Below are 57,671 nucleotides of genomic sequence, written 5' to 3' on the forward strand. Positions count from 1 at the left end.
TCGAAGAAGCACCGCCCGACGATGCTGACGACCGACCTGTCGCTGCGCTTCGACCCGGCCTACGAAAAGATCTCGCGCCGCTTCTACCAGAACCCGGACCAGCTTGCCGACGCGTTCGCGCGTGCGTGGTTCAAGCTCACGCACCGCGACATGGGCCCGCGTGCCCGCTATCTCGGCCCGGAAGTGCCGGCCGAGGAACTGCTGTGGCAGGACCCGATCCCGGCCGTCGATCACAAGCTGATCGACGACGCGGATGTCGCCGCGCTGAAGGCAAAGGTGCTCGCGTCGGGCCTCACGGTGTCGCAACTGGTGTCGACCGCATGGGCGTCGGCGGCGACGTTCCGCGGCTCGGACAAGCGCGGCGGTGCCAACGGTGCGCGCATCCGCCTCGCGCCGCAGAAGGACTGGGAAGTGAACCAGCCCGCGCAGCTCGCGAAGGTGCTCGACACGCTCGAAGGCATCCGCAAGGCGTTCAACGACGCGCAGACGGGCGGCAAGCGGGTGTCGCTGGCCGACCTGATCGTGCTGGCCGGTGCGGCTGGCGTCGAGCAGGCCGCGAAGCATGCGGGCGTGGCGGTGACGGTGCCGTTTGCACCAGGCCGGATGGATGCATCGCAGGAACAGACCGACGTCGACGCGATGGCCGTGCTCGAGCCGCTGGCGGACGGTTTCCGCAACTACCTGAAGAGCGCATACAAGACGCCGGCCGAAGCGCTGCTGGTCGACAAGGCCCAACTGCTGACGCTGAGCGCGCCGGAGATGACGGTGCTCGTGGGCGGCCTGCGTGTGCTCGGCACGAACGTCGGCGGTGCGAAGCACGGCGTGTTCACCGACCGTCCGGAAACGCTGACGAACGACTTCTTCGTGAACCTGCTCGACATGGGTACGGAATGGCAGCCGGTGTCGGCCGCGAACGACGTGTTCGAAGGGCGCGATCGTGCGACGGGCCAGGTCAAGTGGACGGGCACGCGCGTCGACCTGATCTTCGGCTCGCATGCGCAACTGCGTGCGCTGGCCGAGGTGTACGGCAGCGCGGATGCGAAGGAGAAGTTCGCGCGCGATTTCGTCGCGGCCTGGAACAAGGTGATGAACCTCGATCGCTTCGATCTCGCGTAAGCGTCGCCGCGCAGTCGTGCGGTGATGCAGTAACGGGAAACGGCCGGTCGCTTGACCGGCCGTTTCTTCCAGACCCTGGGTTTCGTTGAAGGAGTGACGATCATGTCGCAAATGAAGCTGAACATGCGCGCCGTACTGGCGTCGCCGGCCGAGATCGCGCGGTACGTAGTCGGATCCGCGATCGTCATCGGCGGTGCGGCCGAACTGGTGTCGCAGGCGCTGCACGCGATCGCGGCCGCCTGAGCGCGGCGTTTCACGCGCCACGCGCAGGGGTGAGCCGTGCGCGCGGGTGGTGCGGTGTCGACAGGCAGGTAGCCCGATTCGCTTTCATTGCTCTGGTTCATTGAATGAGGAGTCCGGAACATGGTCAGGAAGACTCACGCTGCCCGGATCAACATCGGCATCAGCGACAAGGACCGCAAGAAGATCGCGGAAGGGCTGTCGCGCCTGCTCGCCGATACGTTCACGCTGTACCTGAAGACCCACAATTTCCACTGGAACGTCACGGGCCCGATGTTCAACACGCTGCACCTGATGTTCGAGGCGCAGTACAACGCGCTGTGGCTCGCGGTCGATTCGGTGGCCGAACGCATTCGTACGCTCGGCGTCGCCGCGCCGGGCACTTTCGGCGATTTCGCGAAACTGTCGTCGGTGCCGGAAGCGAACGGTGTGCCGGCGGCCGAAGAGATGATCCGCCAGCTCGTCGAAGGGCACGAGGCCGTCGTGCGCACCGCGCGCACGATCTTTCCGCTTGCCGACGCGGCCAGCGACGAGCCGACCGCCGACCTGCTGACGCAGCGCCTGCAGATTCATGAGAAAACCGCGTGGATGCTGCGGTCGCTGCTCGCATAGGCGTACGACGCGCGGCAAGCCGGCTGAAGCCTGCGCATACCGGCTCCGGCCCTGATTGATCCATCCGCATCGGGCCGAGCCCGGGCCCGTGCTACGAACGGATCCGCACGTGCGCTGGCTCTGTCCCTTGATTGATGCACGGTGTGCTCGGCCAGGCGCGGCGGCCGCCAGCGGAGCGCCGGCATCCGGCCGCTGCCGCCCGCGGGCCGCGCCGACATGACGCGAAGCACCGCTCGGCTCTAAAATGCCGGGGTTATCTTCCCGGTGCTTCGCCATGCTTGCCCGCTTTCCCCTGTATCTGCGGCTCGTCCGGATGGACAAGCCGATCGGCAGCCTGCTGCTGCTGTGGCCGACGCTCAACGCACTGTGGATCGCGTCCGACGGCCATCCGCGCTGGCCGCTGCTCGTGATCTTCTCGCTCGGCACGCTGCTGATGCGCTCGGCCGGCTGCGCGATGAACGACTATGCCGACCGCGATTTCGACCGTCATGTGAAGCGCACGGCCGACCGGCCGCTGACGTCGGGCAAGATCCGCGCGTGGGAAGCGATCGCGATCGCCGTCGGGCTGGCGTTCATCTCGTTCCTGCTGATCCTGCCGCTCAACACGCTGACGAAGCAGCTGTCCGTCGTCGCGCTGTTCGTTGCGGGCTCGTATCCGTTCATGAAGCGCTTCTTCGCGATTCCGCAGGCGTATCTCGGCATCGCGTTCGGCTTCGGCATCCCGATGGCGTTCGCGGCCGTGCAGGACACGGTGCCGGCGATCGCGTGGGTGATGCTGGTCGCGAACATTTTCTGGTCGGTCGCGTACGACACCGAATATGCGATGGTCGATCGCGACGACGACATCAAGATCGGGATCCGCACGTCCGCGCTGACGTTCGGCCGCTTCGACGTCGCGGCCGTCATGCTGTGCTACGCGGTGACGCTCGGCATCTACGTGTGGATCGGCGTGACGCTCGGCTTCGGCCTCGCGTACTGGGCCGGCTGGGCGGCGGCGGTCGGCTGCGCGCTGTATCACTACACGCTGATCAAGGGCCGCGAGCGGATGCCGTGCTTCGCGGCGTTCCGCCACAACAACTGGCTCGGCGGCGTGCTGTTCGCCGGGATCGCCGTGCATTACCTGCTGGCGGGCAACTGAACGAAGGCGTGTGTCGGCGTGCCTAGCCAACAAAAAAGCGGCCAGTTGGCCGCTTTTTTTCGTCCGGTACCCGAGCAGCAGGCACCGCCGGCGCGCTTACGCGCGACCGAGCTCGTCGCCCATTTCCTTCGCACGCGCTTCGGCCGCAAGCGCGCCGCGCACGATCGCATCCTTCACGCCTTGCGCGTCGAACGACGCGAGCGCGGCGGCCGTCGTGCCGCCCTTCGACGTCACGCGCTCGCGCAGGACGCTTGCCGGCTCGCCCGATTGCGCGGCGAGTTGCGCGGCGCCCGTGAACGTCGCGACCGCGAGTGCGCGGCCCTGTTCGTCGTTCATGCCGAGCTGGCGCGCGGCTTCCTGCAGCGCTTCGATGAAATAGAACACGTACGCGGGACCGCTGCCCGAAATGGCCGTGACGGCGTCGAGCTTCGACTCGTCGTCGAACCACACGATCTCGCCGACCGCGCCGAGCACGTTCGATGCGAGTTCGCGGCCTGCCGCGTCGACGCCCGGCAGCGCGGCGAGGCCCGTCACGCCCATGCCGACGAGCGCGGGCGTGTTCGGCATCGTGCGCACGACGCGTGCGTAGTCGCCGAGCCAGCGCGCGAGATCGCTGCCGCGGATGCCGGCCGCGATGCTGATCACGAGCTGCGACGTCAGATGCGGCGCGAGCGCCTGCGCGACGTCCTTCAGCACCTGCGGCTTCACCGCGAGCACGACCGCGTCGTAGTCGGCGAGCGTCGCGTCGACGGCCGCGCCGGTGCGCACGCCGAACTGCCGGGCGGCGCGCGCGCGCACCTCTTCGTTGACGTCGATGGCATACAGGCCGTCAGCGGCAACGCCGCGCTTGATCAGGCCGCCGATCAGGGCCGCGGCCATGTTGCCGCCGCCGATGAATGCGATTTTCATGATGTCCGATTGAACGAGTGAGTGAACGGTAGGGCGGAAAGGGCGCGGCATTCAGTGCGCGTAATCGCGCGCGCCGAAGATCGCGGTACCGACGCGCACGATCGTCGCGCCTTCGAGCACGGCCGCGTCGAGATCGGCGGACATGCCCATCGACAACGTGTCGAGCGGCAAGCCGTCGGCACGCAACATGTCGAACAGCGCACGCAGCGCACGATGCGGCACGCGTTGTGCGTCAGTGTCGCCGGCCGGCTCGGGAATCGCCATCAGGCCGCGCAGCCGCAGCGATGGCATTGCGGCGACCGCGCGCGCGACTTCGGCCACGTCGGCCGGCGCGACGCCGCTCTTCGACGCCTCGCCGCTGATGTTCACCTGCACGCACACGTTGAGCGGCGGCAGGTGCGCGGGGCGCTGTTCCGACAGGCGCTGCGCGATCTTCAGCCGGTCGACCGAATGGACCCAGTCGAAGCGCTCGGCAACCGGGCGCGTCTTGTTCGATTGCAGCGGCCCGATGAAATGCCATTCGAGGTTCGCGCGTAGATCGGCGAGCGCGTCGATCTTGTCGATCGATTCCTGCACGTAGTTCTCGCCGAATGCGCGCTGTCCGGCCGCGTACGCGGCGCGCACGTCATCGGCGGGAAACGTCTTGGACACGGCGAGCAGCGACACGGTGGCGGGATCGCGGCCGGCCGCGCGGGCGGCGTCGGCGATGCGGCGATGGACGGATTCGAGACGGGCGGCGAGATCGGACATGACGGGCACGGAAGCAGGCACGGAAGCAGGCATGTAGCGGATGCGCCGCGGCGCGCGACGCATCGATCCGCCCATTATACGGACGCCGCGCGCGAGGCCCAGCGCCCTCCCGCCATTCGCACGAGCAGTCCCTATCCGTACAGCAGATGCTCGACGAGCTGGATCCAGTGGGCGACCGGAATCTGCGTGCCGCTCTGCAGGTGCGCGATGCAGCCGATGTTGCCGGAGACGATCATCTGCGGTTCGAGCGCCTGAAGCTTCAGCAGCTTCTGCTTGCGCAACCGGTACGACAGCGACGGCTGCGTCAGCGAATAGGTGCCGGCCGACCCGCAGCACAGATGGCTGTCGGCCGGCAGCCGCACGTCGATGCCGAGCGTCTCGAGCAGGCGTTCGACCTTGCCGCGCGACTGCTGGCCGTGCTGCAGCGTGCACGGCGGGTGGTACGCGACCGTATGGATCGCGCGGCGCCGCGCGAGCGTCGCGAGTTCGGCCTCGAACGCGAGCAGCACGTCGGAGATGTCGCGCGTGAGCGACACGATGCGCTGCGCCTTCTCCGCGTAGGCCGGGTCGTCGCGCAGCAGGTGCGCATATTCGAGCACCGTCGCGCCGCAGCCCGACGCGTTCATCACGATGGCCTCGACGCCCTGTTCGACATGGGGCCACCACGCGTCGATGTTGCGGCGCGCGTCGTCGAGCGCTTCGTCGTGATAGTTCAGGTGCAGGCGGATCGCGCCGCAGCAGCCGGCATCGGGCGCGACGACCGTCTCGATGCCGAGCGCGTCGAGCACGCGCGCGGTCGCGATGTTGATGTTCGGCAGCATCGACGGCTGCACGCAGCCGCCGAGCATCAGCATCTTGCGCGGATGCGTGCGGTGCGGCCATTCGAGCAGCCGCGTGCGCGGCGGCACCTTGTCGCGCAGCCGTTTCGGCAGCAGCGGACGCACGTGCTGGCCGAGCCGCATCACCGGCGAGAACAGCGCGGCGTTCGGGACGACGCTCGCGAGCATGCGACGCACGAGACGCTGCTGCACCGGGCGTTTCACCTGCGCCTCGACGTGCTTGCGGCCGATCTCGACGAGCCGGCCGTACTGGACGCCTGACGGGCAGGTCGTCTCGCAGCTGCGGCACGTGAGGCAGCGGTCGAGGTGCTGCTGCGTGCTGCGCGTGACGGGCGCGCCTTCGACCATCTGCTTGATCAGGTAGATACGGCCGCGCGGGCCGTCGAGTTCGTCGCCGAGCAACTGATAGGTCGGGCAGGTCGCGGTACAGAACCCGCAATGCACGCACTTGCGCAGGATCGCGTCGGCCTCGTCGCCGTCGGGCGTATTGCGGATGAAATCGGCGAGGTTCGTTTGCATCGTCAGAGGTCGGGGTAGAGCCGGCCGCGGTTGAAGATGCGCGCGGGATCGAACGCGGCCTTCAGCCCGCGGTGGATTTTCATCATCGGGGCGGGGAGCGGCGTGAACACGCCCGCGCTGCGATCGTACGCGTCGCCCGCGCGGAACAGCGTCGCGTGGCCGCCGGCCTGCTTCGCGCTCATCCGCACGGTCTGCGCGTCGGCGTCGGTGATCCACCAGCGCTGCGCGCCGCCCCATTCCATCAGCTGGGTGCCGGGCAGGTGCATCGGTTCGGTGATCGACGGCAGCGCGAGGCGCCACAGCGCATAGCCGGGCGGGATGCCGTTGAAGAACGGGTCGGTATGCTCGCGCAGGCCGGCCCAGAAGCGCTCGGCCTCCACCGCGTCGACGACTTCGCCGCCGAGCAGCGTCTTCGCGGATTTCACGGCTGCCTCGGCGCCCGACAGGCGCAGCACGAGCGTGCCGTTGCGCCACCCGCTCGCGCTGACGGGCAGCGGATGGCCGCCCCATTCGTTGAGCTTGCGCACCGCGTCGGTCGCGGTCATCTCGAACTTCAGCGTGACTTCGGCGACAGGCATCGGCAGCACCTTGATCGACAGGTCGAGCATCAGCCCGAGCGTGCCGAGCGCGCCGGCCATCAGTCGCGACACGTCGTAGCCGGCGACATTCTTCACGACCTGCCCGCCGAAGCGCAGCATTTCGCCGCGGCCGTTCATCAGCGTGACGCCGAGCACGAAATCGCGCGGCGCACCGCAGGTGGCGCGGCGCGGGCCGGCCAGGCCCGCCGCGATGCAGCCGCCGACGGTGGCCGCACGGCCGAAGTGCGGCGGCTCGAACGGCAGCATCTGGCCGCACTCGGCGAGGACGGTTTCAAGCTGCGCGAGCGGCGTGCCCGCGCGGACCGTGACGACGAGTTCGGCCGGGTCGTACGACACGACGCCCTGAAACGCGCGCGTGTCGAGTATTTCGCCCTCGAGCGCCTGGCCGTACCAGTCCTTGGTGCCGCCGCCGCGAATCCGCAGCGGCCGGCCGTCGGCACTGGCGGCGCGGATGCGCTCGGCCCATCCGGCGACGATGTCGTCCTCTTCCATGTTCTGTCGCTGCCTCGACTTGTTGTTCGGTCGATTGTACCGGGGTGGCGCGATTCCACATCGCGACTATCCCTAAGCCCCGTATTGCCGGCCGCATGCTTGAGCGGTCGCGCGAACGACCGACGCGGGCGCCGGCACGGGCCGCGTAGCGCGCGCGATGCTCAGAAGCGCGGCAGGTCCGGGTGCGGCAGCAGGCCGCCGCGCACGTGCTGGCGACCGTACTCGGCACAGCGCGCGCGGGTCGGGATGCCCTTGTCCGGGTTCAGCAGCCCCGCCGGATCGAAGGCGCGCTTGACCGCGAAGAACGCGTCGCGCTCCTGCGGCGAGAACTGGACGCACATCGAATTGAGCTTTTCGATGCCGACGCCGTGCTCGCCCGTCACGCTGCCGCCGAATTCCACGCAGCATTCGAGGATTTCCGCGCCGAACTGCTCCGCGCGGTGCAGTTCGTCCGGATCGTTCGCGTTGTACAGGATCAGCGGATGCATGTTGCCGTCGCCCGCATGGAACACGTTGATGCAGCGCAGCCCGTAGCGCGTTTCGAGCTGCTCGATGCGCGCCAGCAACGGGCCGATCGCGCGGCGCGGCACGGTGCCGTCCATGCAGTAATAGTCGGGAGAAATGCGTCCGGCGGCCGGGAACGCGTTCTTGCGGCCCGACCAGTAGCGCAGCCGCTCCTGTTCGTTGCGCGATACCTGGATGCGCGTCGCGCCGTGTTCGCGCAGCACGGCCGTCATCCGCACGATCTCTTCCGCGACTTCCTCCGGCGTGCCGTCCGATTCGCACAGCAGGATCGCCTTCGCGTCCAGGTCGTAGCCCGCGTGCGTGAACGCCTCGACGGCCTGCGTGGCCGGCTTGTCCATCATCTCGAGCCCGGCCGGGATGATGCCGGACGCGATGATCGCCGCGACGGCCTCGCCGCCCTTGACGACGTCGTCGAAGCTCGCCATCACGAGCTGGGCCGTTTGCGGCTTCGGAATCAGCTTCACCGTGACCTCGGTGACGATCGCGAACATCCCTTCGCTGCCGATCATCACGGCGAGCAGGTCGAGGCCCGGCATGTCGAGCGCGAGCGAGCCGAACTCGACGATCTCGCCGTCGATCGTCACCGCGCGCACGCGCATCACGTTGTGCACGGTCAGCCCGTATTTCAGGCAGTGGACGCCCCCGGAATTTTCCGCGACGTTGCCGCCGATCGTGCACGCGATCTGCGACGACGGATCGGGCGCGTAATACAGGCCGTACGGCGCGGCGGCTTCCGAGATCGCGAGGTTGCGCACGCCGGGCTGCACGGTCGCCGTGCGGGCGTAAGGATCGACTTCGACGATGCGCGTGAAGCGCGCAAGCGACAGCACGACGCCGAGCGCGATCGGCAACGCGCCGCCCGACAGGCTCGTGCCCGCGCCGCGCGGCACGATCGGCACTTCCATGCGGCGGCAGATCTGCACGATCCGCTGCACCTGCGATTCCGTTTCGGGCAACGCGACCGCGAGCGGCAGGCGGCGGTACGCGGACAGGCCGTCGCATTCGTACGGCGCCGTGTCTTCGTCGCGATACAGCAGGCAGTGCGTCGGCAGCACGGCCATCAGCGCCTGCACGACTTCACGCTGGCGCTGCGCGCGTGCCGCGCTCGACAGTTCGACGGGAGCGTTCATGGGGTCTCCTGCGGCAGGCGGCATGGTGTCGCGCCGCCGTGTCAACACGTGAAAATCTTGCCCGGATTCATCAGGTTGCGCGGATCGAGCGCGAGCTTGATCGCACGCATCGTGTCGATCGCGTTGTCGCCGTGCTCCTTGGGCAGGAAGCGCATCTTGTGCAGCCCGACGCCGTGCTCGCCCGTGCAGGTGCCGCCCAGGCGCAGCGCGCGCTCGACGATCCGGTCGTTGATGCGCTCGGCTTCGGCGAGTTCCTCGGGCTTGTCGGGGTCGATCAGGATCGCGACGTGGAAGTTGCCATCCCCGACGTGGCCGACGATCGGGCAGGGCAGCGACGACGCGCGCAGGTCGACTTCGGTTTCCTCGACGCACGCGGCGAGCTGCGAGATCGGCACGCACACGTCGGTCGTCACCGCACGGCAGCCGGGTTTCAACTGCAGCATCGCGAAATACGCGTTGTGGCGGGCGGCCCAGAGCCGGCTGCGGTCTTCGGGGCGGGTTGCCCATTCGAAGCCCTGGCCGTCGTTCTGGCCGGCGAGCGCCTGCACGAGCTCGGCCTGTTCCTTGACGCCGGCCTCGGTGCCGTGGAATTCGAAGAACAGCGTCGGCGCTTCGGTGAGCGTCAGGTTCGAATGGCGGTTGATCGAGCGCACGGCGAGCGCATCGACGAATTCGACGCGCGCGATCGGCACACCGATCTGGATCGTCTCGATCACGGCGCGCACCGCGTCGCCCATCGACGGGAACGTGCAGACCGCGGCGGATACGGCCTCGGGCAGCGGATGCAGGCGCAGCGTGATCTCGGTGATCACGCCGAGCGTGCCTTCGGAGCCGACGAACAGGCGCGTGAGGTCGTAGCCGGCCGACGACTTGCGGGCGCGCGAGCCGGTTTTCACCACACGGCCGTCGGCGAGCACGGCGGTCAGGCCGAGCACGTTCTCGCGCATCGTGCCGTAGCGCACGGCGTTGGTGCCCGATGCGCGCGTGGCGGTCATTCCACCGATGCTGGCGTCGGCGCCCGGGTCGATCGGGAAGAACAGGCCGGTGTCGCGCAGCGCTTCGTTGAGCGCCTTGCGCGTGATGCCCGGCTCGACCGTCACGGTCAGGTCTTCGGCGTTGATCGACAGCACGCGGTTCATTTCCGACAGGTCGAGCGATATGCCGCCGCGTACCGCGAGCAGATGGCCTTCGAGCGACGAGCCGGCGCCGTACGGGATCAGCGGGACGCTGTACAGCGAGCACAGCGCCACGACTTCGCGCACGTCGTCCGCGCTGCGTGCGAACACGACGGCGTCGGGCAGTTGCGGGTCGAACGGCGATTCGTCGCGGCCGTGGTGCGCGCGGACGGCCTCGGCAGTCGACACGCGCTCGCCGAAGGCGGCGCGCAGCGCATCGAGCATGGCGGGGGGAAGCGGCCGGCGCGTGGCGGCCGGCTGGGCAGGGTGATTCACGTACGTCTCCTTGTCGATCCGGGTGAGCGTGTTGGCGCCGGCCCGGCTCCCGTGCTGCAGGGTTTCGGCCCATTCTACGCTGTAACGCCCGCTGCGCCCGCCGCTGCGGGCTGCGATAATCGCGTTCGAACGCAACCGGGCCGCGTCGCGGCCGCGCACGAGAGGACATTCGCATGGGCAACCGCTTGAGCAAGATCGCCACGCGCACGGGCGACGATGGCACCACCGGGCTCGGCGACGGCCGGCGCATCGGCAAGGACGACACGCGGATCGCCGCGATCGGCGACGTCGACGAACTGAACTCGAACCTCGGCGTGCTGCTCGCCGAGGCGCTGCCGGACGATATCCGCACGGCGCTCGTGACGATCCAGCACGACCTGTTCGATCTCGGCGGCGAATTGTGCATTCCCGGCCATGCCGTGCTCGACGACACGCATCTCGCGCGTCTCGACCGCTGGCTCGCCGACTACAACGCGACGCTGCCGCCGCTGAAGGAGTTCATCCTGCCGGCCGGTTCGCGCGCGGCATCGCTCGCGCACGTGTGCCGGACCGTGTGCCGCCGCGCGGAGCGCTCGATCGTCGCGCTCGGGCGCACCGAGACGCTCAATGATGCGCCGCGGCGCTACGTGAACCGGCTGTCGGACCTGCTGTTCGTGCTGGCGCGCGTGCTGAACCGCACCGGCGGCGGATCGGACGTGCTGTGGGAGCGCGGCCGCGTCCGCTGACGTTTTGCCCCTTTGCCGCACTGCGACAATTTGTCCGGGGAGCATCGATTTTTTAAAATGTATTGTGTGTGCATGTTTAACGGAGAACGAACATGACCCACATCACCGCCGACCAGATGGCTCGCGTGAAGGCCACTGCCCCCGTCCTCGCCGTGCACGGCGCGACGATCACGAAGCACTTCTACCAGCGCATGTTCGCGCGCCATCCGGAACTGAAGAACCTGTTCAACCAGACGCACCAGAAGACGGGCAGCCAGCCGGAAACGCTCGCGAAGGCGGTTTATGCGTATGCGGCGAACATCGACAATCTCGGCGCGCTCGGCGGTGCGGTGTCGCACATCGCGCACAAGCACGCGAGCCTGAACATCCGCCCCGAGCACTACCCGATCGTCGGAGAGAACCTGCTGGCGTCGATCGTGGAAGTGCTGGGCGACGCGGTCGATGCCGACACGCTCGACGCGTGGCGCGTCGCGTACGGCCAGCTCGCGCGGATCCTGATCGGTGCCGAGGCCGACCTGTACGCGGGCGCCGCGTGGAGCGGCTTCCGTCCGTTCAAGGTCGAGCGCAAGGTGCGCGAAAGCGACGAGATCACGTCGTTCTACCTGGCGCCGGCCGACGGCGGCGCGGCGCCGACGTTCGAGCCTGGGCAGTACGTCACGGTGAAGCGCTTCGTCGGCGACCTCGGCGTCGACCAGCCGCGCCAGTACAGCCTGTCCGACGCGCCGCACGGCAAGTGGCTGCGCATCTCGGTGAAGCGTGAAGCCGGCCAGCCGGAAGCGATCCCGGCCGGCAAGGTGTCGACGCTGATGCATGACGGCGTGGAGGAGGGCGCGATCGTCGAGGCGACCGCACCGATGGGCGAATTCTCGCTGAAGCGCGGCGTCGAGACGCCGGTGGTGCTGATCTCCGGCGGCGTCGGCCTGACGCCGATGGTGTCGATGGCGTCGACGCTGGTCGAGGAAGGCAGCAAGCGCGAAGTGCGCTTCGTCCACGCTTGCCGCTCGGGCGCGGTGCACGCGTTCCGCGACTGGCTGAACGATACGGCGCGCGACCATGCGAACGTCAAGCGCACGGTGGTGTACGAGCGGGTCGGTCCGAACGATCGCGCGGGCATCGACCACGACCTGGAAGGGCGCCTCACGCCGGAACGCGTGAAGGAGTTCGCGCGGGTGCCGGATGCCGACTATTACATTTGCGGCCCGGTCGCGTTCATGAAGGCGCAACGCGACGCGCTCGTCGCGCTCGGCGTCGCGCCGGAACGCGTGAATACCGAAATCTTCGGCTCGGGCGCACTCGAGTGATGCGTTGACGCCGATTCCCCAGGAACGGAACAGCCCGGCATGAGCCGGGCTGTTCCGTTTGTGCCTGCGCCGACAGGCGCCGCGGGGTCAGTTGCCGCTGCCGCGCGCCACGCGCCGCGCCTTGACCGATTCCGCGAGCCCTTCGATCACTTTCACGCTGTCGTCCCACGCAATGCACGCATCGGTGATGCTCTGGCCGTAGGTCAGCTCGCAGCCTTCCTTCAGGTCCTGGCGCCCCTCGACGAGATGCGATTCGATCATCACGCCGACGATCCGCTCGTCGCCCCCCGCGATCTGGCGGCCGATATCCGCGCACACCGGGATCTGGTTCTCGTGCTTCTTCGAGCTGTTCGCGTGGCTCGCGTCGATCATCAGGCGCGCGGCGAGGCCGGCCTTGCCGATGTCTGCGCACGCGGCGTTCACGCTGTCGGCGTCGTAGTTCGGCGCCTTGCCGCCGCGCAGGATCACGTGGCAGTCCTCGTTGCCGGCCGTCGACACGATCGCCGAATGGCCGCCTTTCGTTACCGACAGGAAATGGTGCGGCTGCGATGCGGCCTTGATCGCGTCGACCGCGATCTTCACGTTGCCGTCGGTGCCGTTCTTGAAACCGACCGGGCACGACAGCCCCGACGCGAGTTCGCGGTGAACCTGCGATTCCGTTGTGCGTGCGCCGATCGCACCCCACGAGATCAGGTCGGCGATGTACTGCGGGCTGATCATGTCGAGGTATTCGGTCGCGGCCGGCAGCCCCATCTCGTTGATCTGGAGCAGCAGCTCGCGCGCGGTGCGCAGCCCTTCGTTGATCTTGAAGCTGTTGTCGAGGTGCGGATCGTTGATGAGACCCTTCCAGCCGACCGTCGTGCGCGGCTTCTCGAAGTACACGCGCATCACGATTTCCAGTTCGCCCTTGAAGCGTTCGCGCTCCTTCACCAGCCGGCCCGCGTACTCGATCGCCGCCTTCGTGTCATGGATCGAGCACGGCCCGATCACGACGATCAGCCGGTCGTCCATCCCATGCAGGATGCGGTGCATCGACTGGCGCGAGTTGTAGATCAGCTCGGACGCGGCTTCGGAGCACGCGAATTCGCGGATCAGGTGGGCGGGCGGCGTCAGTTCCTTGAGTTCGCGAATGCGGACGTCGTCGGTGTTGTGCGGGGGCATGCTGTTTCTCCTTGGTTCCGGGCGCCGTTCGGTCAGTGCGAGCGGGCGTGCGGCAGATTCATCAATTCAAGCGATTCAGTGGTGTCGGTCGGGGCTGCGGGACCGCGGCGGCGGCGACCGGGTGGCGAAGGGCGAAAAAAAACCGCCGGGTTCGCCGGCGGTTTTTTCGGGAATTTCGGTTGCGCTCTACGCGCCATCAACCCTCTCGATCCGCCAGCGGTCTGAGATACCAAAAAAAGTAAAAGTAAAACTTGGCGGACATGACGGAGATTCGGTTCGTCAAAAAAAGTTGATTCGGAATTTATACCCCGTCGCCGGGCGGCTGGCAACCGGGAAACGTCGAAAATGCGGACATTCCGCGCATTTTCTTCAAAATGCGCGGAATGTATGCGTCGCGATGCGGTTATGCCGTACCACCGACCGTCATCCGGTCGATCCGCAGGGTCGGCTGGCCGACGCCGACCGGCACGCTCTGGCCTTCCTTGCCGCACACGCCGACACCCGAGTCGAGCGACATGTCGTTGCCGATCATGCTCACGTCCTTCAGCGATTCGGGGCCGCTGCCGATCAGCGTCGCGCCCTTCACCGGGTAGGTGATCTTGCCGTTCTCGATCATGTACGCCTCCGACGCCGAGAACACGAACTTGCCGTTCGTGATGTCGACCTGGCCGCCGCCGAAGTTCACCGCGTACAGGCCGTTCTTCACCGACGCGATGATTTCCTGCGGATCCTTGTCGCCGTTCAGCATGTACGTGTTCGTCATGCGCGGCATCGGCAGCGCCGCGTACGACTCGCGGCGCGCGTTGCCCGTGACCGGCATCTTCATCAGGCGTGCGTTCAGCGTGTCCTGGATGTAGCCCTTCAGGATGCCGTCCTCGATCAGCGTCGTGCACTGCGTCGGGTTGCCTTCGTCGTCGATGTTCAGCGAGCCGCGGCGGTTCGGCAGCGTGCCGTCGTCGACGACGGTCACGCCCTTCGCGGCGACCCGCTCGCCGATCCGGCCGGCAAATGCCGACGAGCCCTTGCGGTTGAAGTCGCCCTCGAGACCGTGGCCGATCGCCTCGTGCAGCAGCACGCCCGGCCAGCCCGGCCCGAGCACGACCGTCATCGCGCCGGCCGGCGCGGGGCGGGCGTCGAGGTTCACGAGCGCCGCATGCACGGCGTCGTCGACGTAGCGCGACAGCACTTCGTCGGTGAAGTAGCCGTAGTCGAAGCGGCCACCGCCGCCGCCGGAGCCGATCTCGCGGCGGCCGTTCTGCTCGGCGATCACCGTGACCGATACGCGTACGAGCGGGCGGATGTCGGCCGCGAGTGCGCCGTCGCTGCGCGCGACCAGCACGACGTCGTATTCGCCGGCGAGGCCTGCCATCACCTGCGTGATGCGCGGGTCGCGGCCGCGCGCCATCTGCTCGATGCGCTCGAGCAGCTTGACCTTGGCCGTCGCGTCGAGCGACGCGAGCGGATCGGACGGCAGGTACAGGTCGCGGCCCGAGATGCCCTTCAGCGACGTTGCCGCCTTGATCTTCTGGCGGCCGCCGCCGGCCGCCGCGATCGCCTTGGTCGCTGCGGCGGCTTGCGCGATGGCTTCCGGCGACAGGTCGTCGGAATACGCGAACGCGGTGCGGTCGCCCGCGACCGCGCGCACACCGACGCCCTGGTCGATGCTGAAGCTGCCCGATTTGACGATGCCTTCCTCGAGGCTCCACGCTTCGCTGCGGGTCGCCTGGAAGTACAGGTCCGCGTAGTCGACGCGATGCGTGAAGATGTCGGCGATCGTGCGCGTGAGCAGGCTTTCGTCGAGGCCGTACGGCGTGAGCAGGATGTCCTTCGCCAGCGCGAGGTTGCGGATGCCGGGTTCGATGATGTTCATGCGGATATCGGGGTTTCTCAAAAAGTTGTCGGGTGCTTCTGGGCAGATGGGTTGGCCGCGCGGCGTTTCAAGCGGCGGATTCAGGTCAGCACGCGGTGCCGCCACGCGGGCAGGCTCTGGCGCACGTCGGCGATACGTTGCGGATCGATCGCGCCGAGCACGACGCTGGCGCCCACGTCGCGGACCGCGACGATCTCGCCCCACGGGTCGATCAGCATGCTGTGGCCCCAGGTGCGCCGGCCGTTCTCGTGCTTGCCGCCTTGCGCGGCCGCGAGCACGTAGCACTGGTTCTCGACGGCCCGCGCGCGCAGCAGCGTTTCCCAGTGCGCGCGGCCCGTCGTATACGTAAACGCCGACGGTACGACGATCAATGCGCAGTCGCCCATCCTGCGATACAGCTCCGGAAAGCGGAGATCGTAACAGACCGACAGGCCGACCCGCCCGAACGGCGCGTCGAACGAGACGACCGTATCGCCCGCGCGGATCGTGCGCGCCTCGTCGAACGACTCGTCGCCTTTCTCGAAGTTGAACAGGTGGATCTTGTCGTAGCGCGCGGCTTCGTTGCCGGACGGATCGAACACGAGCGTCGTGTTGAGCACGCGATCGGGCTCGGGCGCCTTCAGCGGCAGCGTGCCGCCGATCACCCAGATGCCGTGGCGACGCGCGGCGTCCGCGAGGAAGCGCTGGATCGGGCCGTCCTGGTAGGGCTCGGCGAGCGCGAGCTTGTCGGTGTCGCGGTGGCCCATGAAGCAGAAATACTCGGGCAGCAGCACGAGCTGCGCGCCTTCGCCGGCGGCCTCCGCGATCAGGCGGCGGGCTTCGGCGAGATTGCGCGCGACGTCCGGCGTGCTCACCATCTGCAGCGCGGCGACCTGGAAGGGCGTGGCGGAACGGGTGTGGTCGGTCATCGCAGGATCGGTTGCGTCATAAATGGGGTGCGGCCCGGCACCGTGCGCGGCTCGGCGTGCGGCTCAATGGCTTGCCGCATCGGCCGGACCGTGATTCATCTTACCCTGATCGCCCCGCACCCGCTCGATGTGCGGGTGCGCCCACGAGCCGGTGATTGCGTAGTCGAGCGCGAACGCGCGCGACAGCGTCTCCGACAGCGCGTAGTTCGCGGCCAGCACGCCGACGCCGAGCAGCGGGTTGATGATGGCCGCCCCGATGGCCGCCGCGCCCGCGCTGATTTTCGGCGCGACGTGCGCATGCAGATCCTGCGTCTCGGTACCGAGATCGACCGCGCCGCGCACGGTGACGTTCGCGGGCCCCGTCATCATCGAGAAGTCGTCGGTGCGGGCGATCCCGTTCGAGATCTGGCCGGTGCCGGTGATCTTGTCGAACGGCAGCCCCTTGCCGATCACGTCGCGGAAATTCAGCGTCAGGAAACGGGCGAGGCTCTGCAGGCTCAGCACGCCGAGCAGCTTCGCCGCGCCCGGATCGACCTTCAGGATCTGGCCGTGTTCGAGATCGAGCGCGATCTGGCCGCCGAGCGACGGGAAGTCGAGCGCGGTCGGGCCGCCGCGCCAGCCGACCTTGCCGGTCACCGAGCCATGGCCGTCCGCAAGCGTGCGCGGCAGGCCGACGCGGTCGAGCAGCGCGCCCGCGTTGCCGATGTCGAGCTTGAAGTCGAACACGGTGCGGCGCGGCGCGTCGTTCTCGTCGGCGCCGCGGGCGAGCGCGCGGTGCGACGTGCGCCAGTTGCCGGTTGCCGTCAGCTTCGCGTCCGGGTTGGACAGCTCCAGCTTGTCGAGCTGCCAGACCGGTGTGCCGGCTTCGTCGATATTGCGCGCGTTGACGACCAGGCGGCCGATGTCGTGGTCGCGCGCGACGACCTGGTCGACGATCAGGTCGATCGACGGCATCGGGCGGTCGGTCGGCGTCGGCAGGTTCATCGCGCGGCCGACGAGATCGTGCTGCGCGCTGTCGGGCACCACGAGCTTCGCGAGCCGCGCGTTCAGCACGCCCGCGCCGTTGTGGCCGCCGCCCGGCGCCCACGACAGGTAGCCCGACACCTGGTTCGACGCAATGTTCGCCTGCCACAGCTCGTCGACGTGCGACGCGCCGACGATCACGTTTTCCCAGTTGCGCTTGAGCAGCTTCAGCGTGCCGAAATGGAGCGCGAAGCGCTTCGGCGCGAAGCTCGCGAAATCGACGCGCGGCGCGGCCTGCGGCGCCTGCGCGCGGGGCGTGTCGGACTTCAGCGTACGGGCCAGCGCGAGCCACGCATCGGCGTCCAGTTCGTTGACGTCGACGGCCGCGCTCACGCCGTCCTGAGGCATGTCGGGCATCCGGTGGATGCCCATCGCGCCGCGCACCGCGCGCAGCGGCTGGCCGCGCGTCGCGTCGAGCAGATAGGTCGCGGACACGGGGCCGAGCGTCAGGTCGGCATGTTCGAGGCGCTTGCCGTCCGCCTGCGGCGCCGGCTGCAGCGTGAAGCTGAACGGCATCGGCGTGCCGGCCGCCTTGGCGAACGGCGCGGGGAAATTCAGCGCGACGCCGGTCAGGTCGGAATGCGCGCTGATGTCGGGCAGGCGGCCCGGCGCGCCGCGCACGGCGACCTTGTACGGTGCGTCGCCCACCACGTGCTCGAGCAGCGCGGCGGCCGGGCCGTGCAGGTTCAGGCCGCGCGCCGCGTCGAGCGCGAGCCGGCCGTCGACGTCCACCGTGTAGGGTCCGTGCGACTGGAAGTTGCCGTTCGCGCGCACCGGGCCGCCGAGGAAGCGTCCCGACAGGTCGTGCAGCGACGCGCCGGCCTCGGTGAACCGGACACTGCCGCGCAGCGCGGACAGCGGCGGCACGCCGCTGGTCGTCAGCGTGTTGCCGCCGAACGCGAGCGCGCCTTCGACGTGCGTGTGCGGATGCGCGACGTGCTGCGGAATCGTGATCTTGAGCGCGAGCGACGCGGGCCCCTGCGCCTCGATCCGCTGGCCGATATGCCCGCTCATCGTGCCGAGCGAGCTGTTGTCCGCGTAGTCGATCAGGTCGGCCAGCGGGCCCTGCGCATGGCCGTCGATGACGAGCGGCGAGTGGGTCGGGTTGCCCAGGTCGTCGATGCGGCCGGCGACCTTCGTCAGCGCGACGCGCTTGTAGTGTGCGCGGGCGATGTCGAAGCGCAGCTTGTTCTGCGCGAGCTCGAACACGCCGTCGATCCCGTCGAGTGCCGGCCAGACGCTCGGCGTGCCGTTCGCGAGCTTGCGCGGCGGGTACGGCGTCGGTTCGAAGCGGCCGCCGGTGAACGGCGCGACGATGTGGAACACGCCGGCGTCGGGCTCGTGTTCGAACGGGAATTTCTCGAGCGGGCCGCGGGCGACGATCGATGCGCCCTTGGTCACCTGGCCGTCCTGCAGCGCGTGGCCGAGATAGTCGCGCAGGTGTTCGGACATCCCGGTCGGCAGGTAGCGCGGAATGCGCGCCACCGACGCGCGGGCAAAATCGGCGCGCAGGTCGAGCGAGCCGCGGCCGTGGCCGGGGTTCGTGTACGAGCCGGACACCGCGATTTCGGCATCGGGGTTCGAGACGAGCAGGTCGGGCAGCGTCACGTCGACGCGCGCGTGCTTGTCGCCGGCCGCGGGCGTGATCACCCACTTGGCGTTGCCGCGCAACCGGTCGAACGTCAGGCGCGGCTCGTCGAATTCACCTGGAACCGTGACGGCCGCGTTGACCGTGTCGAAGTGCGCGCTGCCGCCCGTCTCGTTCGCGTCGACGCGGCCCCACAGGTTTTCGACGCCCGGCCAGCCGGCGCGGGGGTGGCCGCGTGGCGACAGGCCCGGCGGCGGCTCCTGCGCGGCGAAGCTGATGCCCTGGAGATCGCCGAGGAAACGGTAGCGGACGATCGGCGCGGCGCCCATGCGCCGCTCCTCGTCGGCAAGGTCGGCTCGCGCCGGCTTCGCGCGTTCGACCTCGATCTGATAGTTCGACACCATCCCGCGCGGGTCGATCTTGATCAGTTCGTTGCGCAGGCGTGCCGGCAGCGGCAGCCCGCGAATGAACTCGCTGAGGATGCCGAGATCGACGCGGTCGCCTGCGACGCTCAACAGCTGCCCCTGGCTCGCGGTCGGCACGCGGTAGCGGGCCGTCAGCGTCGACAGCGCCAGCGAGCGGGCGAGCGGCGTGCCGTCCGGCAGCGGCGGCTGGCTGAGCTCCGCGTTGAAGCGCGTCAGGTGCAGCGTGTAGTCGTGGCCGGCGTCGAGCTGCATGTCCCAGCCGAAGCCGACCGTCGGCACGTCAAGCTGTGGCTGCGTCGGGCGCACGCGCAGCGCGACGTCCGCGCCCTGCAGATCGCCGCCCGCCGAATGCAGATGGCCGTCGCCGAAGGTGGCCCAGATCGCGTTGTCGATCCGGCCCGCGTGGATCGTGAGCGGCATGTCGAGGTAGCGCGCCAGCGTCTGCAGGTCGACCGGGCCGGTTGACAGGTACGCGTCGCCCGTCCAGTTCGACGGCTTGCCGACCGGGGCGAGCGGCTTGTGCTTGAAGCGCGCACGGAAATCGAGCGGGCCGAGCAGCAGCGTGCCGTTCGCGGGCGCCTGCAGCGCGGCCTTGTGCACGCGGCCGTCGTTGAGCACCGCGAGCCGGATGCCCGACAGCACGAGCTCCGGCGCGTCATGCTGCGCGTCGCGCCAGCGCAGCGTGCCGCCGCGCAGCACGATCGCCTCCTGCTTCAGCAGCCACGTGCCGAACGTGTCGCTGCCGCCATGGGTGGTCGCCACGCCGACGCCCGCGATGCTGAGCGAGCCGTCGGCCGCACGCGCGACAACCAGGTCGGGCTGGTCGACGATCAGGCTCGACAGCGCGGGCGACAGCCGCAGCAGCGACATCCACGATAGCGCGGCCGTCGCATGCGGCACCGACAGCGCGACCTTGCCGTCATGGCCGCGGATCGTCAGGTTCGTGAGTTCGACGCCCGGCTGCATGCCGGACCAGTTCGGGGAAAGCTTGCCGATCGAAAGCTGCGCGTGGAGCTTGTCGGACACCGCGCGCTCGATGCGCGGGCGGAATTCGTCGATGCGCGGCAGCAGGACGTAGCGCAGCCCGAGGAACGCGCCGGATGCGACGAAGTAGGTGCCGATCCCGACTGCCAGCGTCACCCTGAACACGCGACGCAGGACCGGATGATCGTGCTTCGGAGGTCCCGCTTCGGGCGCAGCTACGGCGGATTCCTGACGGTCGGACATGCGGCGGACGGGCGGCGATATGGTAGTTTTGCAGACTGACGTTGAAATGTATCACACGGGTTCGTGCCGGCGGCCGTTGCGGCAGCGCGGCACGGGCTTTCCGGCGCGCGGTTTCGCGACGGGCGCACACGCCCCGCGATGCCGCGCCGAGTCCATGGGGCCGGTCGGCAGCGGGGCGCGCATGCGTGTCCCGTGCCGGCCGGCCTTTCCGCCAGGCCCGCTTCTCGATGACCGACGCTTTCGCCCTGATCTGCACGTCCTATTCCCGTTACCTGGCCCGCGCGGCCGCCGCGCGGCCCGAGCTCGCCGACCAGGTCGCCGCGTGGGCTGCCGCGCCGCTCGGCCGCGCGCAGCTCGACGCGCGCCTCACCGAACTGCTGGCGACTCAGGCCGGCACGGCCGCGCCGACCGAGGAGCAACTGAAGCGCGCGCTGCGGCAACTGCGGGCCGAGGCGTTCGGCGCGGTCGCGGAACGCGACCTGCGCGGGCTGGCGGACGTCGCCGAAGTGACGGGTGCGATGACCGATCTCGCGGAAGTGGCCGTGCAGCGCTCGCTCGCGCTGCTGTCGGCCGAACTCGAGGCGCTGTACGGCGAGCCGCGCGGCGCCGACGGCCAGCGCGTCGTGCTCGGCGTGGTCGGGATGGGCAAGCTCGGCGGCCGGGAACTGAACGTGTCGTCGGACATCGACCTGATCTTCGTCTACGAGGACGACGGCGAGACGACCGGCGGCGCGCGTTCGCCGCTGCCCACGCAGGAATATTTCACGCGGCTCGGCCGGAGGCTGATCGGCGTGTTGTCGGAAGTCACCGCCGACGGCTACGTATTTCGCGTCGACATGCGGCTGCGTCCGAACGGCGATTCGGGGCCGCTCGTCTGCAGCCTCGGCATGCTCGAGGAGTATTTCTACGTGCAGGGCCGCGAGTGGGAGCGCTATGCGTGGATCAAGGGGCGGCTCGTGTCGGAAGGCGACAGCGACGCGGCGCGGCGGCTGGAGTCGCAGCTCGAGTCGATCGTCAAGCCGTTCGTGTACCGCCGCTACCTCGACTTCGGCGTGATCGGCGCGATCCGCTCGCTGCACCAGCAGATCCGGCAGGAAGCCGCGCGTCGCGCGTCGATGCGGCCCGACAAGGCCGACGACATCAAGCTTGGGCGCGGCGGGATCCGCGAGATCGAGTTCAGTGCGCAGGTGTTCCAGTTGATCCGTGGCGGTCAGGATGCGGAATTCCGCGTGCGGCCGACGCTCGCGGTGCTGCGCCATGCGCAGGCGCGCGGGCTGATCGGCGAGGACGTGCGCGCGCGCCTGACCGATGCCTACAATTTCCTGCGCACGCTCGAGCACCGGCTGCAGTACCGCAACGACGCGCAGACGCATGCGATGCCGGTCGAGCCGGACGAACGCGCGGCGCTGGCCGCGTCGCTGGGCTTTGCCGACTATGCGGCGCTGATGACGGTGCTGGACGAGCACCGCAACTTCGTCGAGGCGCAGTTCGACCAGATCTTCGCCGACAAGGTGAACGGCGCGCCCTGCGGCGCGGGCGAAGAGACGGCCGCCGCGTGGATCTGGAGCAGTGCGCTCGCCGACGACGGCGAGGACGATGCGCTCGCGGCCCGTCTCGACGGCCTCGGCTTCGCCGATCCGGCGACGGTGCTCGCCCGGCTGCGCGCTGTCTGGCAGTCGTCGCGCTATACGGGCCTGCCGGAAAAGAGCCGGCATCGCTTCGACCGCGTCGCGCAGCGCGCGCTGGAGGCCGCGCCGCGGATCGATGCCGCGCGCCGCGACGAAACCATCATCCGCCTGTTCGACCTGCTCGAGACGGTCAGCCGGCGCGGTGTCTATCTCGCGTTGCTGACCGAATATCCGGCCGCGCTCGACCGCGTGCTGTCGGTGCTCGGTGCGACGCGCTGGGGCGGCGGCTACCTGATCCGCCATCCGCAGCTGCTCGACGAACTGCTCGACGACGAGGCGATCGCGAGCCCGTTCGACTGGCCCGCGTTCAAGGAGGCGCTGCGCGCGCGCCTCGCCGCGGCCGACGGCCCCGAGCAGCAGATGGACCTGCTGCGGCACGCACAGCACGCGGAGGTGTTCCGGATCCTGCTGATCGATCTCGCCGGGCAACTGTCGGTCGAGCATGTGAGCGACCGGCTGTCCGAACTGGCCGACGCGGTGCTCGACGTGACGATCGAAGTCGTCTGGTCGCAGCTCGCGAAGCGCCATCGCGACGTGCCGCAGTTTGCGGTGATCGCGTACGGCAAGCTGGGCGGCAAGGAGCTCGGCTACGCATCGGATCTCGACCTGATCTTCCTGTACGACGACCCCGACGAGCGCTCGGCGGACGTCTACACGACCTTCACGCGGCGCTTGATCACATGGCTCACCACGGCGACCGGGGCGGGCGCGCTGTTCGACATCGACTTGCGGCTGCGGCCGAACGGCGAGGCCGGGCTGCTGGTCACCGATCTCGACGCGTTCCGCCGCTACCAGCTGCGCGAGGGCGACGCCGCGAATACCGCGTGGGTCTGGGAGCACCAGGCGCTGACGCGTGCCCGCTATAGTGCGGGCGACGCGCAGATCGGCGCGGACTTCGAGGCGATCCGCCAGCAGGTGCTGACGACGCCGCGCGACGGCGGCGTGCTCGCGAAGGAAATCGTCGACATGCGCGGCAAGGTGTTCGCCGGCCACCCGAACCAGACCGAGCTGTTCGACCTGAAGCACGATCGCGGCGGAATGGTCGACATCGAGTTCATCGTCCAGTACTGGGTGCTGCTGCACGCGTCGAGCGACGCCGAGCTGATCCGCAACACGGGCAATATCGCGCTGCTGCGAGAGGTCGCGCGCTTCGGGCTGATGGGCGAGGACGAGGCCGAGCGGGTTGGGGCGGCGTACCGGAAGTACCGGAAGCTGCAGCACAAGCTGCGGCTCGACGGGATGGAGAAGGCGCGGGTCGATCCGGCCGTGGTGGCCGACGAGCGGGCGGCCGTGACGGCGCTGTGGACGCGCGTGTTCGGGGCGGTTGAAGCGGATAGTTGAAACGACCGTTCGATGCGGAGCGGCAGGGGGAGCGATCGCGCCGCCGTGCCCCAAAAAAAGACCGGCGCGTGCGCCGGTCTTTTTGCATTCGATGAACGGCTAACGGGCGGCCGGCGTCAGGCGGCCAGTATTTCCTTCGCGTGCTTGCGCGTCGTGGCCGTGATCTCGAGCCCGCCGAGCATCCGCGCGACTTCCTCGATCCGGTTGGCGCGGTCGAGCGCGACCACGGTCGACACCGTGCCGCCGCGGTCGTCGGCGCCTTTTGTGACCTGGAAGTGATGGTCGCCGCGCGCGGCGACCTGCGGCAGGTGCGTCACGCACAGTACCTGGCGATCGCGCCCGAGCTGGTGCAGCAGGCGGCCGACCACTTCGGCGACGCCGCCGCCGATCCCCGTATCGACTTCGTCGAAGATCAGCGTCGGGGTCGGGCTTGCCGCGCTGGCGATCACGGCGAGCGCGAGGCTGATGCGTGCGAGCTCGCCGCCCGACGCAACCTTCGCGAGCGGCCGCAGCGGCACGCCAGGGTGCCCGGCGACCCGGAATTCGACCTGCTCGAGCCCGTGCGGGCCGCCGTCGGCGAGCGGCACGAGCGCGACTTCGAAGCTCCCGCCCGCCATCGACAATTCCTGCATGCCGGCCGTGACGGCCGCGCCGAGCGCCTTGGCGGCCTGTGTGCGCGCCTTGGACAGCTGTTTCGCGTCGGCGAGATAGGCTTCCCGCGCCTTGGCCTGCACCGCCTCGAGCGCGCCGAGATCGGCGGCCGCGTCGAGCGCGGCGAGCTGCGCGCGGCGTGCCGCGTGTTCTTCGTGCAGCGTGTCGGGCGGCAAGCGGAACTTGCGGGCGGTCGAGTGCAGCGCGTCGAGGCGCGTTTCGACCTGCGCGAGCCGTTCGGGATCGAGATCGATGCGCTGCGCATAGTGCGACAGCGAGTAGACCGCTTCCTGCAGCTGGATCTCGGCCGGTTCAAGCGACGCGAGCGCGTCGCCGAGCGTGGTGTCGTAGTCGGCGAGGCTGCGCAGCTTCGACACGATCGCGCCGAGCTGCGCGAGCATCGCGTCGTCGGACTCGGACAGCGCGTTGAGCGCACCGCGCACGCCTTCGATCAGGTTCGCCGAATGCGACAGGCGCTTGTGCTCGTTGCTGACTTCGTCCCATTCGCCGGGCTGAGGGGCGAGCTTGTCGAGCTCGGCGAGCTGCCAGGCGAGCTTTTCGCGTTCGAGCTGCAACTCGCGCTCGTGCGCTTTTGCCGCCTCGATCGCCTGCGTCGCGTCACGCCACACGCGCCATGCGCGTGCGACGTTCGCGGCGTCGGCGACGAGCCCCGCGTGCGTATCGAACAGCTCGCGCTGCGCGTCGGGCCGCATGAGCAACTGGTGCGCATGCTGGCCGTGGATGTCGACGAGCATTTCGCCGAGCTCGCGCAGCTGCGCGAGCGTCGCGCTGGTGCCGTTGATGAATGCGCGCGACCGGCCGTTTGCATCGATCACGCGGCGCAGCATCACGGTGTCCTCGGTGTCGAACGCGTGCTCGTCGAGCCAGCGCGCGACGCGGTCGTGCGGCGTGAATTCGGCGGTGATGTCGGCGCGGCCGCAACCGGTGCGCACGACGCTCGCGTCGGCGCGTTCGCCGAGCGCAAGGGCAAGGGCGTCGATCAGGATCGATTTCCCGGCGCCGGTTTCGCCGGAAAAGACGGAAAAGCCGCTGTCGAATTCGAGATCGAGCGCGGCGACGATGACGAAGTCGCGGATCGAGAGGTGGCGGAGCATGGTGTCGGGCGGAGCGGCGTCAGGACGCGTTGTCGTCTTCGTTCGAGGCGTGTTCGTTCCAGTGCAGCTTCTTGCGCAGTGTCGCGTAGTAGCTGTAGCCGATCGGGTGCAGGAACGGCACCGTGTGCTTCGAGCGGCGCACCTCGATCGTGTCGTTCAGTTCGAGCGCGGTGAACGACTGCATGTCGAAGTTCACGTTGACGTCGCGCCCACCGACGATCTGGATCGCGATTTTCGAATCGTCGGGCAGCACGATCGGCCGGTTCGACAGCGCGTGCGGCGCGATCGGCACGAGCACGATACCCGCCAGCTGCGGATGGAGGATCGGGCCGGCCGACGACAGCGCGTAAGCGGTCGAGCCGGTCGGCGTGGCGACGATCAGGCCGTCCGAACGCTGGTTGTACATGTACCGGCCGTCGACCGAGGCGCGCAGCTCGACCATCCCGGAGAAGCCGCTGCGGTTCACGACGACGTCGTTGAAGGCGATCGCATGGTAGATCGGTTCGCCGTCGCGCATGATCCGGGCCTCGAGCAGCGCGCGCTCCTCGCGTTCGAACTTGCCCGACAGGATCACCGGGACGAGCGCCTGCATGTCGGCTGCCGCGATATCGGTGATGAAGCCGAGCCGCCCGTGGTTGATCCCGATCAGCGGTGTCTTGTACGGCGCGAGCTGACGGCCGATGCCGAGCATCGTCCCGTCGCCGCCCAGCACGACCGCCACGTCGGCGCGCGCCCCGATTTCGGCCGGGGTCAGCGCCGGGTAGCCGGTGATGCCGATCTCGCGCGCGGTCTCGGCTTCGAAGACGACCTCGAAGCCCTGCTTGGCGACGCAGGCGGCCAGCGTGGCGAGCGGCTCGGCGATGTTGGGCGTGTTGCTCCGGCCGACGAGCGCGACAGTGTTGAACTGATTACCGGTTTTCATGCCGGCATTACACCATAGCTCGTTGACGAAAAGAACCGGCTGTGCGCGGGCGGGGCCGGATCGGGCCGACCCGCGCAACGGTAGCCGACGCCACTCGCCGCGGTCGCGCGGTTGCGCTAAAATTTTCCACCATGCTAGATCCTCGCGCACGAACCCTCCTGAAAACCCTGATCGAACGGTATATCGCCGACGGTCAGCCAGTCGGATCGCGCACGTTGTCCCGTTACTCCGGGCTCGAGCTGAGCCCGGCGACGATCCGCAACGTGATGTCCGACCTGGAGGAGCTCGGCCTCGTGTCGAGCCCGCACACGTCGGCCGGCCGCGTGCCGACGCCGCGCGGCTACCGGCTGTTCGTCGACACCATGCTGACGGTCGAGGTGCCGATCGACGCCGAAGCCGTCGCGCGGCAGGTGCAGAACACGTTGCAGGCCGGCGAGCCGCAGCAGCGGGTCGTGGCGGCCGCCGCGAGCGTGCTGTCGAACCTGTCGCAGTTCGCGGGCGTCGTGCTGACGCCGCGCCGCAGCCACGTGTTCAAGCAGATCGAGTTCATGCGCCTGTCGGACAAGCGCATCCTGCTGATCATCGTCACGCCCGAGGGCGACGTGCAGAACCGGATGCTCGCGACGCCGCGCGATTACTCGCCGTCGCAACTGACCGAGGCGTCCAACTACATCAACGCGCATTTCGCCGGACTGTCGTTCGACGAGGTGCGCCGCCGCCTGCGCGACGAGATCGACCAGCTGCGCGGCGACATGACCGCGCTGATGCATGCGGCCGTGACGGCCAGCACCGAGGTGCCCGACACCGAGGACACCGTGCTGATTTCCGGCGAGCGCAACCTGCTCGAAGTGGCGGATCTCTCGTCGGACATGGCGCGGCTGCGCAAGCTGTTTGACGTATTCGACCAAAAGACGGGCCTCCTGCAACTGCTCGACGTGTCGAGCCACGCCCAGGGCGTGCAGATCTTCATTGGCGGCGAATCGACGCTCGTGCCGATCGAGGAAATGAGCGTCGTCACCGCGCCTTACGAGGTGAACGGGCAGATCGTCGGCACGCTCGGCGTGATCGGCCCGACCCGCATGGCGTACAACCGCGTGATACCGATCGTCGACATCACCGCGCGCCTGCTGTCGCTCACGCTGAGCCAGCAGTAGCCTGCCGTCGCCGGCCCGATCCCGCCCCGTCATCTTGCCGCGGCACCGCGCGTGCCGGCAGTCGGCCGAAAGACAGGGCCTGTTTCCGCTCATGACGCGCTTGCGAACGAGCGTTGCCGGTCGCAGTGCAAGAAGCAAGGGCACCGTTTGGCCGAGCCAAACAAGCGACGCGCGACGCCGCAATGCGGCTGACAAGGCTCGCTCCCCTGATTGAAATCAATCTTTTGCGGGGCTGGCCGCCAGAAGCGCCGATCGCGGCGTCATGCGCGTTGCGCTCGCCCCTTCCGGCGGCCGGCGCAAGCCCGTCATGAGCGGGAACAGGCCCTGGCCGACCGGCGCGGGGCGGCCCGCTATAATTGAGAGCCGTCCGGTTCCGTGCCCCGAGCACGTTATTGCCCATGCGTTTCGATCTTGAGCCGTCTTCGAGCACCGCGGCTGCCCATCGCATCGGTGTGCTGCTGATCAATCTCGGCACACCCGACGCCCCGACGCCGCGCGCGGTGCGGCGCTACCTGGCCGAATTCCTGTCGGATCCACGGGTCGTCGAGATTCCGCAGGCCGTCTGGCAGGTGCTGCTGCGCACGCTGATCCTGCCGCTGCGCGGCCGCGCGTCCGCGAAGAAATACGCGGCCGTCTGGATGCCCGAGGGCTCGCCGCTGCGCGTGCACACCGAGCGCCAGACCGATGCCGTGCGGCACCTGCTCGCGTCGAACGGCTATCAAGTGCAGGTCGACTACGCGATGCGCTACGGCAGCCCAAACATTTCGCACGCGCTCGCGCAGTTCAAGCGTGCGGGCGTCGAGCGCGTGCTGCTGATGCCGATGTATCCGCAATACTCGGCGTCGACCACGGCCACGGCCTTCGACGCCGCATTCAACGCGCTCGCGTGCATGCGCAACCAGCCGGAGGTGCGCACGGTGCGGCACTACGCTGACCATCCGGCCTATATCCATGCGTTGGCCGAGCAGGTGCGCCAGTATTGGGCGCAGCACGGCCGGCCCGACTTCGCGGCCGGCGACAAACTCGTGCTGAGCTTTCACGGCGTGCCGAAGCGCACGCTCGACCTCGGCGATCCCTACCACGACCAGTGCCAGCAGACAGGGGCGCTGCTGATGGCCGCGCTCGGGCTGTCGACGACCGAATGCCGCATCACCTTCCAGTCGCGGTTCGGCAAGGCCGAATGGCTGCAGCCCTACACCGCGCCGACGCTGCGCGAGTTCGGCGAGGCCGGCGTGCGGCGGGCCGACGTGTTCTGTCCCGGTTTCACGGCCGATTGCCTGGAGACGATCGAGGAGATCGGCATGGAGGTGCGCGACGAATTCCTCGCCGGCGGCGGCAAGGCGTTCCACCGGATTCCGTGCCTGAACGGCGCGCCCGCGTGGATCGGTGCGCTCGGCGAGATCGTCGCCGAGAATCTGCAGGGCTGGCCGGTCAAGGCCGCGCAGCCCGAAACGGTGAGTTAAGCGCGATGAATTACAAGATCTCGACCGAACCGGGCGCGAAGCTGCGCATCGACAAATGGCTGTGGGCGGCGCGGTTCTTCAAGACGCGCTCGCTCGCGACCGATGCGGTCGACAAGGGGCACGTGAAGATCGGCGGCGCGGCAGTCAAGCCGGCGAAGGAAGTACGTGTGGGCGACGAAGTCGAGATTGCGATCGACGGCATCGTCTGGCACATTGCCGTGCTTGGCGTGTGCGACGTGCGCGGGCCGGCGAGCGTCGCGCAGACGCTTTACGAGGAAACGGAAGCGGGGCGCGCCGCGCGGCTCGCCGAACTGGAGCGGCGTCGCACGTATCGCGAGCCGGCAGCCGAATTGCACGGCCGGCCGACGAAGCGCGACCGGCGCATCATCGACAGATTTTCTGGTGGGAGCTGAACATCTGGTCGAACGTCGCCCGCGCGCTCCCGTATTCGGTCGTGCGGTCGGTAACGGCTCCCGACAGGCAGATGGTGGTGGTGCCGGCAATGAGTACCAGCGCGACCACCGATATCGCAAAGGTCAGTTTCACGGTACTCCCCTCGAGAAGACGGGTGAAAGCGGCGCCAGGTGGATGTCAGGCGGCGGCCAGCTAGGGGTAAACACGCTTTTCCTACGCTTGAGTGCAGTGTAGTGCAGCGGGCCTGTGCCAAGCTAGTACTTGCCAGGTAAGCGTTGTTACAGGCCGTTTCGCCTGATCTGGCGGACTATGCGGGCGATGCCCCGGCGTGACGCGCGGTTGTTTCGCTGCATTGGAGAATGCCGGCGAATCACCCCCTTGAAATCGTCGTATTCACCCTTATTTGCACCAGCAATGTGCGGTGCCGCCGGTATACGGACCGGCGGTTGCCGATTTGGCTTTAACCTCTAATCGACTTTCAGCGACATGGAAAACACGCAAGAGAACCCGGCACCCCAATCGGCCGAAGATATCGGCAGCGAGAAGCAGGCGGCGCAAGGCGCTGCCCCCGCCGCTGAAGCAGCCGACGCGGCGCTCGCGGAGGCTCAAGCCAAGGTCGCCGAGCTGCAGGAGAGCTACCTGCGGGCGAAGGCCGAGACCGAGAACGTCCGCCGCCGCGCGCAGGACGACGTCTCGAAGGCGCACAAGTTCGCGATCGAGAGCTTCGCGGAGCACCTGCTGCCCGTGCTGGACAGCCTGGAAGCGGCCGTCAACGATACGTCCGGCGACATCGCGAAGGTGCGCGAAGGCGTCGATCTGACGCTGCGCCAGCTGACGAGCGCGCTCGAGAAGGGCCGCGTCGTCGCGATCAACCCGGTCGGCGAGAAGTTCGATCCGCACCAGCACCAGGCGATTTCGATGGTGCCGGCCGAGCAGGAGCCGAACACCGTCGTCACGGTGCTGCAAAAGGGCTACACGATCGCCGACCGCGTGCTGCGTCCGGCGCTCGTCACCGTCGCGCAGCCGAAGTAAGGCCGTCGCGATGCTGCCTGCCGGCGTCGATCCGGCCGCGTTCGACGCGTTCGACATGCGGGCACTGGACGCCGGCACGTTCGACGCGGCGATCGACGGCGCGGGCGATGCGCTCGCGGTGGTGTTCTTCTGGGGCGTCGACTGCTTCAACTGCGAGATCGCGAAGAAGGCGATGCTCGCCCAGCCCGACGCGATCCGCGCGCTGGACTTGAAGTGGTTCCATTGCAACGTGTACGAACACCACCAGCTGGGCCGCCGCTTCGGGCTGCATGGCGTGCCGACGTGGTTCTTTTTCCACCGCGGCAAGCGGCTGGGCCGCGCGACGGGCTGGCATGGCCTCGCGCAGTTCCAGGCAGCGGTGTCGGCGGCACGCGCGAAAATCGCCGCGGCAGGCGGCGATCCACTGGCCGGCGGCGATTGAAAAAATTTAATATCCGCATCGCTCGTCGGGTCTTGAAAACGGATCGGACGGACGCATTTCGGGAACAGAGTTGAATTCTGGCGCGCGAAACCGCCCCAAAACGCGGGGTTTTGCGCAGCAAACAAGCATTTCTGGAGATTAGGAAAAATGGGAAAGATCATCGGTATTGACCTCGGCACCACGAACTCGTGCGTTGCCATCATGGAAGGCAACCAGGTCAAGGTCATCGAGAACTCGGAAGGCGCGCGCACCACGCCGTCGATCATCGCCTACATGGACGACAACGAAGTGCTGGTCGGCGCGCCGGCCAAGCGTCAGTCGGTGACCAACCCGAAGAACACGCTGTTCGCGGTGAAGCGCCTGATCGGCCGCCGCTTCGAAGAGAAGGAAGTCCAGAAGGACATCGGCCTGATGCCGTACACCATCATCAAGGCCGACAACGGCGATGCATGGGTCGAGGCACACGGCGAAAAGCTCGCGCCGCCGCAGGTTTCGGCGGAAGTGCTGCGCAAGATGAAGAAGACGGCCGAAGACTACCTCGGCGAGCCGGTCACGGAAGCCGTGATCACGGTGCCGGCGTACTTCAACGACAGCCAGCGTCAGGCAACCAAGGACGCCGGCCGCATCGCGGGCCTCGAAGTCAAGCGGATCATCAACGAGCCGACCGCGGCCGCGCTCGCGTTCGGCCTCGACAAGGCCGAGAAGGGCGACCGCAAGATCGCCGTGTATGACCTCGGCGGCGGCACGTTCGACGTGTCGATCATCGAAATCGCGGACGTCGACGGCGAAATGCAGTTCGAAGTGCTGTCGACCAACGGCGACACGTTCCTCGGCGGCGAAGACTTCGACCAGCGCATCATCGATTACATCATCGGCGAATTCAAGAAGGAGCAGGGCGTCGACCTGTCGAAGGACGTGCTCGCGCTGCAGCGCCTGAAGGAAGCCGCTGAAAAGGCGAAGATCGAGCTGTCGTCGAGCCAGCAGACCGAAATCAACCTGCCGTACATCACGGCGGACGCGTCGGGCCCGAAGCACTTGAACCTGAAGATCACCCGCGCGAAGCTGGAAGCGCTGGTGGAGGATCTCGTCGAGCGCACGATCGAACCGTGCCGCATCGCGATCAAGGACGCAGGCGTCAAGGTGTCGGACATCGACGACGTGATCCTGGTCGGCGGCCAGACGCGCATGCCGAAGGTGCTGGAGAAGGTGAAGGAATTCTTCGGCAAGGATCCGCGCCGTGACGTGAACCCGGACGAAGCCGTCGCAGTCGGCGCGGCGATCCAGGGCCAGGTCCTGTCGGGCGACCGCAAGGACGTGCTGCTGCTCGACGTGACCCCGCTGTCGCTCGGCATCGAGACGCTCGGCGGCGTGATGACGAAGATGATCAGCAAGAACACGACGATCCCGACGAAGCACGCCCAGGTGTACTCGACGGCGGACGACAACCAGGGCGCCGTGACGATCAAGGTGTTCCAGGGCGAACGCGAAATGGCAGCCGGCAACAAGCTGCTCGGCGAGTTCAACCTCGAAGGCATCCCGCCGGCACCGCGCGGCGTGCCGCAGATCGAAGTGACCTTCGACATCGACGCGAACGGCATCCTGCACGTCGGCGCGAAGGACAAGGCGACCGGCAAGGAAAACAAGATCACGATCAAGGCCAACTCGGGTCTGTCCGAGGCTGAAATCGACCAGATGATCAAGGACGCGGAAGCGAACGCAGCGGAAGACCACAAGCTGCGCGAGCTGGCCGATTCGCGCAACCAGGGCGACGCGCTGGTCCACAGCACGAAGAAGGCGCTGACCGAGTACGGCGACAAGCTGGACGCGGGCGAGAAGGAAGCGATCGAAGCGTCGCTGAAGTCGCTCGAGGACGTGCTGAAGGATACGTCGGCCGACAAGGCTGCGATCGACGCGAAGGTCGAGGAGCTCGGCAAGGTTTCGCAGAAGCTCGGCGAAAAGATGTATGCCGACATGCAGGCCCAGCAGGCGGGTGCGGCCGGCGCAGCGGGTGCGGCGGAAGGCGCGGCCCACGCGGGCGGTGCGCAACAGGCTGCCGACGATGTCGTCGACGCCGAGTTCAAGGAAGTGAAGAAGGACTAAGCCGGGTTGCCCCGGTGCCGCACGCCGCGCGCGCAACACGCGCGCGGCGCGGCTGACGGGTTGGCTGACAAGCGGTCTGTCTTTCCTTCCGGATGGCCGGATCGACTCCACGCCTGGCGGGCTTCGCGGCCCTCCGGGCACATTTGTTTTTTGGCGGGTGCTGCACGCGCCGTCCGCGGACGGCCGCAGCGCCAGACGAGTCGAGAGACTTTACTGCGAGCGAAAGGAGCCGCCGCGCGCATGTGGTGCGGACGGCACAGTGAATCGATATGGCGAAACGGGATTACTACGAGGTTCTGGGCGTCGCGAAGAATGCGAGCGACGACGAAATCAAGAAGGCGTATCGCAAGCTTGCGATGAAGTATCACCCTGACCGCAATCCGGACAGCAAGGATGCGGAAGAGCATTTCAAGGAGGCGAAGGAAGCCTATGAAATGCTGTCGGACAGCCAGAAGCGGGCCGCGTACGACCAGTACGGCCACGCGGGCGTCGATCCGAACATGGGCGGTGCGGGGGCACAGGGCTTCGGCGGCTTCGCGGACGCGTTCGGCGACATCTTCGGCGACATCTTCGGCCAGGCGGCGGGCGGCGCCGCGCGCGGCGGCCGTGGCGGCCCGCAGGTGTATCGCGGCGCCGACCTGCGCTACAGCATGGAAATCACGCTCGAGCAGGCCGCACACGGCTACGACACGCAGATCCGCGTGCCGAGCTGGGTGTCGTGCGAGGTGTGCCACGGGTCGGGCGCGAAACCCGGCACGAAGCCGGAAACCTGCCCGACCTGTCACGGCCAGGGCACGGTGCGCATGTCGCAGGGCTTCTTCAGCATCCAGCAGACCTGTCCGAAGTGCCATGGCACGGGCACCTACATCCCCGAGCCGTGCGTGCATTGCCACGGCTCCGGCAAGGTGAAGGAAACCAAGACGCTCGAAGTGAAGATCCCGGCCGGGATCGACGACGGGATGCGGATCCGCTCGGCCGGCAACGGCGAGCCGGGCATCAACGGCGGGCCGCCGGGCGACCTGTACGTCGAGATCCACATCAAGCCGCACGCGGTGTTCGAGCGCGACGGCGACGATCTCCACTGCCAGATGCCGATCCCGTTCACGACCGCCGCGCTCGGCGGCGAGATCGAGGTGCCGACGCTGGCCGGCCGCGCGTCGTTCCCGGTGCCGGAAGGCACGCAGTCGGGCAAGACGTTCCGCCTGCGCGGCAAGGGCATCAAGGGGCTGCGTTCGAGCATCGCGGGCGATCTGTACGTCCACGTGCAGGTCGAGACGCCGGTGAAGCTGACCGACAACCAGCGCGACCTGCTCAAGCAGTTCGAGAAATCGCTGGCCGAGGGCGGCGCGCGTCACAGCCCGCAGAGCAAGAGCTGGTTCGACCGTGTGAAGAGCTTCTTCGAGTAACTCGAGTAACAGCATGACTGAAGGCAGCGAGAGCGCGTCGTTCGCGCTCTTGGACGATTGCGACTCGACCGCGCTCGCGCGGTCGAGTCGTTTGTATTCGGGGTTCGTGCGCGAACGTGTGTGCACGGATCCGGCCCGGCTCGACGAGGTCGACGCGGCCGTGGCGCAGGATCTGCGCGACGGGCTGCATGCGGTCGTCGTCGGCGATTACGAATTCGGGCGGAACCTGCAACGAGCGCAGCCGGGCCATGCCCCGCTGCGCTTTTTGCTGTATGCGCGCTGCGAGCGCCTGTCGCGCGAGGAAGTCGACGCGTGGCTCGCGCAGCAGGACGGCGGCGGTACGCCGTCGATCGCGGGCGTCGCGCATGTCGAGAAGAGCGTGTCGCGCGATGCGTTCGACGCGGCGATCGCCGCGGTGCACGACGCGCTGTGCGCGGGCGATTCGTATCAGGTCAACTACACGTACCGGCTGAACTTCGACGTGTTCGGCACGCCGCTCGCGCTTTACCGGCGGTTGCGTGCGCGCCAGCCCGTGCGCTACGGCGCGCTGATCGCGTTGCCCGACGGTACGTGGGTCGTGTCGTGCTCGCCCGAACTGTTCGTCGAGAAGCACGCAGACGTGCTGCGCGCGCGGCCGATGAAGGGCACGGCACCGCGCTCGGCCGACCCTCGCGACGATGCGGCGGCGGCCACGTTCCTCGCAAACGATCCGAAGAACCGCGCGGAAAACGTGATGATCGTCGATCTGCTGCGCAACGACGTGTCGCGGATCGCGCGCACCGGGACGGTCCGCGTGCCGGCGCTGTTCTCCGTCGAGCCGTATGCGTCGGTGTGGCAGATGACGTCGACGGTCGAGGCCGGCTGGCGCGACGGGACGACGTTCGCGCAGATGCTGCGTGCGCTGTTTCCGTGCGGATCGATCACGGGCGCACCGAAGCACAAGACGATGCAGCTGATCGATGCGATCGAGTCGACGCCGCGCGGGCTCTACACGGGCGCGATCGGCTGGCTTGACGCTGCGAAGCAACGCGAGGATTCCGACGCGCCTGGTGATCGCCCGGCAGGTTGTGGTGATTTCTGCCTGTCGGTCGCGATTCGTACGCTGACGCTCGACGCAGCCGGCGAAGGCGCTGAACGCGAAGATATGGCCGGAGCCGATACCGAAGCACGCAATCCGGCCACGGCCATCACCGGCCGGCGCCGCGGCACGATGGGCGTCGGCGCGGGCATCGTGCTCGACAGTGTCGCGGCCGACGAATATGCGGAGTGCGAATTGAAAGCGCGATTCCTGACGGATGCCGATCCCGGCTTCCAGTTGTTCGAAACGACCGCCGCCACGCGTGCGGACGGCATCCGCCATCTCGATCGCCATCTCGCGCGGCTGCAGCGTAGCGCGGATGCGTTCGGCTTCCGCTTCGACGCCGATGCGTTGCGTCGCGAGATCGGCGCGCGCTGCGCGGCGCTCGACGGCGACGGCGCTTACCGGATGAAGCTCTCGCTCGCGAAGGACGGCACGGTCGAGATCGTCGCGGCGCCGCTCAAGCCGCTGCCGGCGGGGCCGGTCGGCGTGCTGCTGGCGTCCGCGCACGGCTTCGCGCCGACGCGTGCGGGCGATGCGCTGCTTTTGCACAAGACGACGCGCCGCGCCGAGTACGATCGCGCGTGGCAGGCGGCCGAGGCGCTCGGCGGTTTCGACATGCTGTTCGTCAACGAGCGCGGCGAGGTGACGGAAGGCGGGCGCTCGAACCTGTTCGTGAAGCTCGACGGCCAGTGGGTGACGCCGCCGCTGGCGTGTGGCGTATTGCCGGGCGTGATGCGCGGCGTGCTGCTCGACGATCGTGAGTTCGGTGCGACGGAGCGGGTCGTGACCCGCGACGATCTTGCGCGCGCGCAGGCGCTGCTGCTGACCAACGCGCTGCGGGGAGCGATCGACGCGGTGTTGAAGTGACGTAGCACGTGACGAAGCGACGGCTCGGGCACCGCGCTCGCGCCGGTGTCGAAAAGTCGTGCACCGATGCGGTGTGCCAACAAAAAGCGCGGCGCCCTTTGCAGGGCGCCGCGCTTTTTCGCTTCCGGCCGGCGAACCGGCAGCCGGCGCTGCGTCAGAACGAATGTTCCGGGCCGGGGAACGTGCTGTCCTTCACCGCGCTCACGTAGGCCTCGACGGCTGCCTGGATATTCGGCTGCCCCTGCATGAAATCCTTCACGAAACGCGGCCGCTTGCCGGGGAAGATACCGAGCATGTCGTGCAGCACCAGCACCTGGCCCGAGCAGTCGACGCCCGCGCCGATGCCGATCGTCGGAATCTTCAGCATGTGCGTGACTTCGGACGCGACGAGCGTCGGCACCGCTTCGAGCACGACGAGCTGCGCGCCCGCGTCCTCGACCGCGCGCGCGTCGCGCAGCAATTGCGCGGCGCCGGCTTCGGTCTTGCCCTGCACCTTGAAGCCGCCGAACGCGTGCACCGATTGCGGCGTGAGGCCCACGTGCGCACACACGGGCACCGCGCGCTCGACGAGGAAGCGGATCGTCTCGGCGAGCCATTCGCCGCCTTCGAGTTTGACCATCTGTGCACCGGCGCGCATCAGCTTGACGCTGCTTGCGAATGCCTCGGCCGGCGTGCCGTACGTGCCGAACGGCAGATCGGCGACGACGAGCGCGCGTGGCTGCGCGCGGGCGACACAGGCGGTGTGATACGCGATGTCGTCGAGCGACACGGGCAGCGTGGTGGTGTGGCCCTGCAGCACGTTGCCGAGCGAATCGCCGATCAGCAGCACGTCGGTGCCCGCGCGATCGAGCAATGCCGAAAAGCTCGCGTCGTAGCAGGTGAGCATCGCGATCTTCTCGCCGGCGTCGCGCATTGCCTGCAGCCTGGGCACAGTCACGGCAGGCCGGCTCGATTCCTGGAGATAGGTCATGGGTAAATCCGGTTCGATGAATGAGGAACGGCAGGCGCGGCGCGTCAGCGCGCCGTTTCGCCCTTGACGAAGAATTCCTTGCGGCCGCGCATCGTCTCGATGCGCTCGACCAGCAGAGCGAGGTCTTCGGGGGAATCCAGCGGGTTCAGGTGTTCCGCGGCGACCGTCAGCACCGGCGTGCGGTCGTAGTGGTAGAAGAATTCGTTGTACGCGTCGACGAGCGAGCGCAGGTACGCATCGCTGATCTGCAGTTCCATCGGCAGCCCGCGCTTCTGGATGCGCGAGAACAGCACTTCCGGGCTCGCCTGCAGGTAGACGACGAGGTCGGGCGACGGCGCCTGCGGCACGTCCACGTGGGTCGCGACCGAGCGATAGAGCTGCCACTCGTCTTCCGGCAGGTTCAGCCGCGCGAAGATGTCGTTCTTCTGCGGCATGAAATCGGCGATCACCGGGCGGCCCGTTTCGAGCGCGCCGATCAGCTCGTGCGCCTGCTGCGCGCGCTGCAGCGCGAACGACAGCTGCACGGGCAGCGCGTAGCGCGCGGTGTCACCATAGAAGCGTTCGAGGAACGGGTTGTCCTGCGGGCGTTCGAGCAGCGTCTGCATCGACCAGCGTTCCGCGAGCAGGCGCGCAAGCGTCGTCTTGCCGACGCCGATCGGGCCTTCGATCACGAGATAGCGGTGCGGGGCGCGCAGGTCGGGCGCGGTGACGGTGAGGGGAGTCGGGGTCATCGGCAGCGGTTCTTGTCGGCGTCTTCGCTGGCAGCGAGCGCCTTCTGCATCAGGCACTGGCAGGTCTGCACCTTCTCGACACGCTGATCCGCGACGGCGGCGAGAAAGGCGTCGGCCCGGCCGCGCGCGGGGATGTCGAGCGCCGGCTCGATCTCGACGAGCGGCACGAGCGCGAACGCGCGGTCGGTGAGGCGCGGGTGAGGGACGATCAGGTCGGGCTCGTCGATCGAATCGGCGCCGAACAGCAGGATGTCGAGGTCGAGCGTGCGCGGCGCATTGCGATACGGGCGTTCGCGCCCGAAGTGATGTTCGATCTTCTGGCAGAGCGCGAGCAGTTCGCGGGCCGACAGCGTCGTGTCGAGCTTGACGACACAGTTGTAGTAGTCGTCGCCGCCCGCTTCGAAAGGCGCCGTGCGATACAGGCTCGATTTGCCGAGGATCGAGATGGTGCGCTGCTGCGCGAGGCACACCACCGCGTCCTTCAGGGTCTGGCGCGCATCGCCGAGATTCGCCCCCAGTCCGATATATGCAACCGTCATGGCATCACTTCCTACGTCGTTCGCCGGCGTGCGCGTCAGTCGTCGGAACCGCCCGAGGTGTCCGATGCCTGCTCGGCGGCACCTTCACCCGGCTTGCGGTTTCGCACGCCGCCGCGGCGGCGCCGCTTGCGGGGCGATTTTTCCTTCGAGCCGCCCTGCGTGAGCAATGCCTCGCGAGCGGTCGCGTCGCCTTCGATGAAATCCGTCCACCACTGTCCGACTTCCGCATCGAGCTCGCCGGATTCGCAGCGTAACAGGAGGAAATCATACCCCGCTCTAAACCTTTGGTGTTCCAGCAGCCGCATCGCGCTGCGGCCCGAGCGTTTCTCGAGGCGCAACTGCAGGCCCCAGATCTCGCGCATGTCGGCCGAATAACGCTTGTGGATCGCGAGTTTCTCGGTCTGCATGTCGAGCACGTCGTCCATCGCGCGATGGAGCGCCGGCACCGGGATTTCGCCTTCGGCCGTGTATTGCTCGAAGCGCTGGCGCATGTCGTGCCACAGCAGCGTCGCGAACAGGAAGCCCGGCGAGACCGGCTTGCCAGCGCGTACGCGCGCATCGGTGTTGTTCAGCGCGAGCGTGATGAACTTCTCGCCTTGCGGCTGTTCGAGCACGACGTCGAGCAGCGGCAGCAGCCCGTGGTGCAGGCCTTCCTTGCGTAGCCGCTGCAGGCACGCGAGCGCGTGGCCCGACAGCAGCAGCTTCAGCATTTCGTCGAACAGGCGCGCGGCCGGCACGTTGTTGATCAGGTCGGCGAGCGCGTTGATCGGTTCGCGCGTATGCGGCTCGATCTCGAAGCCGAGCTTGGCCGCAAAGCGCACGACGCGCAGCATCCGCACCGGATCCTCGCGGAAGCGCGTGGCCGGGTCTCCGATCATCCGCAGCAGGCGGGCGCGCACGTCGGCCATCCCGTCGTGGTAGTCGAGCACCGTCTGCGTCGACGGGTCGTAGTACATCGCGTTGATCGTGAAGTCGCGGCGCGCGGCGTCTTCGTGCTGATCGCCCCACACGTTGTCGCGCAGCACGCGGCCGCTCGCGTCGACCGCGTGCGTGCGGCGATCGAGTTCGTCGCGCTTCAGGCGCCTCGGCGGCTCGGCCGACGCGGCGGCCTCGGGCGGCGCGTCGACCAGCGCGCGGAACGTCGACACCTCGATCAGCTCCTGGCCGAACTGCACGTGGACGATCTGGAAGCGGCGGCCGATCAGGCGCGCGCGGCGGAACAGGCGCTGCACCTCGGTCGGCGTCGCGTCGGTCGCGACGTCGAAGTCCTTCGGCGCGATGCCGAGCAGCAGGTCGCGAACCGCGCCGCCGACGATGAACGCGCGAAAGCCGGCCTGCTGCAGCGTGTCGGTCACGCGCACGGCATTCCTCGAGATCAGCGACGGATCGATCTGGTGCACGCTGGCCGGCACGACGGTCGGCTCATGGTTGCTGCGCGGTTTCTTCGCGCCGCCGCCGCGGGCGCCTTTTGCGGTGCGCGGGGCAGCAGGGGCCGCTTCGTCGGCCGGAGCCGCTTCAGGGGGCGTTTGCTGGGCTTCGTCCTGGCCGAGCAGCTTGCGAATGAATTTTTTGATCACGACGTTCAGAATAAATCGAGGATACGCCAGCCGCGGGTGCTTGCATGCGCACGCAGCGTGTCGTCAGGGTTGGTCGCGATCGGGTCGGTGACTTTCTCGAGCAGCGGGATGTCGTTGTGCGAGTCGCTGTAGAAGTAGCTGTGCGCGAAATCGTCCCAGTGCTTGCCGAGCGACGCGAGCCATGCTTCGGTCCGCACGATCTTGCCTTCCCGATAGCTCGGCGTGCCGGTCGGCCGGCCCGTGTACGGCGAGTCGGGATGCCCGTCGGTCGTTTCGACCTCGCACGCGATCAGCGTATCGACGCCGAACGCGGTCGCGATCGGGCGCGTGATGAATTCGTTGGTTGCCGTCACGACGCAGCACAGGTCGCCCGCGTCGAGATGCTTGCGCACGAGTTCGAGCGCGGCGGGTGTCATGGCGGGCCGGATCACCTCGTGCATGTACTGCTCGTGCCATTGCGCGAGCTGCGCGCGTGAATACTTCGCGAGCGGCGTGAGCATCGCCGTGAGGTACGCGTGGATGTCGAGCTTGCCGGCCTTGTAGTCGGCGAAGAACTGATCGTTCTGACGCGAGAAGCTTTCCGCGTCGACGATGCCGAGTTTCACCATGAAGCGACCCCATTCGTGGTCGCTATCGGTCGGAATCAGCGTGTGATCGAGGTCAAAGAGTGCCAGATTAGTCATGGAGGGGCATTTTACTCGAAGCGGTTCGGGCCCGTGCCCGGTGGTGTGATGTCGTCGCCGGGACGCGCGAGCATCCGGCGCAGCAGCGGCAGCGTGACGGCGCGTTTCTGCTCGAGCGAAAAGCGGTCGAGCGCGTCGAGCAGCGCCATCAGGCTCGGCATGTCGCGGCGGAAATGGGTCAGCAGGTAGGCGGCAATGTCGTCGGTGAGCGCGATCCCGCGCTCCTTCGCCGCGAGCTTGAGCACGGCGATCTTGCCGGCGTCGGACGGCGGCGACAGGTGGAACACGAGCCCCCAGCCGAGGCGCGTGCGGAGATCCTCGCGCACGTCGAGCGCGAGCGGCGCCGCGGGGCCCGCCGCGACGAACGCGCTCGACGGGTGCGCGCGCACTTCGTTGAACAGGTTGAACAGCGCGACCTGCTGTGTGTCGCTCATCCTGTCGCAGTCGTCGATCGCGTAGATGCCGATGCGCGGGTCGAACGTGAACGCGCCGAGCGGGCTCTGCGGCGTCAGGTAGCGCGCATAGCCGTACGACGCGTCGCTCACGAGCGCCTGGAGCAGATGGGTGCGGCCGCAGCCGGGCTCGCCCCAGATGTAGAACGACCGATCCGGCACGGGGCCCGCCGCGAGGGCGAGGTCGAGCTTCTGCAGGCGCGAGATGAGCTCGTCGTTCTCCTCGTTCATGATGAAGTTGTCGAACGTGGCGGGCGGCGGCGTGCCGAGATCGAGCGTCAGTTGACGGGACACAACAGTCACAATGCGGGTCGGTTGAAAATACGCGTGCCGTACGCCGGGCACGCGCCGGGAACTGCGTCTTCACGGGCTTCACGCGCGACCGCACGCACGACGCCACGCCGGTTTCGGCGCGTCTCGCTCGGCGATGAAAACGGGGACGTGTTGACCAAGATGCAATCCCTGACGATTCGGTGCTGGGAATTCCGGCCAACGGGCCGGCTTCGGGTAAAATCGCATTTTACCGACCTTCTCGCATTCCCCCATGAATCCTCCGAAATCCGCTCCCGACGCTCAGGGTCTGTCCTATCGTGACGCAGGCGTCGACATCGACGCAGGCGACGCGCTCATCGACAAGATCAAGCCTTTTGCGAAGAAAACCCTGCGCGACGGCGTGCTCGGCGGCATCGGCGGGTTCGGCGCGCTGTTCGAAGTGCCGAAGAAGTACAAGGAACCCGTGCTCGTGTCGGGCACCGACGGCGTCGGCACCAAGCTCAAGCTGGCGTTTCATCTGAACAAACACGACACCGTCGGCCAGGATCTCGTCGCGATGAGCGTGAACGACATCCTCGTGCAGGGCGCCGAGCCGCTGTTCTTCCTCGACTACTTCGCGTGCGGCAAGCTCGACGTCGATACCGCTGCAACGGTCGTCAAGGGCATCGCGCAGGGTTGCGAACTGTCGGGCTGCGCGCTGATCGGCGGCGAAACGGCCGAAATGCCGGGCATGTACCCGGACGGCGAATACGACCTGGCCGGCTTCGCGGTTGGCGCGGTCGAGAAGAGCAAGATCATCGACGGCAGCACGATCGCCGAAGGCGACGTGGTGCTGGGCCTCGCGTCGAGCGGCATCCACTCGAACGGCTTCTCGCTCGTGCGCAAGATCATCGAGCGCGCGAACCCCGACCTGTCGGCCGATTTCCATGGCCGCTCGCTGGCCGACGCGCTGATGGCGCCGACCCGCATCTACGTGAAGCCGCTGCTCGCGCTGATGCAGAAGCTGTCGGTGAAGGGCATGGCGCACATTACGGGCGGCGGCCTCGTCGAGAACATTCCGCGCGTGCTGCGCGAAGGCCTCACCGCCGAGCTCGACCAGAACGCGTGGCCGCTGCCGCCGCTGTTCAAGTGGCTGCAGGAGCACGGCGGTGTCGCCGATGCGGAAATGCACCGCGTGTTCAACTGCGGCATTGGCATGGCCGTGATCGTTTCGGCGGCCGATGCCGACGCAGCGATCGCCGACCTGAGCGCCGCCGGCGAACAGGTGTGGAAGATCGGCACCGTGCGTGCGACCCGCGAAGGCGAGGCGCAGACGGTCGTGGTCTGACGCACTGCCTGCAGCAGACGCAGCAAGGAAAGCCGCCCGGAGTCGATCCGGGCGGTTTTTTTTGGTTCTTCGCCGATTTTCGTGAATGTCGCTGTCCGACCCACGCCTACCTTTCGAGTCAGCTTGGAAGCCACGGCAGCTCCCAAATGCGCGCCTATCATGCGATGACCAGAGATGCACTTACGTCTCCGTGGAGTTGACGAGCCTCCGACGCGTGAGTTACGGTACTGACATGCAACGCGATCTGATTTCCTTCTTGACCGCCATCACAACGACGATCATCGGCAACGGTGGGTCGTCCAGGATGAGCGTGCGGTAATCTCCGCAGTTGCATACTTTCAAGGGCCCCGCCGGCAAAAGACGGGGCCTTTCGCGTTTACGGCTGATCGTCTTTCGTCGGTATCACATTAGGACGGAGTGGTCATGAGCGAAGTCAATCATTGCAGCCGAAATAGCGAACTCGAGGTGATGCTTGTTATCTCGATTCAAACGCTTCCCGGGAAAGGCCAAGAGCAAATCGCTGCTTATGAAAAGTTGGCACCGATTGTGCGTGCGGAACACGGCTGTCTCCAGTACGACCTTCATGCTGTTGTCGGTGACGACAATCGCTTTGTCTTGATCGAGCGCTGGGCATCGACTGAGGCGTTGGCGGCACACGACGTGACGCGTCACATGATTGCCGCCGATGCACATAGCCCGAGCTTCAGAGCGGCGCCCGCACAGGTTCTCAGACTTGCGCCCGATAGCCTGGCGTAGTCGATCTGGCAACGCGGATCGCGATCGGGGCTGGCCCAATTGACGAAGTGACGGGTCGTCTGTCGCCGCATGGCTTTCCTGCCGAACGTTCGACGCCATTGGTGGGTAGTCTGCTGGCACGCGACGCGGCCATCTTCGGTCGCGAGTGTCCGTTGTCGATCTTCCGCAAGGCCGAAGGCCGCTGGCAGTTCGTGCGCGATGCGAATCTCGTGACGCTCGCGCACTGAGCGTGGCGAGGTGCGTAACGGCACCCGCCGACGCTCAAGCGGACGGCCGTGGCGCGCCTGCCGGACGTACGCCGGCCAGCAACGGCGGCACGAGCAGATAAAGCAGCGCGGCCGCGGCCCAGACGAGCCCGGGCCACGTCGCGCGTGTCGCCGCATAGGTCGCGGTGACGACCAGCGGCCCCGCGACGCCGATCAGGCTCGCCACGCTCGCGAGCGCGCCTTGCAGTTCACCCTGGCGCGCATCGTCGACCTGCCGCGCGAGCATCGCCTGCAGGGCCGGCAGCGTCATGCCGCCCGCCGCGAACAGCGGCAGCAGCGCGAACGGCACCCACGCGGCGGTCGCGAACGCAATCGCGGCAAGCCCGAGCGCGTCGCCCGCGAGGCCCAACGCCAGCGCGCGGCGCTCGCCGAGCCGCGCGATCAGCGGCCCGATCGCGAACGCCTGCGCGAGCGCATGGCACGCGCCGTAGCCCGCCAGCGACAGCCCCGCGACCGGCGTCGACCAGCCGAAATGCTCCTGGCCGTACAGGATCCACAGCGTTGCGGGCGCCTGCGACACCAGCGCCACGATCACGTAAATGCCGATCAGCGGCACGAGCGCCGGTGCGCCGCTCAGCCGGCGCAGGCTGGCGAACGGGTTGAGCGCGCCGACCGCATGGCCTTCGCGGGCCGAACGTGGCCGCGATTCCGGCAGCGCGCGCCAGACGAGCGCGAGGTTGAGCGCGTTGAGCGCGGCGGCCGCGACGAACGGCGCGCGCACATGCAGCGCGCCGAGCAGCCCGCCGATCAACGGGCCCGCGATGAAGCCGATGCCCATCATCGCGCCAAGCTGGCCGAAGCGTCGCGCGCGATCGGGTTCGGCGGTGACGTCGGTGACATAGGCAGTCGCGACCGCGACGTTCGCACCGGTGATGCCCGCGATCAGCCGCCCCGCGTAAAGCCAGGCGAGTGTCGGCGCGAGCGCCATCAGCAGGTAGTCGAGCGCGGCGCCCGCGAGCGACACGAGCAGGACGGGCCGGCGGCCGAAGCGGTCGCTCAGCGCACCGAGCAGCGGTGCGCACAGGAACTGCGCGGACGCGTACAGCGCGAGCAGTATCCCGTAATGAGTGTCGGTGCTGCCTGCATCGGCGAGCGCGCGTAGCAACCCGGGCAGGATCGGCATCACGATCCCGACGCCGATCGCGTCGAGCAGGACCGTGGCCAGGATGGCAATCAGGGACGGATTCAAGAGGGTGACTCTATCGGTGATAGAGATGAAGGACACAGGGGCGCGGCTGACGCGCGACACGGTATTGCGCGCGGCGCTCGACCTGCTCGACGAAGTCGGCATCGACGGGCTGTCGACGCGGCGGCTCGCCGAGCGGCTCGGCGTGCAGTCGCCGACGCTTTACTGGCATTTCCGGAACAAGGGTGAACTGCTCGATGCGATGGCCGAGGCGATCATGCTCGAGCGTCACGATGCGTCGCTGCCGCGGCCGGGTGAAGCGTGGGATGCGTGGCTTTTCGACAACGCGCGCAGTTTCCGTCGGGCGCTGCTGGCCTATCGCGACGGCGCGCGCCTGCATGCCGGTACGCGGCCGCGCGCGCTGCATTTCGGCTCGATCGAACGCAAGGTCGCGCTGCTCGGCGACGCGGGTTTCGCGCCGGACGAGGCGGTCGACGTGATGTATGCGCTGGGCCGCTTCGTGGTTGGATGGGTGCTGGAAGAGCAGGCGGAGCCGGACGGCGAAGCCGATGCGCCGCTGCCGGACGCCGCCGAGTATCCGCTGCTCGCGAAGGGCTGGGCCGCGCTGCGCGCGCGCGGCGGCGACGAAGCGTTCGAGCGCGGCGTCGCGCTGATCGTCGATGGCGCCCGCGCGCATCTGGCGGCGCGCCAGCGCGGCTGACGCGGCCTGTTCAGCCCGGCATGCCGCCGTCGAGCACGCGTTCGAGCGCGTCGAGTGCGCGGGCCGTCGAGTCCGGCGCGATGCAGTCGACGACGATCCGCTCCGGCATCGCGCGCAGCCAGGTGATCTGGCGCTTGCAGAGCTGGCGCGTCGCGAAGATGCCCTTGTTGCGCATCGTCCGGTAGTCGGTGTCGCCGTCGAGGAATTCCCACGCCTGCCGGTAGCCGACGCAGCGCATCGACGGCAGGTCGGGATGGAGGTCCTCGCGACGGCGCAGCCGCTCGACTTCGTCGATGAAGCCTGCGTCGAGCATCGCGTCGAAGCGCTGCGCGATCCGTTTGTGCAATACCGCGCGATCCGACGGTTCGAGCGCGAACGGCACGAAGCGGTAAGCGGCGGCCGCATCGTCCGTGCGCCGCGGCGCGGCGAGCAGCACCGACATCGGCTGCCCGCTCAGCATGAACACTTCGAGCGCACGCTGGATCCGCTGCGAATCGTTCGGCGCGAGCCGTGCGGCCGTGTCGGGATCGACTTGCGCGAGCCGCGCGTGCAGCGCCGGCCAGCCGTCGCGCTCGGCTTCGGCATCGAGTGCCGCGCGCACGTCCGGATCGGCGCCCGGCAGGTCGTTGAGCCCCTGCGTCAGCGCCTTGTAGTACAGCATCGTGCCGCCCGCGAGCAGCGGCGTGCGGCCGCGCGCGGCGATCTCGCCGATCAGGCGCAGTGTGTCCGCGCGGAAGCTCGCGGCCGAATACGCGTCGGCCGGATCGATGATGTCGATCAGGTGATGCGGCACGCTCGCGCGTTCTTCGCGCGACGGCTTCGCGGTGCCGATGTCCATGTCGCGGTAGACGAGCGCCGAATCGACGCTGACGATCTCGATCGGGCGGCGCGCGGCGAGCGCCAGCGCCGCGGCCGTCTTGCCCGAGGCGGTGGGGCCGAGCAGGCAGGCGATCGTCGTCGGGCTGGCGTGCGGTGCCGCGCTCATTGGCCGCGCATGAAGAGGCGGTCGAGATCGTTCAGCGTGAGCTGATACCACGTCGGCCGGCCGTGATTGCACTGATCCGCGCGCTCGGTCGCCTCCATCTGGCGCAGCAGCGCGTTCATCTCGTCGAGCGTCAGGCGCCGGTTCGCGCGCACCGCGTGGTGGCACGCGAGCGTGCCGAGCAGTTCGTGCTGGCGCTCGGTAAGCACGCGCGAGCCGCCGAACGCGTGCAGATCGGCGAGCACCGCGCGCGCGAGCGACTGCAGGTCGGCATCCTTCAGCAGCGCCGGCACCGCACGGATCGCGAGCGTCGTCGGCGACAGTACCGCCAGGTCGAAGCCGAGCGATTCGAGCGTGTCGCGTTCCTCCTCGACCGTGCCGATCTCGACCGGCGTGGCCGTCATCGAGATCGGCAGCAGCAGTGCCTGCACGGCGACCGAGCGGTCGGCAAGCGCGTTCTTGAACTGCTCGTACAGGATCCGCTCGTGCGCCGCGTGCATGTCGACGATCACGAGCCCGTGCGCGTTCTGCGCGAGCACGTAAATGCCGTGGATCTGGCCCAGCGCGAAGCCGAGCGGCTGCTCGTCGTGCGCGGTGGCGGCGATCGGCGAAGCCGGGAAGCCCGGCAGCGGCGCGCCCGGCGCGTCGGCCGAATCGCGGGCGATGGTCGTCGTGCCGTCCGGCGTGCCTGCGCCCGTGTCCTTGCGGCCGAACAACGCGTCATAGAGCGCGAGCGGCTGCGCGACGGGCAGCGTGCCCTGGGTCATCCGCGCCTGGCGCATCCAGGTGTTGCCCGACGACGAGGACGACGGCGAGAAGCCGCTGCCGCCGATCGCGTTGCCCTGCTGGCTCTGGCCGAGCGGTGTATCCAGGAACGATGCGGGCCCGCGCGGCGCCGGTGAGAGTTGCGCGGCATGGCCGCCCGCGGTGGTTTCCGGAGACGCGCCCGCGTGGCGTGCCAGCGCGCGCTGGACCGCATGGAACACGTACTGGTGGATCGAGCGCGAATCGCGGAAGCGCACCTCGATCTTCGACGGGTGCACGTTCACGTCGACGGCTTCGGGCGGCAGGTCGAGGAACAGCACGTACGACGGGTAGCGGTCGCCGTGCAGCACGTCCTCGTAGGCCGCGCGCACCGCGTGCGTCAGCAGCTTGTCGCGCACGAAGCGGCCGTTGACGAAGAAGTATTGCTGGTCGGCACGACCGCGGCTCGCGGTCGGCAGGCCGGCGCAGCCGTAGACCGCAAGCGGGCCGGCCTGCTCGTCGAGCGGCAGGTGCGCGGTCGCGAAGCCGTCGCCGAGGATCTTCGCGACGCGCTGTGCGGGTTCGGTCGCATTCCAGTGCTCGACCGCCTTGCCGTTGTGCAGCACTGAGATCGCGACGTCCGGCCGCGCGAGCGCTGCGCGGCGAATCATTTCCAGGCAGTGGCCGAACTCGGTCTGCTCGCTCTTCAGGAACTTGCGCCGCGCGGGCGTGTTGAAGTACAGCTCGCGGACCTCGATCGTTGTGCCGGTCGCACCGGCGGCGGGCGACAGCACGCCCGTCTGCGCGTCGATCTTCATCGCATGCGCGGCATCGGCCGTCCGGCTCGTGATCGACATCTCGGCAACCGACGCGATCGACGCGAGCGCTTCGCCGCGAAAACCCAGCGTGGCGACCGCCTCGAGTTCCTCGAGCGAGCGGATCTTGCTGGTGGCATGGCGCATCAGCGCGAGCGCGAGCTCGTCCGGCGGAATCCCGCAGCCGTCGTCGGTGATCGAGATGCGCTTCACGCCACCTTCTTCCAGCACGATGCGCAGCGTGCTGGCGCCGGCGTCCATCGCGTTCTCGAGCAGTTCCTTGACGACCGACGCCGGGCGTTCGACGACCTCGCCGGCGGCGATCTGGCTGATCAGCTGGTCGGGCAGGGGCTGGATCGCGCGCAGCGGGCGCGGGGCAGGGGCGGGCGCGGCGCCCGCGGCCGTTTCGGTGATATCGGACATGGCCGAATTATAGCGAGGCGGCGAATGCATGCCGGGGCGACCGGCGGTTACGTTTTTTCACGGAGCCTTAAGGTAGTTTCGGTATCATGGGCTCATAACACGCCCGGCCTTGACCGGCGGGCGCTTCCGCCATATTTGGCCGTTCCGGCCCTTTCGCCTTCGAGGAATCGCATTTGGATACGCTGCTTCATTTCGTCAATCTTGTCCTGCATATCGACGCATTCCTCGGCGATTTCATCCGGCAGTACGGCGCATGGGTCTATCTCGTGCTGTTCCTGATCGTGTTCTGCGAGACGGGGCTCGTCGTGTTCCCGTTCCTGCCCGGCGATTCGCTGCTGTTCATCGGCGGCGCGTTCGCGGCGACGGGCGAGATGAATGTCGGCTTGCTGATCGTGCTGCTGCTCGTCGCGGCGATTACCGGCAACACGGTCAATTACATGATCGGCCGCTGGGTCGGCCCGAAGGTGTTCAACACCCATATCCCGGTGCTCGAGCGCTTCCTCGATCGCGCCGCGCTGCAGAAGACCCACTCGTTCTACGACAAGCACGGCGGCAAGACGATCGTGCTCGCGCGCTTCATCCCGGTCGTGCGGACGTTCGCGCCGTTCGTCGCGGGGGCTTCGTCGATGAGCGTCGCGCGCTTCCAGTTGTTCAACGTGATCGGTGCGCTGGTGTGGGTGCTGCTGCTCGTGCTGCTCGGCTATTTCTTCGGCAATATCCCGTTCATCCGCCAGTACCTGAACGTGATCGTGCTGGCCGGTATCGGTGCGGCGGTCGTGCCGGTCGCGCTTGGCGCGGTGTGGAAGCTCGTGCGCGGGCGGCAGTCGGATAATGCGCAGAAGACGGGCGGGCGTTGAGCGGGAGCGCTTTCGTTACTTCCCGGTGCAATAAAAAAGCGTGGCAATTTGAATTGCCACGCTTTTTTTCGTCCGGCGCTGTCGTTACGCGTTGCGATGCGAGATCGGGGTTTCGGGCGTCGGGTACTGGGCGTCGCGGAACGTCTCGATGATCACGCGGTTGGTGTCGCAGTACACCTGCCAGTAGTTCTCGGGTGCCGTGGACGGGCGCACGAACAGCAGCGGGCCTTCCGGCGTGAACTGCAGCACGCCGACGTCCGGCGCCGGGGTGGCCAGCACGTTCGGGATCTGCTGGATCGACGACTTCAGGCGGTTGATCGCGTCGACCGCATCGACGCCGTTCGCGATCTTCGCGGTCAGGTCGACGCGACGGTGCGACGTTGCGCTGTAGTTGGCGATGTTGTCCGAGAAGATCTTGTTGTTGCCGACGATCGTCACGATGTTGTCGGGCGTGATGATCGTCGTGCCGAACAGGCCGAGCTCCTTGACCGTGCCGGTGACGCCGCCCGCGTTGATCACGTCGCCGATCTTGAACGGACGCAGCACCTGCATGAACACGCCTGCGGCGAAATGTGCGAGCAGGCCGCCCCAGGCGGTACCGATCGCGAGGCCGAGGCCGGCGAGCAGGGCAGCGAACGAGGTCGTCTGCACGCCGAAGATCTGCAGGATCGCGAGGATCAGCAGGACCGTCAGCAGCACGCTGACGACGGAGGTCAGGTAGTCGGTCAGTGTCGGGTCGACCTTGCCGCTGCGGCGCACGACTTTGCCGAGCAGGCGCGCGGCGATGCGGATCGCCCAGCGGCCGACGAACCACAACACGATCGCGGCGAGGAGGTTGAGGCCGAAGTCCAGGCCGCGGGTCATCAGGAATTGCTGGGCTGTGGCGAGATCGATCATGCGTTCTCCGAAGTCAAGAGTAGAAAGGGCGGCGCATGCACCGGATGGGTGGCGCTTTTATAACCTGACCTGTGCGGGGCGGGCAACCTGCCTGACATTGCTTGACGTAATGAGAAACGGGCAGGACGCGTGTGCGTGCTGCCCGTCTGGCGCCTCGGATCGGCGCCGGTTGCGGCGTGCGATCCGGCAGTTGCCGTGGTTACGACGCTGCGCGGCCGTAGGTGTCTTCGAAGCGGACGATATCGTCCTCGCCAAGATATGCACCCGACTGGACTTCGATCAGTTCGAGCGGGATCTTGCCGGGGTTCGTCAGCCGGTGGGTCGCGCCGAGCGGGATGTAGGTCGACTGGTTCTCGGTCAGCATGATTTCCTTGTCGCCGTTCGTGACCATTGCAGTGCCCTTCACGACGATCCAGTGCTCGGCGCGGTGGTGGTGCATCTGCAGGCTCAACTGCGCGCCGGGGTTCACGATGATGCGCTTGACCTGGAAGCGATCGCCCTGGTCGATGCCTTCGTAGGAGCCCCATGGCCGGATGACGCGGCGATGCGTGACCGATTCGTGGCGGCCGGACGCATTCAGCCATTCGACGATTTTCTTGACGTCCTGAGCCTTGTCACGATGCGCGACCAGCACGGCGTCGGCGGTTTCCACGACCACGATATTGTCGAGACCGAGGGCCGCGACCATCCGGTGTTCTGCGCGGATGTATGAGTTCTTCACGTTGTCGGTGAATATGTCGCCGATCAGCGCGTTGCCCTGCTCGTCGGCGTCCGCGGTGTCGGCAAGCGCGCTCCATGACCCGATGTCGTTCCAGCCGAGATCCGCAGCCGCGACGACCGCGGCGCGTTCGGTTTTTTCCATCACCGCATAGTCGATCGACACGTTGGGGCTGGCTGCGAACACGTCCGCGTCGAGGCGGAGAAAGTCGTTGTCCCGCTTCGCGGATTCGAACGCGAGTTCTGCCTGGCGGGCGATTTCCGGTGCATGGCGATGCAACTCTTCCATGTATGTGGATGCCTTCAGCATGAACATGCCGCTGTTCCAGTAGTAATTGCCGTCGCTGAGGAAACGCTCGGCCGCGGAAGCGTCGGGTTTTTCGACAAACGCGTCGACCTTGTAGACCTGCTTGCCGTCGACGATGGCTGGGCCACGGCGGATATAGCCGAAGCCGGTGTGCGCTGCCGTTGGCGTGATGCCGAAGGTGACGAGGTGCTGGTCTGCCGCGATGGTCGCTGCCTCGCTGGCCGCGGCGATGAATGCCGGCTCGTTGAGGATGACGTGATCCGACGGCAGCACCAGCAGCAGTGCATCGGGCGAATCGTGCATGGCGAGCAGCGCAGCGACCGCGATTGCGGGCGCGGTGTTGCGGCCTACCGGCTCGAGCACGATCGACGAGGGCTTGATGTCGACCTGGCGGAGTTGTTCCGCGACCAGGAAGCGTTGTTCGTTGTTGGTGACGATGATGGGGGCGGCGGTGCCAGGGATGTGCTGGAGTCGGACGGCGGTTTGCTGGATGAGCGTTTGATCGCCCGTTAACTTCAGGTATTGCTTCGGATAGCCACCGCGGGACATCGGCCAAAGACGGGTGCCGCTGCCACCACAAAGGATAATTGGAAAGATTGTCATTTTTTCTCAGTCACGAGTGTCGTTGTTCATGCTGTCCGATGGAGTCGACAATCGCAACAGACAGTGCGGCGTCGATCGAATTTCGGAGACCGGGTTGCCGATTCGTTTGGAGACGCCAGGCAAAATGGCTGGACGCATTGCGGATCCAGCGAAAAATCTTACGTATCGGGCGCGATCGATTGCGCCCGATATCGCTCAGAGGGCGGGCGGCTCGTGCCGTTAGCCGATGGATCGCAGCTTCCGGCGTAGTATATAGGTGCAGTTTCCAATCCCAGTAGATTGGATAGCGAACGAACGCGCCGGCAACCAGCATGTCGAGCGTGACTGTCCGACGGCGCCATGGAATCGGCAGATGGTCTTGAGTCAGTCCCCAACCTGCGTAGAACGGCATTCCATAGGTAAAAACTGCTTTGTCCCGCAGGAGTGCGTCGAATCCCGCCAGCGATGACATCGTATGAACTTCGTCAGCTACATCGATGAGCGACAGCAGATCCGAATCAGTGTCGACGATGTCAGCGAGCTGCGCTGCGTGAACGAGCCCCTTTCTGTTGCCGGATAGAACATCAGGGTGCGGCTTGTAGACAATGAACGCAGACGGCCTTGCCTGACGTACCGCCTGAAGCAGCGCTTCGGCATCTCGTATATGGCCGGTGCCTAGTTTGATGGATGCGTCATCTGCGACCTGCCCGGGCACGAGCACGACCGTTGCACTGGCAGGGGGGCTCCACGACGGCCGCCGCCGTCCGAGATTGTATTTGCTGATGCCGGCGGAGACGATGCTCGCCCGCAGGCTTTTCGCTCGCGCAAGTTCTTCCTCTGAGAACTCGGCCGTATTCAGCAACTCGCTGAGATCGCTGGGCCGGCTAGCGTCGAAGTAGATGCCACGCTTGTCGATCACCTGGCTAGCCGGAGGTGACATGTCTGAGCCGAGGCCGTCGGAATGTATGAAACCGTCCTCGATTCTGACATGGCGTGTCGCGGGCGAAAGCTCCCCGACATTTCTCGCACCCCATAGAACTGCGCACTCCGTCGCAGGGTGGATGTCCGGTATGGTCGTCCACCGCAGCACAGCTCCACCCGCGACAAGGAACGGTGTTGCAAATGGACGTTTCCACCATTGAAACCGGAAGCCGGCCAGGCACGCGAGATCTGCGAAGCGCGAGCGGACAGCACGCTGAAGCTCGAGATGTGTCAGCAACTGATCGAAACGTCCCTGTGCATGTGTCACGGGATCGAGATAGCTGCAATGATGGAGAAAGACCGCTTCAAAAAATTCGACGAGTGTCGGTCGTGCTTGGCGCTCAGGGAAAGCGCCTTCATCTTGCGTCAGCCCCCATCCTGCATAGAACGGCTCGGCATAAACGTGCACCGAGGCGCCCGCCAACAGGCCGAACAGGCCCTCGATCGCACCCAGTGTATAGACGTGATCGACCTCGGGAAGCATGGGGAATGGCAGCGTACTCGCGTCCATGACCGGAAGCGGGGGGGCGGTTATTGCCGACAACCATTTGCCGTGCGCACGATCCTTTGAACGGAGAATGCGGATGTCGGCGCCACGATGATTCGCGCGAGCCGTTGCGACCATGCGCCTGAAAACCTCCGGATCGTTTCGACGTGGCGATTTCCCACCTTGGGTCGAGGTGATGCGCTCGTCGATGATCAGAACCCGCTCCGATGATCGATGTGTCGTTGCGTTCGGCAACGGCGGAAGGGGGCACGTACAAAGTGCCGCGACACGTCCGAGCAGCCAGCCAGAGCGGGTGTCGCACTCGTTGATGCCCTGCAGCGTTTCGTTTAGGGCATCGGCGAACAGGTGTCGGTCGGACTTCCGGAGCCGAGCACTGAACCAGGACAGTCGTGGCGTCCCGCGGCTTGATTGCGATTGGAATGGTCCTGGCCAAATGATGTTCACGCGTTCGTCGACACGTCGTACATTGCTTCGACTGATTGCCTTCGGCTCGCAATTCATTCGGGGCAGCGATGCACGGATGTCTCCTGCTGACCGGATCATGTTCTCGTCAGGCGAGCTGTCTTGATGCGAGAAGCGGGTCATCAATGCAGTGCCTTGATCAAGCCGTCGACGCTGCGGAAATGTTCGGCCCATGTTGGCTCACGGAATCGCTGGATTCGATCGAGCTGGGCGTTCCGGCCGGCACTGTCGTCGCGGCTATATGATTCGATGCGAGAGATCCACCCGGGGCCGTCGAGCGGGTCGAGATAGTCCGGAATCTCATCGGCAATTTCGCGAAATACGGGAAGATCGCTGGCGATGACCGGTACGCGTGCAGCCAATGCCTCGGCCAACGGCATTCCGTACCCTTCGACGAACGACGGGAACAGGAGTGCTCGTGCGTGTTGTAGCCATTGATCGAGTTTCTCGTCGGAACAGTCATTTTCTTCTACGACTGTGTGACGAAGCGAATTGCAACGATCAAGCATGTCGATCACGTTCTCACATTCCCAGCCCCGGCGTCCGATCACAACGAGCTTGGGCGTGGCGGTTCCGTATTTTTCCGTAAGTTGGCGCCACAGATGCAGCATGAACCAATGGTTCTTGCGCGGCTCGATGGTGCCGAGCATGACGAAATAGGGGCTGCTCAGCAGCGGTGTGGCCGGCTTGATACTGCGGACGAATCCCGTCGCGAGCGGTGCAACGACACTGGCAGGAAGAGCGATTCCCGCATGCTCCGCCTCGGTCGCCATGGACATCAATGTGGCCTGGGAATTTGCGATGAGTCCGTCAGCATGGGCAAAGGCTGTATGCATGCGTCGCCGATGAATGGCATCGACACCCGGCCGACAGTATTCGGGATGGGTAAGTGGAATGAGATCGTGCACCATAAATACCGTCCGAATTTGACGTCGTCTCATCGATTCGTAATAACGCCGGTACTCGAGGCCGCTGTGGCTGGTATGCAACAGGACGCCATCCGTCACACGCTTTTCCCACGGGCGTTGTAGCACCGCGCGAACGATCAGGTTGCGGATGGCGCTCCGATTGCGATTCGTAATCATCAGCCACGAAAATACGCGCTGCGAATCCTTTTGATTTAGGATGGTGACGAATCCTCGCTCGCTCAGAACTGCTCGAGCGCTTGCACCGTATCGCTCGATGTAGGCGAGACCGACCCGGTCAATCCCGGTGGGAACCAGGCCGGAGTAAAGCCGGTCGACGAGGCGCGTGACGTCCAGGAGAATCGTCGGCACTGAAATAGTGACAAATAGAAGAAGAAAAACGACAGCCTGAACAGGTGTGCTCGGCCGGATCTTTACTGGATGTGTGCCATTTTACTCGACAACATGCGACAATCTCCGCTGATTTTTTTAGGCTATCAGCGTAATAAATGTCCCGTCCGTATCTCGGCTCCACTCTGTCCGCTTTCATGTTGACGGCGGCATTCCTTACGGGATGCTCCAGCATCCCGACTTCCGGGCCCAGCCGCTCCCAGATTCAGCAAGTACCGCAGTCGGCGAATCCAAATGGAATCCAGATCGTAGACGTGACGGATGCCGTTGCGCGTCAGCTGTTCAGTGAGCGACGAACGGCAGATTTTGCCAATGTGCTCGGTGCCGGTACGCGGTTCAGCGAACAACTGGGTGTCGGCGACACGATCGAAGTCTCGATCTGGGAGGCTCCACCGGCAACGCTTTTCGGAGCCGCCCAGCAAGGGAGCGGCACTGTAGCGGCTGCGACGAATGCACGGGTAACAGTATTGCCGGAGCAGGTGATCGATGGCGATGGCACGATCAACATCCCGTTTGCGGGGCAGATGAGGGCGGTCGGGCGCACACCCACGCAACTCCAGCGCGACATTGCAGCCAGGTTGAAGAACATCGCGCATGACCCGCAGGTGCTCGTCAGACTGTCGCGTAACGTAACGTCGTATGTGACCGTTGTCGGGGACGTCGCAAGCAGTAATCGTATGCAGCTCAGTGCGCGCGGTGAGCGGGTACTCGATGCGTTGGCGTCTGCTGGTGGGGTTCGGCAACCGGTCGACAAGATCACGATCCAGATTACGCGAGGCGACAAGGTCGCGTCGCAGCCTTTGGAAACGATCATCAAGGACCCGCGTCAGAATGTTTCGTTGCGAGCCGGCGATGTGGTGACGGCGTTGTATCAACCGTTCAGCTTTACCGCGCTGGGTGCGACAGGCAAGAATGAAGAGGTCAATTTCGAGGCCCAAGGTATCACGCTCGCCCAGGCTCTGGCGCGTGCCGGTGGTCTGCAGGACACCCGCTCGGATGCGCAGGGCGTGTTTATCTTCCGGCTCGAGGATGCGAATGCGCTGCAGTGGCCTGACCAGCCCGTGCGTACGACAATCGGCGGTAAGGTTCCGGTCGTGTATCGGGTTAATTTGCGAGACCCTAACTCGTTCTTCGTTGCGCAGAGTTTCATGATCGACAATAAGGATTTGCTCTACGTATCGAATGCCCCGGTCGCCGAGTTGCAGAAGTTTCTGAATGTCGTGTTCTCGGTTGCCTACCCGATCGTCAACGGGGTGCAATCTTTCAAGTAAGCACGTGCTGGCGGCGGTTTGGATGGGCGCGTGCACGGTTTGGGGCCGGTACCATGCGTTCTCGGCCCCCGCGTGTTTCTCACCACTCAAACTGACTACGCCGAATGTACGATCTGGAGTCGAGCGCCGCGTTGCGCGACGCGGGCGCATCACTTAGGGCTCACTATTCCGAACGAGTCTTGCCGATTTGGCGCGGACCTGGCTTTAACCCGGAATTGCAGCTACCGTTCGAAGCCGTTTCCGCTCGTGATCACAGTCCATTGCCGCCCACGCGCTATCGGGCGATGGCATGCGCAAGACAGCTTTTTGTATTTTCGCAGGCAGGCGACCTAGCGCATGCCGAGCGGCTGTTCGATTCGCTGCGATGCCATTTCGAGGACCGGCAATACGGTGGTTGGTTTTATAGCGTAGACGTCAACGGCAAGCCAAAGGAGCGCGAGAAGGACCTGTACACGCACGCGTTCGTGATATTCGCTGCCGCTGAATATTTGCGTCGATCGGGATCGCGGGAGGTCCTTGCTGTACTGGAGCGGACTGTCGAACTGGTCGACACGCACTTTGCAGTGGGCGATCAGGCACCCGGCCTGCTGAACGCAGCGTTGTCCGAGGACTTTTCGGTCGTGGTCGACACACCATTGCAGAACCCGCTGATGCATCTGACGGAGGCATGGCTTGCCGCAGGCACGGCAACCGGTTCCGACATGTTTGATAGGCGCCTGCGCACACTCGCCACCGCAATTGTGCGCACTTTCGTCGAGCCGACGACCGGCTGCATTGCAGAGTTGCCAGTCGGCAGAGCGGGCAATCGGCTCGAACCGGGCCATCAGTTCGAGTGGTATTTTTTGGCATTCGGCAGTGCGCATCCAGCGTTCGTCGAGTCCGGCCTACATGCGTCGCTATCCTCCGCGTTCGAATTCGCGCGCCGGTACGGCGTTGATCCCGAGACCGGGGGTGTTTCCGCCGCGGTCGATGAGCAGGGCGGGATGCTCGATGCGACCCAGCGCATCTGGGCGCAAACCGAGTACTTGCGTGCGCTTGCGACTCACGATTCGCTCGTCGGAGAGGCGTCGTTGCAGCACGAAATAGCACGCTTTCGCAGCCGCTTCCTGCATTCGCAAGGCTGGCATGAGTGCCTGTCGCCGCACGGCGTAGTGGTGAGAGCGGAAATGCCTTCAACAACTCCTT

48 protein-coding genes (1 of these 48 running past the window's edge) are annotated in these 57,671 nt (G+C 66.9%); 22 read left to right on the plus strand and 26 right to left on the minus strand.

What is annotated here, in order from left to right; all coding sequences use genetic code 11:
* The 4 genes from HWX36_RS34355 to ubiA all read left to right on the plus strand — a co-directional run.
* Positions 1-1,116: peroxidase family protein (locus tag HWX36_RS34355; protein ID WP_347879239.1), on the plus strand; the 1,116-nt coding region annotated here is incomplete at its 5' end.
* A gap of 51 nt (positions 1,117-1,167) precedes the next feature.
* Entirely contained in the window at positions 1,168-1,359 is a 192-nt protein-coding gene (locus HWX36_RS34360; RefSeq protein ID WP_175958204.1) for a hypothetical protein, read from the plus strand.
* 120 nt (positions 1,360-1,479) lie between these two features.
* Positions 1,480-1,968 carry a Dps family protein gene (locus HWX36_RS34365; protein WP_175958205.1) on the plus strand — a complete coding sequence of 163 codons (489 nt, stop codon included), beginning with the start codon at positions 1,480-1,482 and terminating at the stop codon, positions 1,966-1,968.
* Positions 1,969-2,242: 274 nt separating this feature from the next.
* Positions 2,243-3,106, plus strand: a complete 864-nt coding sequence (gene ubiA, locus HWX36_RS34370; protein ID WP_175958206.1) for a 4-hydroxybenzoate octaprenyltransferase — start codon at positions 2,243-2,245, stop codon at positions 3,104-3,106.
* 96 nt (positions 3,107-3,202) lie between these two features.
* Here ubiA and proC read toward each other — a convergent pair whose 3' ends face one another.
* The 6 genes from proC to HWX36_RS34400 all read right to left on the minus strand — a co-directional run bounded on the left by proC (position 3,203) and on the right by HWX36_RS34400 (position 10,320).
* Entirely contained in the window at positions 3,203-4,015 is an 813-nt protein-coding gene (gene proC, locus HWX36_RS34375) for a pyrroline-5-carboxylate reductase (RefSeq protein WP_175958207.1), read from the minus strand.
* Between the two features lie 51 nt (positions 4,016-4,066).
* A complete protein-coding gene (locus HWX36_RS34380; protein WP_175958208.1) occupies positions 4,067-4,765 on the minus strand; it encodes a YggS family pyridoxal phosphate-dependent enzyme in 699 nt (232 codons plus the stop codon).
* A 131-nt stretch (positions 4,766-4,896) separates the two neighbouring features.
* The gene (glcF, locus tag HWX36_RS34385) at positions 4,897-6,123 is read right to left on the minus strand and encodes a glycolate oxidase subunit GlcF (protein ID WP_175958209.1); all 1,227 of its coding nucleotides are present in this window, start codon (positions 6,121-6,123) and stop codon (positions 4,897-4,899) included.
* Positions 6,124-6,125: 2 nt separating this feature from the next.
* Complete coding sequence (gene glcE / locus HWX36_RS34390) at positions 6,126-7,214, minus strand: glycolate oxidase subunit GlcE (RefSeq protein WP_071333943.1); 1,089 nt, start codon at positions 7,212-7,214, stop codon at positions 6,126-6,128.
* A 161-nt stretch (positions 7,215-7,375) separates the two neighbouring features.
* Positions 7,376-8,869 (minus strand): FAD-linked oxidase C-terminal domain-containing protein, encoded by a 1,494-nt coding sequence (locus HWX36_RS34395; protein WP_175958210.1) that lies wholly within the window; start codon positions 8,867-8,869, stop codon positions 7,376-7,378.
* Positions 8,870-8,910: 41 nt separating this feature from the next.
* Positions 8,911-10,320: an FAD-linked oxidase C-terminal domain-containing protein gene (locus tag HWX36_RS34400; protein ID WP_175958211.1), complete on the minus strand. Its 1,410-nt coding sequence runs from the start codon at positions 10,318-10,320 to the stop codon at positions 8,911-8,913.
* A 173-nt stretch (positions 10,321-10,493) separates the two neighbouring features.
* Here HWX36_RS34400 and HWX36_RS34405 point away from each other — a divergent pair, with 173 nt between their 5' ends.
* Together HWX36_RS34405 and hmpA are read left to right on the plus strand one after the other, a co-directional pair.
* The gene (locus HWX36_RS34405) at positions 10,494-11,045 is read left to right on the plus strand and encodes a cob(I)yrinic acid a,c-diamide adenosyltransferase (RefSeq protein ID WP_175958212.1); all 552 of its coding nucleotides are present in this window, start codon (positions 10,494-10,496) and stop codon (positions 11,043-11,045) included.
* A 92-nt stretch (positions 11,046-11,137) separates the two neighbouring features.
* Positions 11,138-12,346: an NO-inducible flavohemoprotein gene (gene hmpA, locus HWX36_RS34410; RefSeq protein WP_175958213.1), complete on the plus strand. Its 1,209-nt coding sequence runs from the start codon at positions 11,138-11,140 to the stop codon at positions 12,344-12,346.
* An 87-nt stretch (positions 12,347-12,433) separates the two neighbouring features.
* On the opposite strand, the gene aroG is transcribed toward hmpA, so the two are convergent.
* The 4 genes from aroG to HWX36_RS34430 form a co-directional block, all read right to left on the minus strand.
* Entirely contained in the window at positions 12,434-13,507 is a 1,074-nt protein-coding gene (gene aroG / locus HWX36_RS34415; RefSeq protein ID WP_175958214.1) for a 3-deoxy-7-phosphoheptulonate synthase AroG, read from the minus strand.
* Between the two features lie 403 nt (positions 13,508-13,910).
* Positions 13,911-15,377: a metalloprotease TldD gene (tldD, locus tag HWX36_RS34420; RefSeq protein WP_059236024.1), complete on the minus strand. Its 1,467-nt coding sequence runs from the start codon at positions 15,375-15,377 to the stop codon at positions 13,911-13,913.
* A gap of 80 nt (positions 15,378-15,457) precedes the next feature.
* A complete protein-coding gene (locus HWX36_RS34425) occupies positions 15,458-16,285 on the minus strand; it encodes a carbon-nitrogen hydrolase family protein (RefSeq protein WP_175958215.1) in 828 nt (275 codons plus the stop codon).
* Positions 16,286-16,348: 63 nt separating this feature from the next.
* Positions 16,349-20,548 (minus strand): YhdP family protein, encoded by a 4,200-nt coding sequence (locus HWX36_RS34430; RefSeq protein ID WP_175958216.1) that lies wholly within the window; start codon positions 20,546-20,548, stop codon positions 16,349-16,351.
* 227 nt (positions 20,549-20,775) lie between these two features.
* Between HWX36_RS34430 and glnE the strand changes: the two genes are divergently transcribed.
* On the plus strand, positions 20,776-23,577 hold the full coding sequence (gene glnE, locus HWX36_RS34435; protein WP_175958217.1) for a bifunctional [glutamate--ammonia ligase]-adenylyl-L-tyrosine phosphorylase/[glutamate--ammonia-ligase] adenylyltransferase: 2,802 nt from the start codon (positions 20,776-20,778) through the stop codon (positions 23,575-23,577).
* 116 nt (positions 23,578-23,693) lie between these two features.
* Here glnE and recN read toward each other — a convergent pair whose 3' ends face one another.
* Both recN and HWX36_RS34445 read right to left on the minus strand, forming a co-directional pair.
* On the minus strand, positions 23,694-25,343 hold the full coding sequence (recN, locus tag HWX36_RS34440; protein ID WP_175958218.1) for a DNA repair protein RecN: 1,650 nt from the start codon (positions 25,341-25,343) through the stop codon (positions 23,694-23,696).
* A 19-nt stretch (positions 25,344-25,362) separates the two neighbouring features.
* Entirely contained in the window at positions 25,363-26,265 is a 903-nt protein-coding gene (locus HWX36_RS34445; protein WP_175958219.1) for an NAD kinase, read from the minus strand.
* A 131-nt stretch (positions 26,266-26,396) separates the two neighbouring features.
* Here HWX36_RS34445 and hrcA point away from each other — a divergent pair, with 131 nt between their 5' ends.
* From hrcA to HWX36_RS34460, 3 genes are all read left to right on the plus strand, one after another.
* Entirely contained in the window at positions 26,397-27,419 is a 1,023-nt protein-coding gene (gene hrcA, locus HWX36_RS34450; RefSeq protein ID WP_175958220.1) for a heat-inducible transcriptional repressor HrcA, read from the plus strand.
* A 398-nt stretch (positions 27,420-27,817) separates the two neighbouring features.
* Positions 27,818-28,882 carry a ferrochelatase gene (hemH, locus tag HWX36_RS34455; RefSeq protein WP_175958221.1) on the plus strand — a complete coding sequence of 355 codons (1,065 nt, stop codon included), beginning with the start codon at positions 27,818-27,820 and terminating at the stop codon, positions 28,880-28,882.
* 5 nt (positions 28,883-28,887) lie between these two features.
* Entirely contained in the window at positions 28,888-29,295 is a 408-nt protein-coding gene (locus HWX36_RS34460) for an RNA-binding S4 domain-containing protein (protein WP_021162216.1), read from the plus strand.
* On the opposite strand, the gene HWX36_RS34465 is transcribed toward HWX36_RS34460, so the two are convergent.
* Positions 29,267-29,428, minus strand: coding sequence for a hypothetical protein (locus tag HWX36_RS34465; RefSeq protein ID WP_006476841.1), 162 nt, complete (start codon positions 29,426-29,428; stop codon positions 29,267-29,269). The two genes, HWX36_RS34460 and HWX36_RS34465, sit on opposite strands and share 29 nt — an antisense overlap.
* Before the next feature lie 354 nt (positions 29,429-29,782).
* On the opposite strand from HWX36_RS34465, the gene grpE reads away from it, so the two are divergent.
* From grpE to HWX36_RS34490, 5 genes are all read left to right on the plus strand, one after another.
* Positions 29,783-30,328, plus strand: coding sequence for a nucleotide exchange factor GrpE (gene grpE, locus HWX36_RS34470; RefSeq protein ID WP_175958222.1), 546 nt, complete (start codon positions 29,783-29,785; stop codon positions 30,326-30,328).
* Between the two features lie 10 nt (positions 30,329-30,338).
* Positions 30,339-30,749: a thioredoxin family protein gene (locus HWX36_RS34475; RefSeq protein WP_175958223.1), complete on the plus strand. Its 411-nt coding sequence runs from the start codon at positions 30,339-30,341 to the stop codon at positions 30,747-30,749.
* 147 nt (positions 30,750-30,896) lie between these two features.
* Entirely contained in the window at positions 30,897-32,849 is a 1,953-nt protein-coding gene (gene dnaK / locus HWX36_RS34480) for a molecular chaperone DnaK (protein ID WP_175958224.1), read from the plus strand.
* A 269-nt stretch (positions 32,850-33,118) separates the two neighbouring features.
* Positions 33,119-34,255, plus strand: a complete 1,137-nt coding sequence (dnaJ, locus tag HWX36_RS34485; RefSeq protein ID WP_175958225.1) for a molecular chaperone DnaJ — start codon at positions 33,119-33,121, stop codon at positions 34,253-34,255.
* Positions 34,256-34,268: 13 nt separating this feature from the next.
* Complete coding sequence (locus HWX36_RS34490; protein ID WP_175958226.1) at positions 34,269-36,203, plus strand: bifunctional anthranilate synthase component I family protein/class IV aminotransferase; 1,935 nt, start codon at positions 34,269-34,271, stop codon at positions 36,201-36,203.
* Positions 36,204-36,357: 154 nt separating this feature from the next.
* On the opposite strand, the gene panB is transcribed toward HWX36_RS34490, so the two are convergent.
* Genes panB through hda form a run of 6 tightly spaced genes read right to left on the minus strand, consistent with a single transcriptional unit; the run spans position 36,358 to position 41,449 of the window.
* On the minus strand, positions 36,358-37,173 hold the full coding sequence (panB, locus tag HWX36_RS34495; protein ID WP_175958227.1) for a 3-methyl-2-oxobutanoate hydroxymethyltransferase: 816 nt from the start codon (positions 37,171-37,173) through the stop codon (positions 36,358-36,360).
* Positions 37,174-37,217: 44 nt separating this feature from the next.
* Positions 37,218-37,904: a deoxynucleoside kinase gene (locus HWX36_RS34500; RefSeq protein WP_175958228.1), complete on the minus strand. Its 687-nt coding sequence runs from the start codon at positions 37,902-37,904 to the stop codon at positions 37,218-37,220.
* Positions 37,901-38,443 carry a 2-amino-4-hydroxy-6-hydroxymethyldihydropteridine diphosphokinase gene (folK, locus tag HWX36_RS34505; protein WP_043189526.1) on the minus strand — a complete coding sequence of 181 codons (543 nt, stop codon included), beginning with the start codon at positions 38,441-38,443 and terminating at the stop codon, positions 37,901-37,903. The genes HWX36_RS34500 and folK overlap by 4 nt, the downstream gene beginning before the upstream one ends.
* Before the next feature lie 35 nt (positions 38,444-38,478).
* Entirely contained in the window at positions 38,479-40,020 is a 1,542-nt protein-coding gene (gene pcnB / locus HWX36_RS34510) for a polynucleotide adenylyltransferase PcnB (RefSeq protein WP_175958229.1), read from the minus strand.
* Between the two features lie 5 nt (positions 40,021-40,025).
* A complete protein-coding gene (locus HWX36_RS34515; RefSeq protein ID WP_049028593.1) occupies positions 40,026-40,703 on the minus strand; it encodes an HAD family hydrolase in 678 nt (225 codons plus the stop codon).
* An 11-nt stretch (positions 40,704-40,714) separates the two neighbouring features.
* On the minus strand, positions 40,715-41,449 hold the full coding sequence (hda, locus tag HWX36_RS34520; RefSeq protein WP_006484992.1) for a DnaA regulatory inactivator Hda: 735 nt from the start codon (positions 41,447-41,449) through the stop codon (positions 40,715-40,717).
* A gap of 250 nt (positions 41,450-41,699) precedes the next feature.
* On the opposite strand from hda, the gene purM reads away from it, so the two are divergent.
* The 3 genes from purM (at position 41,700) to HWX36_RS37720 (ending at position 43,738) form a co-directional block, all read left to right on the plus strand.
* Positions 41,700-42,755, plus strand: coding sequence for a phosphoribosylformylglycinamidine cyclo-ligase (gene purM / locus HWX36_RS34525; protein ID WP_175958230.1), 1,056 nt, complete (start codon positions 41,700-41,702; stop codon positions 42,753-42,755).
* A gap of 423 nt (positions 42,756-43,178) precedes the next feature.
* Entirely contained in the window at positions 43,179-43,511 is a 333-nt protein-coding gene (locus tag HWX36_RS34530) for a putative quinol monooxygenase (protein ID WP_175958231.1), read from the plus strand.
* 101 nt (positions 43,512-43,612) lie between these two features.
* A complete protein-coding gene (locus HWX36_RS37720; protein WP_279613411.1) occupies positions 43,613-43,738 on the plus strand; it encodes a hypothetical protein in 126 nt (41 codons plus the stop codon).
* A gap of 34 nt (positions 43,739-43,772) precedes the next feature.
* On the opposite strand, the gene tet is transcribed toward HWX36_RS37720, so the two are convergent.
* Complete coding sequence (gene tet / locus HWX36_RS34540; protein WP_175958232.1) at positions 43,773-44,966, minus strand: Tet(A)/Tet(B)/Tet(C) family tetracycline efflux MFS transporter; 1,194 nt, start codon at positions 44,964-44,966, stop codon at positions 43,773-43,775.
* A gap of 25 nt (positions 44,967-44,991) precedes the next feature.
* Between tet and tetR the strand changes: the two genes are divergently transcribed.
* Positions 44,992-45,624: a tetracycline resistance transcriptional repressor TetR gene (gene tetR, locus HWX36_RS34545; RefSeq protein ID WP_175958233.1), complete on the plus strand. Its 633-nt coding sequence runs from the start codon at positions 44,992-44,994 to the stop codon at positions 45,622-45,624.
* 10 nt (positions 45,625-45,634) lie between these two features.
* Here the strand turns inward: tetR and miaA are convergent, their stop codons facing one another.
* Together miaA and mutL are read right to left on the minus strand one after the other, a co-directional pair.
* Positions 45,635-46,609, minus strand: a complete 975-nt coding sequence (gene miaA, locus HWX36_RS34550; protein ID WP_175958234.1) for a tRNA (adenosine(37)-N6)-dimethylallyltransferase MiaA — start codon at positions 46,607-46,609, stop codon at positions 45,635-45,637.
* Entirely contained in the window at positions 46,606-48,588 is a 1,983-nt protein-coding gene (mutL, locus tag HWX36_RS34555; protein WP_175958235.1) for a DNA mismatch repair endonuclease MutL, read from the minus strand. The genes miaA and mutL overlap by 4 nt, the downstream gene beginning before the upstream one ends.
* Before the next feature lie 173 nt (positions 48,589-48,761).
* On the opposite strand from mutL, the gene HWX36_RS34560 reads away from it, so the two are divergent.
* On the plus strand, positions 48,762-49,445 hold the full coding sequence (locus HWX36_RS34560; protein ID WP_175958236.1) for a DedA family protein: 684 nt from the start codon (positions 48,762-48,764) through the stop codon (positions 49,443-49,445).
* 84 nt (positions 49,446-49,529) lie between these two features.
* Here HWX36_RS34560 and HWX36_RS34565 read toward each other — a convergent pair whose 3' ends face one another.
* The 4 genes from HWX36_RS34565 to HWX36_RS34580 form a co-directional block, all read right to left on the minus strand.
* Positions 49,530-50,342, minus strand: a complete 813-nt coding sequence (locus tag HWX36_RS34565) for a mechanosensitive ion channel family protein (RefSeq protein WP_175958237.1) — start codon at positions 50,340-50,342, stop codon at positions 49,530-49,532.
* Positions 50,343-50,541: 199 nt separating this feature from the next.
* A complete protein-coding gene (locus tag HWX36_RS34570) occupies positions 50,542-51,969 on the minus strand; it encodes a mannose-1-phosphate guanylyltransferase/mannose-6-phosphate isomerase (RefSeq protein WP_175958238.1) in 1,428 nt (475 codons plus the stop codon).
* A gap of 10 nt (positions 51,970-51,979) precedes the next feature.
* The gene (locus HWX36_RS34575) at positions 51,980-54,022 is read right to left on the minus strand and encodes a capsular biosynthesis protein (protein ID WP_175958239.1); all 2,043 of its coding nucleotides are present in this window, start codon (positions 54,020-54,022) and stop codon (positions 51,980-51,982) included.
* Positions 54,022-55,176 carry a glycosyltransferase family 1 protein gene (locus HWX36_RS34580; protein WP_175958240.1) on the minus strand — a complete coding sequence of 385 codons (1,155 nt, stop codon included), beginning with the start codon at positions 55,174-55,176 and terminating at the stop codon, positions 54,022-54,024. The genes HWX36_RS34575 and HWX36_RS34580 overlap by 1 nt, the downstream gene beginning before the upstream one ends.
* A 137-nt stretch (positions 55,177-55,313) precedes the next feature.
* On the opposite strand from HWX36_RS34580, the gene HWX36_RS34585 reads away from it, so the two are divergent.
* Both HWX36_RS34585 and HWX36_RS34590 read left to right on the plus strand, forming a co-directional pair.
* Entirely contained in the window at positions 55,314-56,486 is a 1,173-nt protein-coding gene (locus tag HWX36_RS34585) for a polysaccharide biosynthesis/export family protein (RefSeq protein ID WP_175958241.1), read from the plus strand.
* A 113-nt stretch (positions 56,487-56,599) separates the two neighbouring features.
* Positions 56,600-57,671: the 5' portion of an AGE family epimerase/isomerase gene (locus tag HWX36_RS34590; protein WP_175958244.1), read on the plus strand. 35 nt of this gene lie beyond the right edge of the window; the window shows 1,072 of its 1,107 coding nt (coding positions 1-1,072); its start codon is at positions 56,600-56,602; its stop codon lies beyond the right edge, outside the window.

The organism is Burkholderia sp. BCC0405, from assembly GCF_902833075.1.
GTDB lineage: Bacteria > Pseudomonadota > Gammaproteobacteria > Burkholderiales > Burkholderiaceae > Burkholderia.

Coding starts and splice junctions, on each gene's coding strand:
- hmpA (WP_175958213.1), top strand. CDS start 11,138: ATGACCCACATCACCGCCGACCAGATGGCTCGCGTGAAGGCCACTGCC.
- HWX36_RS34425 (WP_175958215.1), bottom strand. CDS start 16,285: ATGACCGACCACACCCGTTCCGCCACGCCCTTCCAGGTCGCCGCGCTG.
- HWX36_RS34475 (WP_175958223.1), top strand. CDS start 30,339: ATGCTGCCTGCCGGCGTCGATCCGGCCGCGTTCGACGCGTTCGACATG.
- HWX36_RS34570 (WP_175958238.1), bottom strand. CDS start 51,969: ATGACAATCTTTCCAATTATCCTTTGTGGTGGCAGCGGCACCCGTCTT.
- hrcA (WP_175958220.1), top strand. CDS start 26,397: ATGCTAGATCCTCGCGCACGAACCCTCCTGAAAACCCTGATCGAACGG.
- folK (WP_043189526.1), bottom strand. CDS start 38,443: ATGACGGTTGCATATATCGGACTGGGGGCGAATCTCGGCGATGCGCGC.
- HWX36_RS34365 (WP_175958205.1), top strand. CDS start 1,480: ATGGTCAGGAAGACTCACGCTGCCCGGATCAACATCGGCATCAGCGAC.
- HWX36_RS34565 (WP_175958237.1), bottom strand. CDS start 50,342: ATGATCGATCTCGCCACAGCCCAGCAATTCCTGATGACCCGCGGCCTG.
- HWX36_RS34575 (WP_175958239.1), bottom strand. CDS start 54,022: ATGACCCGCTTCTCGCATCAAGACAGCTCGCCTGACGAGAACATGATC.
- HWX36_RS34380 (WP_175958208.1), bottom strand. CDS start 4,765: ATGTCCGATCTCGCCGCCCGTCTCGAATCCGTCCATCGCCGCATCGCC.
- HWX36_RS34460 (WP_021162216.1), top strand. CDS start 28,888: ATGAATTACAAGATCTCGACCGAACCGGGCGCGAAGCTGCGCATCGAC.
- panB (WP_175958227.1), bottom strand. CDS start 37,173: ATGACCTATCTCCAGGAATCGAGCCGGCCTGCCGTGACTGTGCCCAGG.
- HWX36_RS34530 (WP_175958231.1), top strand. CDS start 43,179: ATGAGCGAAGTCAATCATTGCAGCCGAAATAGCGAACTCGAGGTGATG.
- HWX36_RS34395 (WP_175958210.1), bottom strand. CDS start 8,869: ATGAACGCTCCCGTCGAACTGTCGAGCGCGGCACGCGCGCAGCGCCAG.
- dnaJ (WP_175958225.1), top strand. CDS start 33,119: ATGGCGAAACGGGATTACTACGAGGTTCTGGGCGTCGCGAAGAATGCG.
- miaA (WP_175958234.1), bottom strand. CDS start 46,609: ATGAGCGCGGCACCGCACGCCAGCCCGACGACGATCGCCTGCCTGCTC.
- dnaK (WP_175958224.1), top strand. CDS start 30,897: ATGGGAAAGATCATCGGTATTGACCTCGGCACCACGAACTCGTGCGTT.
- glcF (WP_175958209.1), bottom strand. CDS start 6,123: ATGCAAACGAACCTCGCCGATTTCATCCGCAATACGCCCGACGGCGAC.
- HWX36_RS34405 (WP_175958212.1), top strand. CDS start 10,494: ATGGGCAACCGCTTGAGCAAGATCGCCACGCGCACGGGCGACGATGGC.
- HWX36_RS34445 (WP_175958219.1), bottom strand. CDS start 26,265: ATGAAAACCGGTAATCAGTTCAACACTGTCGCGCTCGTCGGCCGGAGC.
- HWX36_RS34585 (WP_175958241.1), top strand. CDS start 55,314: ATGTCCCGTCCGTATCTCGGCTCCACTCTGTCCGCTTTCATGTTGACG.
- HWX36_RS34490 (WP_175958226.1), top strand. CDS start 34,269: ATGACTGAAGGCAGCGAGAGCGCGTCGTTCGCGCTCTTGGACGATTGC.
- grpE (WP_175958222.1), top strand. CDS start 29,783: ATGGAAAACACGCAAGAGAACCCGGCACCCCAATCGGCCGAAGATATC.
- recN (WP_175958218.1), bottom strand. CDS start 25,343: ATGCTCCGCCACCTCTCGATCCGCGACTTCGTCATCGTCGCCGCGCTC.
- tetR (WP_175958233.1), top strand. CDS start 44,992: ATGAAGGACACAGGGGCGCGGCTGACGCGCGACACGGTATTGCGCGCG.
- glcE (WP_071333943.1), bottom strand. CDS start 7,214: ATGGAAGAGGACGACATCGTCGCCGGATGGGCCGAGCGCATCCGCGCC.
- HWX36_RS34515 (WP_049028593.1), bottom strand. CDS start 40,703: ATGACTAATCTGGCACTCTTTGACCTCGATCACACGCTGATTCCGACC.
- proC (WP_175958207.1), bottom strand. CDS start 4,015: ATGAAAATCGCATTCATCGGCGGCGGCAACATGGCCGCGGCCCTGATC.
- HWX36_RS34430 (WP_175958216.1), bottom strand. CDS start 20,548: ATGTCCGACCGTCAGGAATCCGCCGTAGCTGCGCCCGAAGCGGGACCT.
- HWX36_RS34500 (WP_175958228.1), bottom strand. CDS start 37,904: ATGACCCCGACTCCCCTCACCGTCACCGCGCCCGACCTGCGCGCCCCG.
- aroG (WP_175958214.1), bottom strand. CDS start 13,507: ATGCCCCCGCACAACACCGACGACGTCCGCATTCGCGAACTCAAGGAA.
- tldD (WP_059236024.1), bottom strand. CDS start 15,377: ATGAACATCATCGAACCCGGCATCCGCAACCTCGCGCTGGCGAAGGAC.
- glnE (WP_175958217.1), top strand. CDS start 20,776: ATGACCGACGCTTTCGCCCTGATCTGCACGTCCTATTCCCGTTACCTG.
- purM (WP_175958230.1), top strand. CDS start 41,700: ATGAATCCTCCGAAATCCGCTCCCGACGCTCAGGGTCTGTCCTATCGT.
- ubiA (WP_175958206.1), top strand. CDS start 2,243: ATGCTTGCCCGCTTTCCCCTGTATCTGCGGCTCGTCCGGATGGACAAG.
- mutL (WP_175958235.1), bottom strand. CDS start 48,588: ATGTCCGATATCACCGAAACGGCCGCGGGCGCCGCGCCCGCCCCTGCC.
- hemH (WP_175958221.1), top strand. CDS start 27,818: ATGCGTTTCGATCTTGAGCCGTCTTCGAGCACCGCGGCTGCCCATCGC.